Genomic DNA, 53,873 nt, shown 5'->3' with positions numbered 1-53,873 from the left:
CTCCGGGCCCGCCCGCGCGCTCGTCGCCGAGGAAGAGGAGTTCCACGCGCTCGAGTACTTCGACGAGTTCGACCTCACCGTCCTCTCGGTCGAGAGCATCGACCTCCCCGACGACCGCGTCGCCGAGCACGTCGCCGAGAAGGCGGGCGTCGAACCGAGCGGCGTCTTCCTCCCGACCTACGCCACCGGCTCGACGGTGGGCAGCGTCACCGGCGCCGCTCGCGCCGCCGAACTGGCGCTATTCCGGCTCTTCGAGCTCGGCTACGACCTCCGCGAGGTCCACTCGGCGTTCGGCTCGGCGCCGGTCGCGCCCGTCTCATACGACGAGAGCGTCGCGATGGCCCGCACCAACGACGCCCTGGCGTACGGCGCCGAGGTCCACCTCACCGTCGCCCGCGACTTCGACGGGTTCGATCAGGTCCCCTCTAACGCGCGAGAGGAGTACGGCGTCCCCTTCGCGGAAATCTTCGAGCAGGCGGACTGGGACTTCTACGAGGTCCCCGAGACGGTGTTCGCGCCCGCGAAGGTCACGGTCGACGTCGTCGACGGGCCGACGTACGTCCGCGGCGAGACCGACGAGGAACTGCTCGCCGAGTCCTTCGACTTCCGGTAACAGTGCGCTTCAAACTTCTCCCTGAGGCGCCGGACTCGCTGGATTTTATTGACGATGCCCAGCGCGCCGTCCCGCTCGTGCCGGGCACCGAAGACGACTGCTGTGCCCGCCTGATGCGCCGGCTCGACTTCCCCTCCCGCGACGTCGCCCGAACGTGGCTCACCTTCCTGCGCGCGCTCGAACTCGCGCGCGAGACCGAATCGGGGACCTTCGTACGGGAGTCTACCGAGTCGACGCCAGCGCACCTCCGTGAATCGTTCCGCGAGCGCGTGTACGGCGCACGTGAAGTGCTGAGGTCGCTCGATCCCGACGAGCCGAAGTCCGTCGACGAGGTCTTCGCCGCGTTCGAGGACCGCGTCCCCGTCTGGGAGACCCACCGCGCGGCCGAGGACTGGCGGGACGTCTGGCGCGAGCGCGTCGAGCGCATCCTGGCGTGGGCGGTCCTGCTCGACCTCGCGGCCGAACGCGACGGCGGATACGTGCGCGTCGCGGAGGAATAGCAGTCTTCGCGGCGTTACGTCGCCGGCGGCACGTCCGGGCCACCCTCGGCGCCGTCGGGGGCGCCGCCCTCGTCCTTTCCGTACTGCTCCCGCAGCCGCCGGATGCGCTCGGGGATCGACGGGTGGGTCAGGTGGAACGCGGCGTACGCCGGGTGCGGAAACGGATTGCTCAGATTCTCGCCCGCGAGCGTGCGGAGCGCGCGGGTCATCGCCGCGGCGCCGCCCATCGTCTCCGCGGCGAAGTCGTCGGCCTCGCGCTCGTGGGCCAGCGACAGCTGATTCGTCAGCGGCCCCGAGAGCGTCAGCACCGGCCCCGCATAGAGCAGTCCGATCCCGAGCGCGGCGTAGGTCTCGCTCGGGAGCCCGAACGCCGCGTAGACCCACTGGGAGGTCGTCACCCACCACAGGAACGCGAAGACGACGGCCATCTGGACCGCCGACGCCGCGAGCTGCTTCCAGATGTGGGCCTTCTTCCAGTGGGCGAGCTCGTGCGCGAGCACGGCCTGGATCGCCTCGCGGTCCATCTGCTCGACGAGCGTGTCGAAGAGCACGACGCGCTTGGCGCGGCCGAAGCCGACGAAGTAGGCGTTCGAGTGCGACGAGCGCCGGCTGGCGTCCATCTCGTAGACCTGCTCGCACTCGAAGCCCGCGCGCTCGAAGACGTCCGCGACCGCCTCCCGGAGGTCGCTCCCCTCGATCGGCTCGAAGTCGTTGAACAGCGGCGCGATCACGCGCGGGTAGACGACCATCATCAGCAGGGAGAAGGCCACGACGAGCGCCCAGCCCGCGAGGGGCCACAGCGTCGGCAGGGCCGCGACGGCGAGCAGGATCGCACCGGCGACGATCCCCCCGAACACGAGCGCGACAGCCGTGCCGACGACGAGGTCCCGGAGCCACAGCGCGGCGGTCTGATTGTTGAAGCCGAACCGCTCTTCGACGACGAACGTCTCGTAGGCGTCGAACGGCGCCGAGAGCACCCGCCCGGCGACGATCGCCCCCGCGAGGAGGACGACGCCCTGGGCGACGCTCGGGAGCCCGGTGGCCGACAGCGCCGCGGCGGCGTCGCCGTAGAGCCCCGAGACGACCGCGGCGAGGAGAAGGACGACGCCGAGCCACGACTGGACCCGCGAGAGTGTCGTCTTCGCGCGCTGGTACGCGAGCAGCTCCTCGGGGTCGTCGACGTCGAGCGCGTCGCGGACCCACTCGTCCGCATCCCGGACTGCTTCGGCGCCGTAGCGCACGTTCAGGTAGTCGAGGACCGTCTCAAGCACCAGTACCCCGCCGAGCAGGCCGACGAGCGCGAGCGCGGGCAACGAGACCATATGGGAGTGGAGGGCGTCGCTGGCCTTCAACGTCGCGGGAGCGGACCGGCGGCCGAAGGCTTTTGCGTCGGTCCCCCGCAGGGCTCACCGATGGCCGACCCCGTCGCAGCCGTCCTGTTCGACCTCGACGACACGCTGGTCCGGTACCGTCGGTCACCCGAGACGCTCCTGCGCGAGTCCTTCGACGCCGTCGGCGTCGATCCCGTCTTTCCGGTCAAGGCCTACTACGACCGCTTCGACGAGTTCGCCGAACGGACCGACTCGATGCGTGAGCTCCGCGAGGAGTGCTTCGCCGCGCTCTGTGCCGAACGGGACCGCGACCCGGATCTCGGCCGCGAGGTCGCGAGCGCCTACGCCGACGCCAGGGACCACCGCGACGTCGCATTCCTCCCGGGTGCGCGTGACGTCCTCGATGCGTTCGCCGCGGAGTACCGCCTCGGTATCGTGACGAACGGCGCTCGCGACGCCCAGGCCCAGAAGATCGACGCCGTCGGGCTGGACTCGGCCGTCGACGTCGTCGTGTTCGCGGGCCACGACGCGCCGCCGAAGCCCGCGCCCGAGCCGTTTCACCGCGCGCTCGACGCGCTCGAAGTCGGTCCCGAGGCCGCCGTCCACGTCGGAAATTCGCTCGATTCGGACGTCGCGGGCGCGGCCGCGGCCGGGATCCGATCGGTGTGGCTCGCGGGCGGCGACGCGGCCGATGGAGCCGCCTCGGCCGAGCGCACGGATCACGTCGTCGAGTCGCTCGCGGAGCTGTCGAGGCGGCCGTGGCTGGAGAAGTAGGCTCATAGTGATTACTCTCACTGTTTCCCGCCGAACGCTACCCCTGGCGACGGCGTTCGGCGGTAAGAGACGAGAGTAATCACTATCAGTCGTCGGCCGCGGCGGCCTCGGAGTCGTCGCCGTCGACCCCGCCGCCGACCTCCCGGACCGTCCCGACGCCCTTCGATTGGCCCTCGCGGAAGACGAACCGCTGGCCCTCCTCGACGAGGTACGGACGGAACTTGAACTCCACCGTCGCCGTCCCGGTGTCGCCGGGGAGCAACTGCCCGCCCTCGGGGCGGAAGACGACCGCCTCGCTCACGGTTTCGAGGTGGACGACCGGCTCGTAGCCCTCGCGGATCCGCGTCGGGTGATTGAGGACCATCACCTCCGCCTCGAAGGAGCGGACGGCCGGCGGGTCGGCGTCCGCGGGGAGCAGCGCCATCCCGCGTTCGATCTCGTCCTCGCTGACCCCCTTGAGCGCGATGCCGACGATCCGGCCCGCCTTCGCGCGGTCGACGCGGTGGTGGTGCATCTCGATCGAGCGCACCTCGACCTCCCGGTAGGAGCCGTCGGGCATCGGGCCCAAGAGAAGTTCGTCGCCGACCTCGACGCTCCCGGAGTCGACCGTCCCGGAGGCGACCGCGCCGACGCCCGTCACCGAGTACGTCCGGTCGACGTACATCCGGAAGTCCTCCCTCGTCTCCCGGGCCGTCTTGGGGAGGCGCTCGAACATCGCATCGAGGTCGTCGAGACCGTCCATCGTGACCGCGCTCGTCCGGAGGATCGGCACCACGGAGTCGCTCAGTTCCTCGACCGCGGCCTCGACGCCGTGGCGCGCGACGCCCAGGGGCGTGCGGCCGACGTCCCGGAGCATCCGCTCGACCTCGCGTTCGACCTCGTCTAATCTGTCTTCGTCGACGGCGTCGGCCTTCGTGATCGCGACGATCGTCGGCAGTTCCATCGCCAGCAGGATCCCGAGGTGCTCGCGCGTCGTCTTCGTCGGGCCGTCGTCGGCGGCGACGACGAGCAGGCCGTAGTCGAGGCGCTGGCCGACCAGGCCGCGGATCGTCGTCCGGAGCCAGGGCTCGTGGCCGACCGTGTCGACGAAGGAGACCAGCCGATCGGATTCCTCCACCACGCGCGCGCGGTCCGATTTCCGGTGAGGGTTGTCCATGTGGACCGCGCCGTCGTCGGCGAAGCCGTAGACGGCATAGGAGAGATCGGCCGAGAGCCCGCGCTCGACCTCGTGGGGCTGGACGTCGAGGAAGCCGCGGGTGCCGCCCTCGCCGTCGTCGGCGGTGCCGGTGACGAGCGAGCCCACGAGCGTCGATTTCCCGTGGTCGACGTGGCCGGCGGTGCCGACGACGATGTGGTCGTCGTCGACGTCGAGCACCGCGCCCTCCTGGACGGTTGCGACGCCGACGAGGCCGCGGTCGCCGTCGTCGCCGACGCCCCAGGTCTCGACGTCCTCGATGTGGGCGCCCGCCTCCTCGGCCAGGATCGAGAGCACGTCCATCGACTCAGAGAAGTCCTCGGGCGGGATGCCGGCGATCCCGCCGTCGTCTGTGACGCCGACGACGTAGGTCGCCGTGCCGTCGCCCGAGAGCACGCGGTGGCGCAGTTGCGCCGCCAGGCTCTCCAGGCGTCCGTCCGCGAGGTGGAGGTCCCGCGAGAGCCGCTCTTTGAATTCGACGTTGCCACCCTCCTCCTCGCCGCGCTCGAGGGCCGATTCGAGAACGGCCCGATCAGCGCTCATACCCGATGGGTAGCAACGGTAGGCTATAACCCTTTTCGTGGTGTGGGTTGGCTTGTCACAATAACGCTCCCGAGCGAACGGGCCGTCTCGCCCACGACCAGTATCAGTCCGTCAGCCGCTCGTACGCGCGGTTGACTCGCTTGAACGTCTCCTCGTCGCCGTCGTCGGTGTCGGGATGGACCGCCTTCACCCGCTCGCGGTAGGCGCGTCGGACCGCCTCCTCGTCGGCGCCGGGATCGAGCCCGAGCGTCCGGTAGGCCTCCTCGACGGTCGGTTCGTTCCGGTCGGTTCGGGGCGCGCGTCGTCCGTCGGGTCCGCCTCGCCGACGCCGACCCGTCTGTTCGCCGCCGAACGCGCGGCCCCCGCCGTCGCCGGCGGCGCGCCGGCCGGGGCCGAACCCCTCGAAGTCGCCCGGACCGCGCGAGGCGGCGCTCGCCCGCCGGCGCTCGCCGCCCTGTCTCGCGGTCTCGCGGATCCGCTCGCCGAGGCGGCCGCTCGCGTGGTACCACAGCAGGTACGTCGCGGCGGCGAAGGCGGCGGCGAAGAGCAGTAGAAAGGGCTGGAAGGCGAACGCGAGGACTGTCAGCAGGACCGTCGTCCCCGCGAACACGGCCGCGATTCCGATGAGGAGTCCGTCGCTGTCCACAGCGGAGGGAAGGCGCGGAGCACCGTAAGCGTCTCGCCGGGAGTGCCGGAGGCGACAGAACGATTACGCGCGTCGGGCAAGACCCGGCAATGTCGACGATTCCGCTCGAAGACACCTACATCGAGAACCGGGTGCTCGTCCAGCCGAACGACACCAACAACAACGACACCGCCCACGGCGGCAACGTCGTCAAGTGGATGGACGAGGTCGGCGCGATGTCGGCGATGCGGTTCGCCGGCCAGACGGTGGTCACCGCCCGGATGGAGGGCGTCGACTTCCACCGGCCGATCCCTCGCGGCAACACCGCGCTCATCGAATCGTACGTCTACGACGCGGGCACGACGAGCGTCAGCGTCCACCTCCGCGTGTTCAGCGAGGACCCGCTGTCGGGCGAGCGCGAACTCACCACGGAGTCGCACTTCATCTACGTCGCGATCGACGAGGCGAACGACCCGACGCCGGTGCCCGACCTGGAAGTCACCTCCGAACGCGGCGAGGAACTCAGAGCCGCCGCCCTCGACGAGGCCGTCGACGGACCGACCGAAGCGGAACAGACTCCCTGAGCGACCGTTCAGACCTGTTTCCTCGACCCAGAAGTCGTCAGCGACGCGTGTCCGCTCACTCTGATTCCCGTTCCGCGGAAGGTCCGGCGCGCGTCGAGTGACCTCGGATGTATCCGGTACGAGACGCTTTCCGGAACTTGATATCGCGTTATTCAATTTATTATATAAGTGCGCCTCGGAATCAGTATCTTCAACATCGACCACTCCTCACGCACCAGTATGAGCCTCGAACGCGAGTACGAGTGCCCCGAGTGCGGCCACGACGGCTTCTGGAAGACCGCGTCGATGGAACTGCACCTCGGCACGAAGACGAAGTGGTGCTGCAACGAGTGCGGCTACGGCTTCATCGAGATCGACGGGATCAGCACCGCAAAAGCGTAATTCGGCTATTCTTCCGGGTCGATCGATCGCCAGGAGAGCCGCGGGTTCCGCGCGGCGTCGGCCTGGTCGATCCGCCGCGCCGTCGTCTTCGACGGGGCGGATTCCAGCTCCGCAACGTCGGCGTCGAACGCGGCATTGAACGCCGCGGCGAGGTCCTCCAGAGAGTCCAGGCTCTCGGCTTCCGTGGGCTCTGTGAGCATCGCCTCGGGGACGAACTCCGGCCACTTCGTCGTGGGCGGGTGAACGCCGTGGTCCAGCATCGCCTTGGCGACGTCCGCGGCGTCGCGGTCGCCCGCGGTGGCCGCGAACTCGTGGTGGAACGGCCCGTAGGGGATCTCGCAGTCGATCCGCTCGGCGAGGTAGTTCGCGTTCAGGACCGCCTTCGCGGAGGCGTCTTCGAGCCCCTCGTCGCCGAGGCGGGCGATGTAGGCGTAGGCCTTCAGGAGCACGAGCCAGTTGCCCTGGTAGCCGTGGACCTTGCCGACCGTCTCCGCGGGCTCGAACAGTTCGTAGTGGCCGTCGTTCTCGCGGACGCGGGGGCTCGGGAGGAACGGTGCGAGCTCCTCTGTGACGCCGACGGGACCCGCGCCGGGGCCGCCGCCGCCGTGCGGCGTCGCGAACGTCTTGTGGACGTTGTAGTGCATCACGTCGAAGCCCATATCGCCCGGTCTGGCCCGTCCGAGCAGCGCGTTGAGGTTCGCGCCGTCGTAGTAGAGCAGTCCGCCCGCACCGTGGACGATCTCGGCGATCTCGGCGATGTCGCGCTCGAACAGCCCGACCGTGTTGGGGTTCGTGAGCATCAGCGCGGCCGTGTCGTCGGAGACGGCGGCTTCGAGGGCCTCCAGGTCGACGCGGCCGTCGTCCCCGGAGGGGAGTTCGACGACGTCGTAGCCAGCCATCGCCGCGCTCGCGAAGTTCGTGCCGTGCGCCGACGAGGGGACGATGACCTCCGAGCGGTCGTGGCCGTTCGCCTCGTGGTAGGCCTTCGCGACGAGGATGCCCGTGAACTCCCCGGCGGCGCCGGCGGGCGGCTGGAGCGTCACGGCGTCCATCCCGCCGATCCTGGCGAGGTAGTCCTGGAGGCCGTAGAGGACCTCCAGCGTCCCCTGGAGGCTCTCCGCCGAGCGGTCGGGGTGGACCGCGCCGTTCGGATCGGCCGCGACGTCCTCGGCGAAGGAGGGGTTGTACTTCATCGTACACGACCCCAGCGGGTACGGCCCGCTCTCGACGCTCCAGTTCATCTGGGAGAGCCGCGTGTAGTGCCGCGCGACCTCGGGCTCGGCGAGGCTCGGCAGGGAGAGGTCGTCCCGCGTCAGGTCGTCGGGGAGCGGCGAGTCCGCCCCTCCGACGTCGACGCTCGTGTCGTCCTTCTCCGAGAGCAGCGGTTCGTACCGGTCGTCGTCGCCGTAGCGTGCCTGATCGTGATTCATCGTGATCCCTCCGTTAGACCGCCTCCGCGAACGCCTCGACGAGGTCGTCCGCCCGTCCGGCGTTCACCTCGGTCACGCACACCTGAAGCCGGTGGTCGCCGACGACGTGGACCGCGAAGCCCCCGGCTTCGAGATCGGAGGCGATGGCCGGCGCGGGCTGGTCGGTGCGGACCAGGAACTCCCGGAAGTGGTGTCTGTCATAGACGGGGGCCCTGACGCCCTTGAGGTCGCCCAGCCGCTCTGCGAGCGACTCGGCCTCGCGGACGCACTCGCTCGCGAGGTCGACGAGGCCGTCGGCGCCCAGGAGCGCCAGGTGCATCGCCGTCCGCAGGGCCACCCACGCTTGGTTCGTGCAGATGTTCGAGGTGGCGCGCTCCTTGCGGATGTGCTGTTCGCGCGTCTGGAGCGTGAGCGTGTACGCCCGTCGCCCGCTTTCGTCCTCGCCGGCGCCGACGAGTCGGCCGGGCACCTGCCGCAGGAAGTCCTCCCGCGTGGCGAACAGGCCCAGGCCCATCCCGTAGGCGGTCGGGAGCCCGAGCGCGTCGGCCTCGCCGACGACGACGTCGGCGCCGACGCTCGCCGGCGGTTCGAGGAGCCCGAGCGCGACGACGTCGGTGCCGAGACAGAACAGCGCCCCGGCGTCGTCGGCGACCTCGCCCACGGCCGACAGCCGTTCCTCGATCGTTCCCCGAACGGTGGGGTTCTCGGCGTAGATCATCGCCGTCCCCTCGCCCGCCAGGTCGGCCAGGGCCTCAACGTCTACGTTGCCGTCGTCCATCGGATACGTCGCGACAGAGAGGTCGGTCCCGTCGACGTAGTTGTCCAGAACCGCGCGCTTGTTCTCGTGGAGGAGCTCCGGGACCAGCACCTCGGTGCCGGAGACGCGCCGGACGCGGTCCGAGAGCCGCGCCGCCTCGCCGAGCGCGGTCGCGGCGTCGTACATCGAGCAGTTGGCGACGGGCAGTCCCGTCAGCTCGACGATCATCGACTGGTACTCGAAGAGCGCCTGCAGGAAGCCCTGGGTGATCTCCGGCTGGTACTGCGTGTAAGACGTCAGGAACTCCGCGCGCTCGGAGAGCTCGTCGACGACCGACGGGACGTAGTGGGTGTGGTGGTCCCGCCCCAGGAACTCCGTCAGGTCGTCGTTCTTCGCGAGCGTCGCCGACAGCTCCGCTCGGAGCTCGCGCTCGCCCCGCGGGTCGATCCCGAGGTCGCCCTCGAACCGGACCTCGGGGGGGACGTCGAACAGTTCCTCTTCGCTCTCGACGCCGACCTCGTCCAGCATCGCCGCCGTCTCCTCGGGGGAGTGGGGCGCGTACGGACTACCGTCGGCGTCCTCGTGTCGTCGCTTGCTCATAGGTTCGTCTGGGGTCTCCGTTCGGATGCGCGTTGCGGTCGCGGTCGCATCGAGTGCGCGTTCCCGAACGCTCACTCGGTCTGTTCGCGGTACTCGTCGGCCGAGAGAAGACCGTCGAACGCGCCGTCGTCGCTCACGTCGACCTCCAGCATCCACCCGTCGCCGTAGGGGTCGTCGTTCACCAGCTCGGGCCGGTCGAACAGCTCCTCGTTCACCGCGGTGACGGTGCCCGAGATCGGCGCGTAGAGGTCCGAAACGGCCTTGATCGATTCGACGACGCCGAACTCCTCGCCCTGTGTGATCTCGTCGCCGACCTCGGGGAGCTCGACGAAGACGACGTCGCCCAGTTCGTCCTGGGCGAAGTCGGTGATGCCGACGGTCGCGGTGTCGCCGTCGGTGGTCGCGTACTCGTGCGATTCCAGGTACTTCCGGTCTTCGGGTACTTCGAACATATTAGTCTTCGATGAATGGTGTGGATACGACTTCCGCGCGCTTTTCCTGGCCGCGGACGGCGACCGAGAGCTCGGTCCCCGGCTCGGCGAGGGCCGCCGGGACGTAGCCGAGCGCGATCGCCTCGCCCAGCGTCGGGCTCATCGTCCCGCTCGTCACGTGGCCGACGGGTTCGCCGTCCGCGAGTATCTCGTAGCCGTGGCGGGCGATCCCCCGCTCGCGGAGGATCAGCCCGGCGAACGCCTCCTCGACGCCGTCGGACGCCACCCGCGCGAGGGCGTCGCGGCCGACGAACTCCGTGTCGAGGTCGACGGTCCAGCCGACGCCCGCCTCGTAGGGGTTCCGGGGCTCGTCGTCGGGGTCGAAGTCCTGTCCCGAGAGGAGGAATCCCATCTCGGTGCGGAGGGTGTCGCGCGCGCCGAGTCCGCACGGCTCGCATCCCTCGGCGTCGACGAACGCCTCCCAGATCGCCCCGACCCCGTCGGTCGGACACAGGATCTCGAACCCGTCCTCGCCGGTGTAGCCCGTCCGCGACACCCACGAGCGGACGCCCGCGACGTCGGCGTAGGCGCCCTCGCCCCACGAGAGCGGCTCGACGTCGGCGGTGGTCTGGGACCCGACCGCGTCGACCGCGTCCGGCCCCTGGACCGCGACCATCGCCCACTCGTCGGTCTCGTTTTCGACGTCGGCAGCGAGGCCCCACTCGTCGCGGTGGTCGACCCAGCGGCGGTACGCTTCCTCGTCGTGGCCGGCGTTCGGCACGAAGAGGTACCGTTCCCCCTCGTCGTCGGGGAGGCGGTAGACGATCGTATCGTCGATGATGGTTCCCGACTCGTCGGTGATCATCGCGTACTGCGAGTCGCCGACCGAGAGCCCGGACACGTCGTTCGAGGTGAGCCGCTGCATCAACGCCGTCGCGTCGGGCCCCGTGACCGTGATCTCGCCCATATGCGACACGTCGAAGATGCCGGCCGACTCCCGGACGGCTGCGTGCTCGGTACGGATCGAGTCGAACTCGACCGGCATCTCCCACCCGCCGAAGTCCGTGAACCGCGCGTCGGCACCGTATGCGCCCGACAGCGGGGGCTTCCGAAGGGCCATACCGGACGGTCGGGTTGCGGCAAGAAATGTTTTGGTATGTCGGCGCCCGGAATCGGAGCGATAAATTACATAGCGCGATATAAAATTCGATTCAGCGGGGCGACCGGTACGGCACGGAAGGTTCTGCGCGGAGCGACCGCTCTCGGGGAGAAAATCCGGAAAAACGAAAGATAGCGCTACGCGTCGGACGGGGTGGTGCTCTCGGTCGGTCGGTCAGTCTGTTCGGCCTGCTCGGCCCGCTCCGCCTCGTACCGCGCGGCCTGCTCGTCAAGGAGGGCCTGCCGCTTTTCGGTTGCGGCCTCGGACATCTGGTCCTCGCTCCACTCGAAGCCCGCGTCGGTGTCGAGGTCGACGCTCGCGACACCGTCGAGGTCGCTCACGCGGCCTTCGACCTCCTCGTAGAAGTACGGGACCATATGGCACATCGGAGAGGTGAGCCGCATCCGCACGCGGACGTCGCCGCCGTCGACCTCGACGGCCTTCACGAGCCCCAGTTCGACGATGTCGAGGTTCGAGCCGGTCGCCGCGCTGCAGGGATCGACGACGTCGCGCAAGCGCTCGCAGATTCGGTCCGCGGACACGCTCCCGTCCGCGTCGATCCGGTCGACGTCGTCCGTGGGAGCGGCAGGTCCGACGTCGTCGCCGGTCGCCTCCGCGTCGGCGCTCATCCCGCCACCTCGAAGTCCGTCGACTCCCACTCGTCTGTGAGTTCTTCGGTACTGTACTCGTCGCCCTCGATGTCCGACTGGATCTCGTCGATGTCGAAGCCGTGGGCCTCCGCCCAGTTCTCGCCGAGGATCTTCTTTTTGTCCTCTTGATAGTGATTACTCTCGTCTCTTACCGCCGAGCGCCGTCACCGGGCGTCGCATTCGGCGGTAAACAGTGAGAGTAATCACTATGAGTGATCTCGAAGGTGCCGGCGAAGCCCTTCATCTCCGGGAAGTCGTACTGCCAGAAGCGCTCCAGCAGGAGACCGGGGTAGAAGTGCGGCGCGCCGGTGCCCCAGAGGATCTTGTTGAGCGCCTGCTTGCCGCCGCCGTACAGGAGGTCTTCGAGCGTCTCCGCGAACGACTCCGGCGAGGTGACGAGCTCGGTCAGCGTGAGTTCGAGGTTGACGTAGACGTTGGGGTGCCGGGCGATCTGCCAGCCGGTCTCCTCGGCGAAGGAGAGGCCGCCGTGGACGATCTCGAAGGTGAGGTCCGGGAACGACGCGGCCGCCTCCTCGACGTCGCCGACCTTGTAGGAGTCCGTCGGGACCGCGCCGAACGGCAGCGCCTTGTGGACGGCGACGACGTCGAGGCCGAGGTCGGCGGCGTGCTCCCACAACGGGAACGCGACCTCGGGGTCGTCCATTTTGAAGCCGTGGTGGGTGCCGTCGGCCTCCCAGTAGGAGGGGTAGACCTTCACGCCGTGGGGGTCGAATTCCTCGAGCTGGCCGATCAGTTCGGCCTGCAGGTCGTCGAGTCCGACGGCGTCGATGCTCGCCAGCGCGGCGGTCCGGTTCGGGTCGCGCTCGACGAACTGCTTGGCCTTCCCTCGGCGGTGAGGCCGTCGTGGAACACCGTGATCGACTGCGGGTGGATGACCGCGAAGTCGGTGTGGCTCTCGCGGAAGACCGCGTTCTCGGTGTTCTCGATCGGCCAGTCGCCGAGGAACGACTTGTCGGTCCGCCGGTACCCGTCGGGCATCTTGCTCTCTAAGGCGCGGCCGATCTCTGCGACCTGCTGGGCGTACCGGGGCACCCGGAAGTTCGATTCGGTCTGGTGTACGCGTGCGTGACGGCGTCCGCGACGAACACGTCGTCCAATCCGTCCATACGACCGTAATGATAGACGGTGATGATAGTCGTTTGGGGTGCGTCGCAGTCGGGCGATTACGCGGGAGCGAGGGAGGGAAAACGCGTCGGGGCCGGCGTCGACGAGGAGAACGTCGGCGGAGACAGGAGGCAGTCGAGATCGAGAGCGTCCGGCCGGGAGCGTCGGCGATCGAGAGCGCCCGAAGGGCGACGGAGCGATCAGCTCCCCGCCGCGGACTCGGCTTCGGTCTCGTCGGCAGAGAGCCGCGGCGTGACCGTATCGGCCCGGCAGACGTTCCCGCGGCGCCCGACCCGCGAGAGGTCGAGCCGCACCGACTGCCCGCTGGTCAGCGACGCGAGCGCCTCCCGAGTCGCGTCGTCGGCGTAGTCGACGAGGTGGTACGTCGCGTTGGTTCCGGTCGAGCGGACCGTGACCGCGTCGTGGCCGTTCATTTCCGACACGATAATGAACGAACTGGCACCCTCGATCAGTTCTGAACTCATTCTGTTCAACGGATTCCCTTTTTTCCGTATAAATATACTCTACTAGATGTAATAAGTGTATGAATAAATATATCAAATGTTCTGTCGCCGGGCCGGCGGCCGTTCGAGCGAGGCCGCGCATCGTCGGCGTTATGTCGGTCCCCGCGGTAGCGGGGCTATGGACCTGCTGGGACGGCTGTTCGGCGCCGAGGACGAGGAGCCGCGGGTCGCGCTCTTCGTCGACGGGCCGAACGTCCTCCGCGACGAGTTCGACGTCGACCTCGACGACGTGCGGGAGGCCGCCGCGGAGGTCGGCCAACTGACCGCAAAGCGGCTCTACCTCGACGAGCACGCGACGCCGGGGCTGATCCAGGCCGCCGAGGCGCGCGGCTTCGAGGTGATCGTCACGAGCGGCGACGTCGACGTCCGGCTGGCGGTCGACGTCACGCGCTTCGTCGTCGAGGACCGCGCCGACGTCGTCGCCGTCGCCTCCCGGGACACCGATTTCAAGCCCGCCCTGGAGGCCGCGAACGCCTACGGCTGTCGGACGCTCGCGATCGCCCCCGGCGAGTTCGGCCGCTCCGACGCCCTCCGCAACGCCGCGACCGAACGGGTGACCCTGGAGTCCGGCGACGACGGACCGACTCTCGTCGGCTACGACGGGTAGCCCGGCCCTCCGGGCGGACGCCGACCGCGGCTCACAGGGTCTCGCGGACCGCCCCGGAGATCAGACTCGGGATCTCGCCGATGACCTCGGGGAAGGTGAGGCCGAGCTGCGCCGTCAGTTCCTGCTGGTCGTAGTACCCGCGGATGGATTCGATCCCCTCCGCGGAGAGCTCTACGACGCTGACGCCTTCGAGGGCGATCGTGTTTCCCGTCGGTGGGAGTCCCTCGCGCATCCCCTCGTGTGTCCCGTGCATCGTCCACTCCTCGATCCGGACGTCGTCGGACTCGACGTCCAAGAGGCGCCGCTGCTCGAACCGGAAGTCGGGGAACCGGTCGGCGGTGAGCCGAACGAACTCGCCGATTTCCTCGCCCGAGATCGGCCCGTCGAAGAGCGGGTCGACGTAGGTCCCGCCGTCGGCGAACTGCGCCATCACGGTTTCGGGGTCGTGATCGTTCCAGCCCTCGATGTACCGATCGTGGAACGCGGTCTTGTCGTCGGGCATCGTGTGCCATATCATAACACTACACTATCATATTTCGGGACGAGGGCCCCTCGACCCGCGGTCGAAACCGAAGCGAGTGGCCTTTCTGCCCGCCGTTTCGAACCTCGTGTATGGAAGACCTCGGAACGCCAGTACTCGACAATCACCTCCACCTCGATCCGGAGCACGGCCGCGGGCTGGACGCCGTCCGCGACTTCCGCCGACTGGGCGGCACCCACCTGCTGGTCGTGAACAAGCCCTCCTGGCACCTCGGCGTCGAGCCCGAGGCGGGAGACGACTTCCGCCCGGTCTTCGAGACGACGACCGAGGTCGTCGCCGCCGCGAGCGACCTCCTCCCCGGCCGGGCCTGGCCCGTGCTGGGCGTCCATCCCGGCCTGATCTCCCGGCTCGTCGACGAGCGCGGCTTCGACCCCGACGAAGCGGCGGACCTGATGTGCGCGGGCCTCGACCGCGCCGCCGAGTACGTCCGCGACGGCGACGCGCTGGCGCTGAAGTCCGGGCGGCCCCACTACGACGTCTCCGAGGCCGTCTGGGCGGCCTCGAACGACGTGATGCGCCACGCCTTCTCGCTGGCGAATGAGCTCGACTGCGCCGTCCAGCTCCACACCGAAGCGACCGAAGACCTGACCGAGGTCGCCGAGTGGGCCGAAGAGCGAGACGTGCCGGCCCACAGGGTCGTAAAGCACTACGCGGGCGGGCGGCTCGCGGGGCCGACCCCGAGCGTGATGAGCGAGAAAGAGAGATTGGAAATCGCCGCCGCGGCGGGCGATCCGTTCCTGATGGAGACGGACTTCGTCGACGACCCCGACCGACCGGGTGCGGTCCTCGGACCGAAGACCGTCCCGCGGCGCGTCCGCTGGCTCCTAGAGGAGGGCTACGACGACGCTGTCGCGAACGCGCACGTCGAGACCCCCGCGCGCGTCTACGGGATCGACACCGAGGCGACGCTGGAAGCGTAGCGGGGGCGTCGACGGCGGACTCGCGACAGTCGACAAGAAAGGCATTTGAATCCCGGCGGAAATGGTGGAGTATGACCGAGGCCGAAGAGACCTACTACACCGAAGAACGCTGGCAGAACTGGCTCTCGCGCGTCGAGGAGGAGGACCTCGATCCCGAGAACGAAGACTCCGCGCGCCTGCTCTTGAACCTCCAGGACGACGCCGCCATCGCGGTGGCGAAGATCGTCTCCGCCTTTGAGGAAGGCCGCCTCGACGAGGAGGAAGCCATCGAGGAGCTCGAACGCGTCCGCACGATCGTCCTCTCCGAGCCCGATCTCGACATCGAGGACGACGCCGCGCGCGAGGACAAGGAGATGCTCGTCGACGGCGTCCAGACGAGCCTGGTCTGTGTCTTTTACGCCGCGGAGGAGTACATCGTCGCCGGCGCCGCCGAGGAGGTGCCGCTCACGGAGTACGTTGAGGCCGCCGCGGCCGCCGAAGCGGAAGACGATATGGACGCCGCCCTGGGCTACCTGGTCCAGGCGGGGACCCGCATCATCGAGGGCGACGAACTGGACATGGCCGTCGCCGAGGACCTGGAGTACGGGCTCGTCTCCGAGTGGGTCAACGGCCTCGACAGCCTCCAGAGCGCGATGAGCGACCCCGAAGTCGTCGAAGAAGAGGACTGACGGGACTGCCGGCGGCCGCGACACGCCGGCGCTTCCGGCTCTTCGGAGCGGGCGCGTCGCTCCGCCGCGGCGCCCGCAGGTAGGTCGATCCGGCCTCTCGACCGCCGACGGCGAACTGTTCTCTCTCGATCCGGGATCCGGTCCGCCGCACGCCGGCCGGAGTTAGACGATCGTCGACAGCGCTATCGACAAATCAATAAGCGGGACGCGAGATAGCGGACGTATGACTGCCGTCGGCATCGACGCCATCGAGATCAGGACCGGGAAGCTCCGCTTGGACCTTCCCAACACGTTCGCGCCCGTGAAGGGCGAAGACCCCGGGAAGTACACGAAGGGGATCGGCATCCAGTACTCCTCGCTGCCGGACGTCTACGAGGATATCGTCACGATGGGCGCCAACGCGGCGAAGCGCCTGATGGACCGCAAAGGCCTCACGCCCGAGGACATCGGGCGGATCGACGTCGCGACCGAGTCCGCCTTCGACAACTCCAAGCCCGTTTCCACATACATCGCGGGCTGTCTCGAATCCGTCTACGACGGCGACTTCCACCACGCGAACAAGGGCGAGCGGAAGTTCGCCTGCCTCGCGGGGACCCAGAGCATCGACGACGCCTACAACTGGATCCGCGCCGGGCGCAACCGAGGTCGGGCGGCGCTCGTGATCGCGACCGACACGGCCCTCTACGAGCGCGGCGACCCCGGCGAGGCCACCCAGGGCGCGGGCGCGGTCGCGATGCTGATCGACGAGGATCCCGACATCGTCGCGCTCTCGACCGAGCAGGGCTACGGCAGCGCCGACGAGACCGACTTCCTCAAGCCGAATCAGCAGTTCCCCAGCGTCGACGGCCAGCGCTCGATCCAGGTGTACCTCGCGCGGATGCGCGAGGCGCTCGAAGACTACGAGTCGGTCGCGGGCGAGACCCACCCCGACGACTTCGTCTACTTCCCGTTCCACACGCCGTACCCGGGGATGGTCCGGAAGGCCGCCCTGCTTGGCTACCGCCACATCACGCGCGACACCGAGATCGAGGACGCGCTCGCCGACGACATCGGGATGCAGCCGCGCGAGGGGGACTACGCCGACCGCGAGGATTACGAGGACGCGATCCGGGCGTACATGGACGAACTGAAGGAGACCCGGCGGTACCAGGAGTGGTACGAGCAGGCCATCGAGCCGACCGTCGACGTCTCGGGGCAGGTCGGCAACTGGTACACCGGCTCGGTCCACGTCGCCCGGCTGTCGGCGCTCCGGGCGGCCGCCGAGCGCGGCGCCGACCTCGCGGGCGAAAAGCTGTTGGTCGGGTCCTACGGGTCGGGCGCGCAGGCGGAGATCCACAGCGAGACCGTCCGGGACGGCTGGCGCGAGGCGATCGACGCGGTCGACGTCGAATCGCAGCTGGACGCCCGCTACGACCTCGACTTCGAGGAGTACGAGCTCGTCCACGACGCCCACAACCACGAGAAGGACGTCGACATCGAGGAGTTCACCCAGCCCGACGGGGAGTTCGTCTTCACCGGCTGGGGCCGGATGAACGAGCGGCGCTACGAGTACGTCGAGTAGCGCCCCCGGGTCAGCAGCAGCCGTCCGCGTCCGGGTCCCACTCGCAGGCGTCGCCGCGCATCAGGTTCTCCTCGTCGACGTACGCCGAGAGGCACGCGTAGTTGCAGAAGTACGTGGGCGAGCCGCAGTCGTCGGTGCAGTCGCGGACGCAGACCGGGTCGTGAGCGAAGATCCGCGAGTCGCAGTAGGCACAGGCTTCGTCCGCCGCGGGCGTCGTGATAGTCGTTTCCATAGGCGACGTTCGTCGCCGGGGCGGGAAAGCGTTTCTCGGGTGTCGGCGCCGCCCTACGGTAACCGCCGGAGGTCCTCCAGCATCTCGTCGAGGTCGCGGTTCGAGATCGCCAGCGAGAAGCCGTCGATCGTCGCCAGCGAGGGCGCGTGCTCCCAGAGGTCGTCCTCGGTGAGGCCGTGGAGCACCACCGCATTCGGCGTCGGATTGACGACGCGCATCGCGACGAGCGGCGACTCCCCACGCGTGACGCCGGTGAAGACGAGCGCGCGCGAGGTCGACTGGCCGTAGAGGCGGTAGAACTCCTCCGAAGAGAGGCGGGTGATCGCCTCGATGCTGTTGATCACCGTGTGGCCGCTGATCCGGTCCTGGTCGCCGCGGACGAGCTCTGTCGCGTCCATCGCGTCGTAGAGCGTCTCCAGGGGGATCGACGTCGGGTACTCGCGGAGGTCCTGGACGATGTCGCTCTCGAACCCCGCCGAGATGACGCGGGCGTACTGGCGGATGCGGCCGCCGCCGCGTGACTCGTCGATGTCCAACAGCGCCTCGACCATCCGCCGGACGACGCCGATGCCGGGGCTCTCGCGCCGCCCGCTCTCGTAGTCGGAGATGACGGACGAGGAGACGTCCAACTGCTCGGCGAGGGCGGTCTGGGAGACGTCGAAGTCGGTCCGCCACTTTCTGAGCGTGGCGCCCGGATCGTCGCTCAGCGTGATCTCGCCCGCGATTCGGCGGGCGAGGTCCTCTCTGGGCACTGTGGTCACGACGCGGTGCCTCCCGCGCCGGAGAGCGCTCGACACATCCTTGCCTCACCTGAGCGAGGCGGCCGCAAAAGCGTATCGAAGGGAGGGTTCGACGAACGCCGAGTTGATAAACGGCGTACGCGAGGGCGCCGTTCGCGACGCCGCCGAACGCGCGTTCGGGGAACGTTCAATACGGCTCGCGCGTCAGATGCGCGCGTGCCCTCGACGCTCGTCCACGTCTCGATCGCGCTGCTTTTGGCGGCGGCGCTGCTCGGCGAGTCCTTCGACGGCCGGAGCGCGCTCGTCGTCACCGCGGCGACGGTCCTCCCCGACCTGGACGTCGCGCTCGAACCGCTGCTCTCGGGCGCGCACCGCTCTGTCGGCCACACGTTCCTGTTTCCGGCGCTCCTGCTCGCCCTTCTCGTCTGGGACGTGCGCTTCAGGCCCCGGTCGGCGATCCGCGAGCGGTACGGCGCGCGCGGCGTCGAGGTGGCGTTCGTCGCAGTCGCGTGCGTCGTCGGCGCCGCGATCGTCCCCGACCTCGTCGTGGGCGGGGTCAACGCCCTCTACCCGATCCACGACCAGTTCTACACCGTCGACGGGCATCTGTTCTACTCGACCGATCGGGGGTGGGTCCAGACGTTCGTCGACCTCTCGCCGCCCGAGCCCGATTCGGGGTCGGGATCGCAGCCGCGGACGACCCGGAACTTCGACTTCCGGACCGTGCTCGACGCGGAGCCGACCCTCGGCGTCGAGAACGGCGGCGACGGGGGCGGCGGAGAACCACAGCGGGTCGAGCGGCTCTTCCCCGTCGCGATGACGGGGTTCCGCGCGTGGCTCATCCCCCTCGCGGCGTTCGTGACGGCCGTGCGGCTCCGGCGGGCCTGAGCGAAGAGAGATGGGAGCGCTCTTGGCGTCGCGCGGTCGAGCGTGACCGATGACTGGCGAGGCGGACGCGGGCGACGGCGACATCGACATCCGACCGTACGATCCGGCGCGCGACGACCGCGCGCTGTGGGCGCTCAAGACGGGGTTCGAGCGCGGGATCGGCGCGGGGACCGGCGGCGACGAGAAGGAGAGCGCTTACAAGGCGAAGCTGACCGACGACTACCGCGAGCGCTGGCTCGCGTGGGTAGAGCGGTGCGTCGACGAGGACCCCGGCTGCGTCGTCGTCGCCGACGCGTCAGCGGCCGATACGGAGTCGGACAGGACGAGCGAGGGCCGCTCGCTCGTCGGCTACGCGTTCGTCCTCCCCGACTCGCTCTCGTTCGTCTGGGACGCCGCCGTCCTCAACGAGATCCACCTCGCGCCCGCCTCGCGCGGGACGGGCGTCGCCGACGACCTCTTCGAGGCGGCGCTCGCCTGCGCCCGCGGGCAGGACCTCCCGCTCGACCGGATGGTCCTGGACGTCGACCGCGAAAACGAGCGGGCGCGGGCGTTCTACGAGCGCTACGGCTTCGAGCACTGGGGCGAGATGGTCGCGCGCGGGCTGTGAGCCGAGGTCGGCCGTTCGATCACTCCCCGGACGCGAACGAGCCGAGCGCGCCGCCGACGGCCCCGAACACGAGCGGGTAGACGATCCCCGCCAGGAGGATCGCGGTCACGAGCGTCGGCCCGGCGTCGGTGTCGCCGACCGAGATGGCGAAGAAGAACGCCCCGACGGCCGACAGCGGGAGGTACGCGACGACCGCCGTCGCGCCACCGACGGCGCCCGACAGGAGGTCGTCGCTCCGGCTTGCGACCGCGACGAGCGCGCCCGCGAGGACGAGCAGGACCGGCGGCACGAGGAAGAGCCAGCCCGGGAAGGTGTCGCCGCGGCCGACGAGGTTCACCGCGCTGGACCCGAACAGGCCGGGGATCTCGGTGGTGACGAAGTGGGCGTTGAAGAACACCCAGCCGACGAGCTTCCAGGTGCCGGGGTCGCCGGTGGCGATCTCCAGGATCCGGGCCGCAAAGGAGTTCGCGATCTGCTGGCCGGTCACGGCGTAGGTGAGCGCGTAGCCGATCAGGTACGACAGGAGCCCTCCGACTCCGCCGTACAGCACGGTTCGACCGTCCGGTGCGATGCCCTGCGACGGCGACGGCTCGGGGCGTGACATCGCTTGGGCGTGAGCGCGCTCCCGTAGGAATCTTCTGGTCGAAAGCGGGCCGCGGCCGCTCACTCGATCCCGATCGAGGGCTTCTCGCGCCGCCCCGTGACCTCCTCGGCGTCGAGGCGGTAGAGCTGGTACGCCAGGTCCCGCGCGGGCTCGTCGTAGATCGTGAAGTAGGGGATGTCGATCGCGCGGATCGACTCCACGATGGTCCCGTCGATGGCCGCCTCGGGCACCTCGGTGAGCGGCCCGCGGACGACGACCGACGCCCAGCCGTCGTCCCCCTCGACGGCGACGACGAGCGCGGCGCCGTCGGACCGCGAGACGAACCGGCGCTTTTCGGACTCCTCGGCGTACCCGAACCGGAGGTACACCGCGCGCTCGTCGGCGTCGTAGCCGTACGACATCGGGATCGCGTACGGCTCGTCGGCGTCGGCGAGCGCCAACACCCCCACGCCGCCGGTGCCGAGCAGGTCGTCGATCGCCTCGCGGTCCATCGCGACCGCACTGTCGTCGTCGCTCATACCCGACGGTTCGCCCCGTTCGGTCATAAAACATCGCGTGAGTAACAGGACTGGCGACCCCCTCCGCAACCACTAAACGCGCCTCCGACCACGTTCCGGTAATGACCGACTGGACGGAGACGTACCGCCCGACGACGCTCTCGGAGGTCCGCGGCAACAACAAGGCCCGCGACGCCCTGCGGGAGTGGGCCGAGACGTGGGAGGACCACCGCGAGCCCGTCGTCTGTCACGGCGCCCCGGGCGTCGGCAAGACGTCGGCGGCGCACGCGCTTGCGGACGACATGGGCTGGGAGGTCGTCGAGCTGAACGCCTCCGACGAGCGGACCGCCGACGCCATCGAGCGCTACGCCGGGCGCGCCTCGCGGAACGCCACCCTCTCGGGCTCGGCCGGCGGCGACGGCGGCGGGCGACAGCTCGTCGTGATGGACGAGGCCGACAACATCCACTACCAGTACGACCGCGGCGGCGCGCAGGCGGTCACGCAACTGCTGAAGGACGCGAATCAGCCGATCGTCCTCATCGCCAACGAGTACTACGAGATGTCCCAGGGCCTGCGGAACGCCGCACGGGAGATCGAGTTCCGCGACGTCTCCGCGCGGTCGATCGTGCCCGTCCTGCGGGACATCCTCCGGAAGGAGGGGATCGGCTTCGACGAGGAGGCCCTAGAGCGGATCGCCGAGGCGAACAGCGGCGACCTCCGGGCGGCCGTGAATGACCTCCAGGCGAGCGCCGAGGGGACGGACCACGTGACCCTCGACGACGTCACGACCGGCTCGCGCAACCGCGCGGTGGGGCTCTTCGAGTTCCTCGACGCCGTGCTGAAAGAGGAGCCGGCGCAAGAGGCGCTCCAGACCGCCTACGACGTCGACGAGACGCCCGAGGACCTCCTGAAGTGGGTCGAGGACAAGGTCGGCCTCATCTACGAGGGCGAGGAACTGGCGCGCGCCTACGAGTTCTTCGCGAACGCCGACGTCTGGACGAGCCGCGTCTACGCCACCGACTACGACTACTCCTGGTGGCGCTACGCCACCGACAACCTCGCCGGGGGCGTCGCGGCCGCGCGCGACCACACCCGCGGCGGCTGGACCCGCTACGGCGGCGCGCCCTACCGCTCGACGCGGGATTCGACCCGCGACGAGGTCGTCCGCGCGATCGCGGAGTCGGGCGGCTTCTCGATGTCCACCGCCCGCCTCGACGTCCTGCCGTTCCTCGCGGCGATGACCCACCACTGCAAGCCGCGGGACCTCACGGTCGCGATGGCCGCGTGGTACGACCTCGACGAGGCCGCCGTCTCCTATATCACCGGCAGCGGCGAGACGACGAACAAGGTGCAGTCGATCGTCGAGGACGCCGCGGACCTCCGGGCGGACGCGGTCGAGGAGCACGCCGGCGGCGCGTTCGCCGGCGGTCGGAGCGAACGGGAGCGCGGCGACGGAGCCGACGAGACCGACGGCGACGGCGACAGCGACGACACCCAGCAGACGCTCGATGCGGACGTGATGGACCGCGAGAGCGACGACGGCGGCGACGAGTCCGAGAGCGAGGCCGCCCAAGCGGCCGACGACGACGGCCAGGCCGGGCTCTCGGACTTTATGTAAGCTGACGCTCACGCGACCGAGCCGGACCGATCGAACCGGGTCGCCGTCGCGTCGACCACGACGCCGAAGAGCGCGCCCGGGACCGCCAGGAGCGCGCCGAGGACGGCGCCCAGGACGTTCCCGGTCAGGAGTAGTCCCGCGAGCGCGCCCCCGATTCCACCGGCGGCGTACCCGGTCGTGGCACACCACACGGCCCGCGCCGAGCCGGTCTCGCGGAGCAGGACCGTCGCAAGGGCACCGAGGGCGATCGGGCCGCCCTCGAAGACGAGCGCGACGAGCAGCCCGACGAGGATCCCGCCGAGCGTGAAGCGGGCGAGCCCGAACGCCGCCGCGAGCGAGAGGTCGGGCGTGCCCGGGTTCGTGCCCGACCACAGCGAGGCGATGCCGACGACGACCGCGAGCGCGTGGACCGCCAGGAGCGTCGGGAGGAGCCGGCGACCGGTCAGCTTCGCGACGAGCAGACCCACGCCGGCGAGGAGGGGGAGGGCGAGCGCGACGGCCGCCGCGCCGAGGAGGGCGACGAAGCCGGCGCCGGGGACGTTGGTCATACGCAAGGCTACCGAACCGACCAGTAAGTGCTTTGTCGGGAACGAAACGGCGGCGGGGGCGGGGGCGGGGGCGGGAGCGGGCTCGCCGCTCAGAGGATCTTCGAGAGGAACCGCTCGCCGCGTTCGGTCTGGGGGTCCTCGAAGAACGACTCGGGCGCGCCGGTCTCGACGATCCGGCCCTCGTCCATCAGGACGACCCGGTCGCCGACCTCGCGGGCGAAGCCCATCTCGTGGGTGACGACCATCATCGTCATCCCGTCGTCGGCGAGCTCGCGCATCACTTCGAGCACCTCGCCGACGAGCTCGGGGTCGAGCGCGCTCGTCACCTCGTCGAAGAGCATCACTTTCGGGTCCATCGCCAGCGCGCGAGCGATCGCGACGCGCTGCTGTTGGCCGCCCGAGAGCTGATTCGGGTAGGAGTTCGCCTGCCCGAGCAGGCCGACGTCTTCGAGCAGTTCCTCGGCCCGGCGCTGGGCCTGCTCCTTGTCGATGCCGCGGACCTTTCGCGGGGCGAGCGTGACGTTCTCCAGGGCGGTCTTGTGCGGAAAGAGGTTGAACGACTGGAAGACCATCCCGATCCGTTGCCGAAGGCGATTGATGTCGCCGTCGGGGTCGGAGATGGACTGGCCGTCCAGGCGGATCTCGCCCGCCTGGATCTCTTCGAGGCGGTTCGCACACCGCAGCAGCGTCGACTTCCCCGAGCCCGAGGGCCCGACGAGGACGCAGACCTCGCCGTCTTCGATGTCCAAGGAGATCTGCTTGAGGACGTGGGTGTCGCCGAAGTACTTGTCGATGTGATCGAACTCCAGGAGGACGTCACTCATTCGTCTCACCGCCCCAGTCGGCGCGGTCTTCGAGGTACTCCACGAGCCGGCCCATCGGGATCGTGATCGAGAGGTACGCGATCGCGACCAAGACGAGCGGCGTCCACGGGTCGAACGTCGCGCTGTTGACGTCGCGGAACTGCTGGATCAGTTCGGGGATCGCGATCACCGTGAGAAGCGAGGTGTCCTTCACGAGGATGATTTGGTCGTTGCCGACCGCCGCGAGCGCGTTCCGCCAGGCCTGCGGGATGACGACCTCGCGCATCGCCTGCACGTAGCCCATCCCGAGCGAGCGCGCGGCCTCCATCTGGCCGTCGGGGACCGCGCCGATCCCGCCCCGGACCGCCTCGCCGACGTACGCCGCGTGGTTGAGCGTCAGCGAGATGATCGCCGTCGGGAGCCCCCAGTTCTGGACCGGGAACGTCCCCGGCCACAGCGTCGGGATCCCGAAGTAGACGACGAAGATCTGGAAGAGCAGCGGCGTCCCGCGGAAGAACTGGACGTAGGCCGCCGAGATGCCGTTCGTGATCCGGGTCTTCGAGACGCGCGCGAGCCCGACGAAGATGCCCGAGGTGACAGAGAGGACGCTGCTCGTGACGACGATGCCGATCACCAGCCCGTAGGCGCCGATGAACTGCGGGAGGATCGTCGGAATCAGCCCGTAGTCGACCTGTGTCGTGAGGATATAGAGCACCAGGAGGACGACGCCCAGCGCGAAGAAACTCGACAGGCCGACGCCGAGGTACTTCAGCGCCCGGTCGTCGAAGAAGCCGTCGGCGACGGCGTTGGCCTCCGGCGATGCGCTCGAATATGAGTCTGCCATAGCTGAGTCGAAAGCGCGGAGTGACTTGGAACTATCCCGCGAAGTACTTCGAGTAGATCTCGTCGTAGGTGCCGTTCTCCTTGATCGCGGCCAGGGCCTCGTTGACGCGCTTGCGGAAGGCGTCGTCGTCCTCGCGGAACGCGATACCGTAGTTCTCGATGGTGAGCGTCAGGTACGGCGGGGCCTGCTGGTCGCTCTCGGCGGCGACGCCGTCGCCCTTGAGGAAGACGACGTCGTCGCGCTTGTTCGCGAACTCGGCGTTCACGGTGTTGTCGTTGATGACGGCGTCGACCTGGCCGTTGATGAGCGCCTGGAACGCGCCGTTGATCTGGTCGTACTTCTTGAGATCGAGGTCGCCGCCGAACTCGGATTTCAGTTCCTCGGCCGCGTTGGCGCCGGTCGTTCCCTTCTGGACGCCGACCGGACGTCCCTTCAGGTCCGACTTCGAGGAGATCGAACTCCCCTTCCGGACGATCACAGTCTGGTACGCCGTGAAGTACGGGTCCGAGAAGTCGACCTTCTGGTCGCGGGTCTCGTTGATCGTCATCGCGGACATGATGACCCGGAAGTTGTTGTTGTTCAGCGAGGGGATGATCGAATCGAAGCTGGTGGCCTGGAACTCGTAGTCGACGCCGAGTTGACCCGCGAAGATCGCCTCGGCGATCTCGACGTCGAACCCCTTCAGTTCGCCCGAGGTCGTCTCGTACTCGAAGGGCCGATACGGGATGTCCGAGCCGATCGTGACCGTCGAGGGAACGACCGATTCGGTGGTCTCGGCCTGGGTCGTCGATTCCGTGGAGCCGCCGCTTTCGGTCGTCGATTCGCCGGACTGACCGCTCGATCCGCCGCCGGTACAGCCAGCCACGAGACCGCCGGCCAGGAGTCCGGTCCCGGTCTTCAGGTACGTCCGTCTGTCCATAACACCATCCCGTTATAGAGAGGAATATAACAACGTTCCGCTTCGATACACGTCCGTCCACTCATCGATACCCTTTCCGACCGGTCGTCTGCTATCGCTGACCCCACCGGACGATAGTTCACAATCGCCTCGGGCTGATCCGGTCAGTCGCCGCCGGGAACGCCCCGGGAGCCGGGTGCGTCGCCGCCGCGGCGCGCGGCGATCCACGCGAGCGCGACGAGGGCGAGCGCGGCCAGCGTCCCGCCGAGGGAGACGTACTGGAGCGTCCCGCCGTACACGAGTCGGCCGACGACGAGCAGCGCGACGACGACGAACGCCGCCGCTCCCGCCAGCCGCCGGACGCGCGCGGCGGCCGCGTCCGCGGACCCCGCGGGGCGGGTCGCCGACCACACCGCCGCCGAGAGGAGCGCCGCATAGGTAGCCAGGCCGAGCAGGTAGTAGACCGCCTGGACGGTCGGCCCGAACGTGACGAAGGCGTGCGGCGTCAGAACGACGAGCACCGGGAGGAGGACGCCCGCGGCGGCGAGGGCCGTCCGCGCGCGGGTCGGCGTCGCGTCCGAGTCGCCGTACGCCCACGCCGCGGCGAGCGCGACGCCGGTGAAGATGAGCGACGCGGTGCTGAAGTGCGCCAGCAGGACGACCCACTGGTAGGTCGTCACCGTGAGCGCGCCGAGGATGATCTGGGAGGGCAGGAGGAGCGTCGCGCCCGCGAGCGCGGGGCGGACCCGGCGGTCGGCGCCGCGGCGCCACGCGGAGACGGTCGTCCCGAGGACGACGAACCCGGTGATCATCGCGACGAGGCGGTGGAACCACTCGACGAAGCTGCTCCAGTTCGCCGGGAACAGCCCGAGGAAGCCGTCACAGAGCGGCCAGCGCCCGGCGCAGGTCAGCCCCGCGCCCGACGCCGCGGTGTACACGCCAAGCACCATCAGAATCCCCGTGAGCGCCGCCGAGACTCCGACGAGACGACGAAGACGCGCGTCCATACTCCCGGGTCGGGCCCGGAGCTACTTGAATCGCTCTTTCGGTTCGGGCAGGTGAGAACGGCCCCTCCGCGGCGGCCGCGTTTCGACACGTTTCAAACCCCGGCGACGAAACGCGGGGGTATGACAGCCGAGACAGGACGGCTCGACCACCGGCGCGAGCGCCTCGCCGAGTTCCTCGACAGCGAGGGCCTCGACGCCGTCTGGTTCGGCCGCCCGAACTCATTCGCCTGGCTCACCGGCGGGAGCAACGTCGTCAGCCGCGCCGCCGACGTGGGGGTCGCCGCCGCCGGCTACACGCGGGACGACGGATTCGTCGCCGTCACCGACAACATCGAGGCCGAGCGCCTCGCGCGCGAGGAACTCCCCGACGCCGTCGACGTCTCGTCGGTGCCGTGGTACGAGTCGTCGCTCGCCGAGGCCGTCGCGGACGCCACGACGGGCGACGGCGCGGCCGACTTCGACGTCCCCGGACTGGGGGAGATCGACGCGAGCAGGCTCCGGCGGCCGCTGTCGCCGACCGACTGCGAGCGGTACCGGTCGCTCGGCCGCGACGTCGCCGACGCGCTCGAACGGGTCGCGCGGGAGCTCCAGCCGGGCGATACCGAACACGAGGTCGCGTCGGGCCTGCGCGTCTCGCTCGCGACCCGCGGGGTCGAGGCGCCGGTCGTCCTCGTCGGCGGCGCCGAGCGCGCGCAGTCGTACCGCCACTTCACGCCCTCCCGGAGCGAACTCGGCGGGTACGCGGTGCTCTCGGTGACGGCCGAGCGCGGCGGCCTCCACGCCAGCGCGACCAGAACCGTCGCGTTCGCGGACGCGCCGGAGTGGCTGTCCGACCGCCACGAGGCCGCGATGCGCGTCGAGGCGACCGCGCTGGACGCCACGCGGCGGGCGGTCGACGCCGACGACGAGCGGACCGCGGGCGACGTCTTCGAGGCGATCAGCGGCGCCTACGACGCCGTCGGCGAACCCGGCGAGTGGCGGAAGCACCACCAAGGCGGCGCCGCCGGCTTCGCCGGCCGCGAGTGGTTCGCCGCGCCCGACGGCGACGAGCGGGTCGAGGCGCCGCTCGGCTACGCGTACAACCCGACGGTCCGCGGGGCGAAGTCCGAGGACACCGCGCTGCTCACAGAAGGGGGAATCGAGGTCATCACCGAGACGGGCCAGTGGCCGACCGAGACCGTCGGGTCCTGTCTCGACGACGGTTTCGAGGTCGAGCGGCACGCGGTCCGCAGGCTCGACTGAGCCGAACCGGGGGCCGCGACGACTCGCCTCCGAGTTACTCTTCGTCGTCTGTCGAATCACCGTTCGACAGATACCTTTTTTTGTGCCGCTGTCCTCGCCGCCGCTATGGGACTCGACGACGACGCGCGGGAGTATCACCGCGAGGATCCTCCCGGCAAGATCGAGATTTCGACGACGAAGCCGACGAACACGCAGCGGGACCTCTCGCTGGCGTACTCCCCGGGGGTCGCCGCGCCGTGTCGCGACATCGACGCGGACGCGAACCGGGCCTACGAGTACACCGCCAAGGGCAACCTCGTCGGCGTCGTCTCGAACGGCTCTGCGGTCCTGGGCCTCGGCGACATCGGCGCCCAGGCCTCGAAGCCCGTGATGGAAGGCAAGGGCGTCCTGTTCAAGCGCTTCGCCGACATCGACGTGTTCGACGTCGAACTCGACCTCGACGACCCCGGCGGGATCGTCGACACCGTGCGCGCGATGGAGCCGACCTTCGGCGGCATCAATCTGGAGGACATCAAGGCCCCCGAGTGCTTCGAGGTCGAATCGCGCCTGCGCGAGGAGGTCGACATCCCGGTCTTCCACGACGACCAGCACGGCACGGCCATCATCTCGGGCGCGGCGCTCCTGAACGCCGCCGACGTCGTGAGCAAGGAGCTCGACGCCCTGAACGTGGTCTTCTCCGGCGCGGGCGCGTCCGCGATCGCCACCGCGCGCTTCTATACCTCCCTCGGCGTTCGGAAGGAGAACATCGTGATGTGTGACTCCTCGGGCGTCATCGGGACCGATAGAGAAAATCTCAACGAATTCAAATCCGAGTTCGCCACAGACACCGACGACGAGACGCTCGAAGACGCGATCGACGGCGCCGACGTCTTCGTCGGCCTCTCGGTCGGCGGCATCGTCTCCCAGGAGATGGTCGCCTCGATGGCGGAGAACCCGATCGTCTTCGCGATGGCGAACCCCGACCCCGAGATCAGCTACGAGGACGCCAAGGCCGCCCGCGACGACACCGTGATCATGGCGACCGGCCGCTCGGACTACCCGAACCAGGTCAACAACGTCCTCGGGTTCCCGTTCATCTTCCGCGGCGCGCTCGACGTGCGCGCGACCGAGATCAACGAGGAGATGAAGCGCGCCGCCGCCGAGGCGCTGGCCGATCTCGCGCGCCAGGACGTCCCCGACGCCGTCGTGAAGGCCTACGGCGACCAGCCGCTCCAGTTCGGCCCCGACTACGTCATCCCCAAGCCGCTCGACCCCCGCGTCCTCTTCGAGGTCGCGCCCGCGGTCGCGGCGGCCGCGATGGAGTCGGGATCGGCTCGGACGGAGGTCGACCTCGAAGCCTACGAGGAGCGCCTCGAAGCCCGGCTCGGCAAGTCCCGCGAAATGATGCGCGTCGTCCTCAACAAGGCGAAGTCCGATCCCAAGCGGGTCGCGCTCGCGGAGGGCAGCGACGAGAAGATGATCCGCGCCGCCTACCAGATGCAAGAGCAGGGCATCGCCCACCCCGTGCTGGTCGGCGGCGCCGACGAGATCGTCGCGACGGCCGCGGACCTCGGCCTAGACTTCCAGCCGGAGGTCGCAGACCCCTGGGACGGCGACTGGGACGACTACGCCGACCGCCTCTACGAACTCCGCCAGCGCGAGGGCATCACCAAGCGCGAGGCCCACGAGCTGGTCCGCGGCGACAGCAACTACCTCGCCAGCGTGATGGTCGAACAGGGCGACGCCGACGCGATGCTGACGGGGCTGACCCACCACTACCCCTCGGCGCTGCGGCCGCCGCTCTCGATCATCGGCACCGCGCCGGACGCCGAGTACGCGGCCGGCGTGTACATGCTGACGTTCAAGAACCGCGTCATCTTCGCGGCCGACACGACGGTCAACCTCGATCCTGACGCCGACGTGCTGGCCGAGATCACGAAGCACACGGGCGAGCTCGCCCGGCGGTTCAACGTCGAGCCGCGCGCGGCGATGCTGTCGTACTCGAACTTCGGCAGCGTCGACAACGAGGGGACGAGAAAGATCCGCGACGCCGTCGAGTCGCTCCACGGCGACGACGACGTCGACTTCCCGGTCGACGGCGAGATGCAGGCCGACACGGCTGTCGTCGAGGACATCCTCAACGGCACCTACGAGTTCTCCGAGCTCGACGAGCCCGCGAACGTGCTCGTCTTCCCGAACCTGGAGGCGGGCAACATCGGCTACAAGCTCCTCCAGCGGCTCGGCGGCGCCGAGGCCATCGGGCCGATGCTCGTCGGGATGGACAAGCCGGTCCACGTCCTCCAGCGGGGCGACGAAGTGAAGGACATCGTCAACCTCGCGGGCGTCGCCGTCGTCGACGCACAGGAGTAGGGAGGATCATAACGTCTATTGCCACTGTTTACCGCTGGTTCGCCACCCCGTCCCGGCGAACCGCGGTAATGACTGGCAATAGACGTTATCAGTCGCTGGCGCGTCCCTCGAACCGCGACGGCGGCGGGTACTGGGGCTCGGTGTCGCTCGCGCCCTCCCCGGTCGTCGACCGGCCGGCGTCGCGGGCCTCGGCGGCCCGGTCGGCGCCGATCGGCTCCGGGATCACACAGCGGTCGGCCCGTCGGTTCACGTGGGCGTACTCCTCCGGGGCGTTCGCGAGCGGGTGAGCGGGGTTCTCACGGCCGTCGATCCGCGCCGCCCGGAGTTCGGCGAAGCCGGCGATCCGAGCGCAGATGCCGCGCCAGTGGGTCTCGCTGCCCGGCGGGACACGCTCTCGGCCGCTGGGCCGCCAGTCGGCGGCGCCGCCCCCCGCGAGCACCTCGCCGTTCACCGCCGCGGCGAGGGCGTCGTGGTCGACGAGGACGCCGACGCGGGCGTCAGCGGGCGCTCGGGCCGCCAACACGTCGAGTCCGAGGTGGAGCGCCCGGTACTCGGCGACGTTGTTGTCGGGCGCCGTGTCGGGAAGGGACAGGCGGGCGACGCGGGTGCCGTCCCGCGCTTCGATGACCACCCCGAGCCCCCCCGCGTCGCCGTCGCGGCGATACGAGCCGTCGGTGGCGACGTAGAAGTGTCGGTGGTGGGTGCGCGGGGGGTGTGCGATGTGCGGCGTCGGCGAGTCATCGAACAGGTCACGGAGCGTCGAACGGCCGTGAGCGGCCATACGTTCACTATCTCGCGCTGATTCTTAAATATGACCCAGAGCGCCGGGCGATTCGACCGCCGACGGCGCGGCCGATCCGCACCGGAATTGTTAGCCGGCCGGGCGACGAACCGCGTCGGTATGGCCCGCATTTCCGAACTGACCGCGCGCGATCTGATGACCGGGGACGTCGAGACCGTCTCGCCGGACGACGACGTGAGCGAGGTCCTCGGCCGGCTCGCCGAGGCGGAGTTCAACGGCTTCCCGGTCGTCGACGACGACGGCGCGCTCGTCGGCATCGTGACCCAGCACGACCTCGTCGGCCTCTTCGAGGTCCAAGAGCGGACGCTGTGGATCCCCGTCGGCTTCCCGCCGTTCATGGAGACGCTCACCTACGCGATCGACGTCTCCTGGGACGACCTCGACCTGGGGATCGACCTCCTCCGGAACGCGGACAAGCCGATCCGGGAGGTGATGACGACGGAAGTCGTCGCGGTCGGCCCCGAGACGCCGCTGGACGACGTCCTCGATCTGCTGGCGGACGACGAGCGCGACATCAACCGCCTGCCCGTCGTCGAGGACGATCGCGTCGTCGGCATCGTGGCCCGCCAGGACGTCATCCGCGCGATCCGCGACGAGCGGCGGGCCGCCGAGGCGGACGCGTAACGCAGACGCGGGCGGGGAGCCGACGACCGAAACGGAGTGACCCCCCGCGAGACGAAACGTTGAGGGCAGAGCCGAGCGGACGTCCGCTGTGACCCGCTACCGGAACCTCCTGCTCTTCGTCCTGCTCGCCGCGGCGTGGGGGTCGGCGTTCATGGCCATCAAGGCCGGGCTCGCGTACATCCCGCCGGTCCTCTTCGCGGCGCTCCGCTACGACGTCGCCGGCGTCCTGATGCTCGGCTACGCGTTCTACGCCACCGACCAGCCGATCCCAGAGAGCCGCGGCCAGTGGGCGCTCGTCGCCGTCGGCGCGACGCTGCTCATCGCCGGCTACCACACCCTGCTCTTCATCGGCGAGACCGACCCCGCGGTCACCTCGGCGGCCGCGGCCGTCATCGTGAGCCTCAGCCCCGTCCTGACCACGGGCTTCGCCCGGCTGTTCCTCCCGGACGAGCGGCTCACGGCCGTCGGCATCGCCGGACTGCTCTTGGGCCTCGTCGGCGTCGTGATCCTCTCGAACCCCGACCCGGACAATCTGCTCGCCGGCGGCGCCGTCGCGAAGCTCCTCATCTTCGGCTCGGCCGCGGCGTTCGCGCTCGGCTCGGTCCTGACCCGCCGGATCGAGGCGTCGCTCCCGATCGAGACGATGGAGGCGTGGTCGATGGTCGGCGGCGCGCTCATCATGCACGGCGTGAGCCTCGGCCTCGGGGAGTCGCTCGGCGATGCGGTCTGGAACGCCGAGTCGCTGGCGGCGCTCGCGTACCTCTCCGTGGTCGCGAGCGCGCTCGGCTTCCTGATCTACTTCGACCTGCTGGACCGGCTGGGCCCGATCGAGATCAACCTCGTCTCCTACGTCGCGCCGATCGCCGCGGCGCTGGCGGGCTGGGCCGTCCTCGACGAGGTGCCGACGGTCTACACCGCGGCGGGCTTTCTCGTCATCTTCGCGGGGTTCCTGCTCCTGAAGCGGCGGGCGATCCGCGGCGAACTCCCGCGGGTCCGGAAGCTGGTGTCCCGGCCCTAGAGTAGAGACAGACGGGGAACGGCGACGGCGCCGGCGACGGTTACAGCTCGATGTCGTCGGTGTGGAACGCCCCCTCGTCGACCTCGGGATCGTACTCCTCGACCGCGGTGAGGACCATCTCCAGGGTCGCCTCGGGCGTCCAGCGGGCGGTGTTGATCGAGAGGTCGTAGAAGGACTGGTCGGTGACGTCGATGTCGTAGTAGGACTTGTAGCGGCCGGCCTCGCTGACCTCGCGGACGCGCATCTCGGCCTCCATCTCGTCGCGGTCGCGGGTCCGGTCGACGCGGACCTCCTCGGGCGCGTCGAGCCAGATCCGCAGATCCGCGCGGTTGCCCGCGAGCCACCCCGCGAGGCGCGATTCGAGGACGAACGGCTTGTTCGCGGCGCCCCACTTCTCAGCGATCGTCCGGAGGCGGTGGTCGAGCGCGTGGTCGATCTCGTCGGTCTCGTCGGTCTTCGCGATGAGCTGGGACAGCGAGAGGTCGCGCTCGTCGGCGAGCTGTCGGAAGATGTCGCCGCCGGAGACGTACCCGCAGTCGAGGGCCTCCGAGAGCCCCTCACAGAGGGTCGTCGCCCCACAGCCCGGCGGTCCCGAAACCGTCACGAAGAGGTTGCTGTCGACCGACCGGGCCGTCGGGACGTCGTCGTCTGTCATAGATATCCGGGACTTATTGCGGGAGCACAAAAAGCCGCTGAAGCGCGCTCTCGCTCGTCCCGCGGGAGCAGTTGCCGCGGCGACGGTTCCCGCGGGGCTCGCCGGCGTCCGTCCAGGGGCTGCGAGGAGGCGATAGCAGTCGAAAGATTAGAAGGCTCAATAAATGTTCTAGGCGGATCTAATCGCCTCGTGAAACGTCGTCAGATCTGGCTGCGGCGCGGTGAAGAGAGCTGAACAGACGCCAACGCTCGTACGGGTATATGTTGTCGGCAGTCCTTGGGGCGAGTGAGGTGTGTCCCCACTGATGTCAAACGCGCTCCCTCCATTCGACTCCGAACGTCTCGGCCGCCTCCGCGACGCGCTCAGTTCGTCGCCCGCGTCGATCGAACGCCCCGTCGAGGCCCTCGCCACGCCGCTTCGCTTCGTCGCGTTCTGGACGGCCATCGCCCTCCCGTTCCTGTACTTCCCGCTCCTCGCCGGCGGGCTGACCGGCAGCGAGCCGACCGTGTTCGTCGCCCTCCTCCTCGCGAACGCGGTCGCGCTCGTGGCCGGTCACGACTACCACGGCGCCGGCTCGGCGTGACCGTCGGGACGAACTCCCGCGCCGGGCGCGAGCGCGAACCGTCAAGGGTTACGGCGCGGCGGCCGTAAGTCGGCTATGAGCGACGATGCCGACGAGCGCCCCGCGTCCGACGGCGAGGGCGCGGACGGCGAGTACGTCGAGACGCTCCGGGCGAACCGCGAGGAGAAAGACGAGTTCTTCGGCACGCACCCGCAGTCGCCGGTGCCGCCGGAACACCGCGACGACTTCGACGGCCTGGACTACTTCGCGCCCGCGCCCGAGTACCGGATCGAGGCGACGGCGACCGTCCACGACGACCCCGAGCCGGTCCCGATGGAGACGACCGCGGGCGAGGAGGTCCGATACGTCCGCGTCGTCACCTTCGCCTTCGACGTCGACGGCGAGACGCACGAACTCCAGGGCTACAAGCAGCGCCCCGACGACCGCGAGGAGCCGATCTTCGTGCCGTTCCGCGACAAGACCACGGGCCAGGAGACCTACCGCGGCGGGCGCTACATCGAACTCCACCCCGAGGGCGACCTCGACGACGGCGACGAGGTGGTCGTCGACTTCAATCTGTCCTATACGCCCTTCTGCGCGTTCAGCGAGACGTTCTCGTGTCCCCTCCCGCCCGAGGAGAACTGGCTGGAGACGGCGATCCGCGCGGGCGAGCGCGACTGGTCGCCAGAGGCATAGTATACGCTTTCGGCCGCCGGATCGGCGGCGACCCGAATCGGCCCCCGCGACCGGGCGGTGCGAAAGGCGTTTGGTCCGGACGGCCAACGGGCTGATATGGACCCGCGAATCCGTGAGCACGCGCAGATCGTCGCCGAGCACTCGACCGGCATCGAGGCCGGGGACCGCGTCGTCATCAGCGCGCCCTCGGCGGCCGAGGACCTCGTCGTCGCGCTCCACGAGGAGTGCGCCGAGCGGGGCGCCCACCCCGTCCTCCTGAATAGCGACTCCCGGGCGACCCGGGCGTTCCTCCGGAACCACGACGGCGACTTCGAGACGCCCGAACACCTGCTGGCGATGTACGAGGAGATGGACGCCTACATCGCCGTCCGCGGCGACGAAAACGCCACCGAGACGGCCGACGTCGACCCCGACCGCAACGCCGCCTACCGCCGCGCGATGAAGCCCGTCCTCCAGGAGCGGCTCTCGAAGACCTGGAGCCTCACCCAGTATCCGACCTCGGGCAACGCCCAGCTCGCGGGGATGAGCACCGAGGCCTACGAGGACTTCGTGTGGGACGCCGTCGGCCTCGACTGGGACGAACAGCGCGAGCACCAGGAACAGATGGTCGAGATCCTCGACGAGGCCGACGAAGTGCGGATCCGCTCGGGCGAGGAGACCGACGTCACGATGTCGCTGGCGGGCAACCACACGCTCAACGACTTCGGCGAGGCCAACCTCCCCGGCGGCGAGGTGTTCACCGCGCCGGTCAGGGACTCCGTCGAGGGCGAGGTCCACTTCGATATGCCGCTGTACCGCCAGGGCCGAGAGATCGAAGACGTCCGCGTCCGGTTCGAGGAGGGCCGGGTCGAGTCCTACAGCGCCGGCCGGAACGAGGAGGTGCTCGACGGCGTCTTCGAGACCGACGAGGGCGCGCGCTACCTCGGCGAGCTCGGCATCGGGATGAACCGCGAGATCGACCGCTTCACCTACAACATGCTCTTCGACGAGAAGATGGGCGATACCGTCCATATGGCGGTCGGCTCCGCCTACCCCGACACCGTCGGCGAGGAGAACGAGCGCAACGAGAGCGCCGAGCACGTCGATATGATCGTCGATATGAGCGAGGACTCCGTGATCGAGGTCGACGGCGAGGTCGTCCAGCGCAACGGCACCTTCGTCTTCGAGGAGGGCTTCGACGAGGCGTAACCGAGATCTCGGCGGCGGTTTCCGGGAACGGGTCGCCGCGCGGTACTGTCCGAGAACGACCGAGCTCCGAACGGCGGTCCGGAGTCGCGAACGGGTCGTCACGGCGCCTTCGCATCAAAACTACTATGCCATCTCTTGTTGACTAACCTACAAGTGGTGTCCGTGAGCTCTCCACAACGTATCCGAATCCGGTGTGACTGCGGCGAGTGGCTGGAGCGATCGACCGACGCACCCACGACCGAGTGCGAGTGCGGCGCGACGTACGTCGTGACCGTCACCGACATCACGCCGCCGGAGACCGTCGGGGAAGCCGGAACGGAGACTCGAGGATCCGCGGTCGAGTCGCTGAATCCCGCCCCGAGAGACTGAAGACCGGCAGAGGGCTCGCCGCTCAGTCCCAGGACAGCCCGACCGAGTGCGCCGGCGCGTCGAGCGGACTCGTCGGAAGCCCCGTCCGCACCTCGGGGTCGTTGTATCCGCCGGGGGCGACGTCGTTCGGCCCGTCCGGGTAGAACAGCGCGGCCAGGAGTTGAATGTGGTCGCGGCCGACGCCGAGTTCGAACTGCCCGCCGCCGTACAACTGCACGCCGCGCGCCTCGGCCCACTCGATCGTCTCGAAGAGCGACTGCACGGTCCCGAACCGCGAGGGCTTTACGTTCAGCCAGCGCGGCTCGAACGGCAGGTCCTCGACCGACTCGACGCCCGTGATCGGGTAGTCCCACGAGATCCGCCCCTCCTCGCCGTCGAAGAGGGGGCGCGTCTCCGAGGTGAGCGCGGGATCCTCGATGACGGCGTCGGGGAACGCGTCGACGAGCCGCGCGTAGAGGTCCGGATCCGGCTCGACGTCGACCTCCGTGCCCTCGTAGAGCCCCTTCAGATCGAGGATCCGGACCGCGTCCGTGGCGGCGACCGCCTCGATCAGGTCGGCGTCCCAGTCGGGCGTCGGATCGAGCTTGAACTCGGCGTCGGGATACTCGTCGCGCATCGCGTTCAGGCGGTCCGTCGTCGGCGGGTCGCCGAGCCGCATCGAGGCGACAAAGCGGATCGGGTCGGGATCGCGGCCGACCGCCTCGCCGAGCGAGCGGTCGTTCTGTCGGAGCGCCAGATCCAGCCCCGCGGACTCCAGCGCCCAGCGGCGGTAGTGATACCCCGTCTCCCGCTCGGGGTCCTTCGTCGGGAAGAGGTCGATGTCGTCGAGCCGCTCCGAAAAGGACGCGAACGTGTACTCGCCTTCGAGGTCGAAGGCGGGCGCATCGGCGAGGGCGTCGTGGTCTTCGGTGTCGTAGGTGACGTCCTCGCCGCGGCCCGTGTGGGTCGTCCCCTCGGCGTCCGGGCCGGAGAGACGGAACGTCGTCGTGGTCCGGACGAAGCCGCTGGAGGTGTCGCGGTCGCGCCGCGTTCGGTCCGTGGACTCGATCGAGAGCGGGAGGCCGGAGACGGCGTCGAAGAGGTCGCTCATCGGAGGGGGTATGCGCGGCGCGGGGAAAAGGCTGGCAGTCGGCGCGGCGAAGGCGCGGGCGGGGTCAGTCCGACCCCGACCCGGCGAGCCGGAGTTCCAGTTTCTTCACCCGGGTCGCCAGCGCGGTGAACGTCGCCAGGAACGTGAGGACGACCGCGCCGGCGGCCGCGAGCTGGAGCGCGGTCGACCCCCCGACGACGGCGGCGTCGGCGACCGGGAGCGACGTGTGGTGGGGGTCGCCGACGATCGGGACGAAGTAGTCGACGACGTCGTTGAAGCCGTACCACGCGAGCGCGACGGCGACCGCCCGGACCGGGAAGTCCGCGATCCGATACAGGACGAACGCCTCGACGACCATCGCGAGGTGGCTCACGAAGAGGAAGACATAGAGCGGGAGCCAGGTCGTCCGCAGGAACGGCTCGGCGAAGGCCGCGAGGACGTACGGCGTCCACAGGCCTAGCTTCCAGCAGCCGAAGAACGCCAGCGCCGCGAGGTACTCGTTCGTCCGGCCGAGCTTCCAGCTGGCGAACGCCAGGGCGATAAAGAGCGTCGCCAGCGGGCTGTCGGGGACGAACGGCCACATCACGACGGGCTCGGCCGCGAACTGCCACGTGATCAGCGGATCCGACAGCGGCAGCGGGTGGAAGCCGTAGTACCAGAAGCCGAACAGGGTCCCGAGGAGGTTGATCGCGACGACGACCCAGGCGAACCGGAGCCCGACGTTTTCGAGCCACGTCGGCAGCGGAGCCAGCCACCGCGGGAGGGGTTCGGGATCGGGGAGTCCCGCGCCGGAGACGAGCCGGGAGAGCGGCGACGACGCGTCGGACGATGCCATTATCGACCGCTCGGTGCGGCGGGAAAAATGGGTGCCGATTCCGGCCAGACGCGGCGGGAGCCCGAGTGATTCGTTTAAGTGTGTCCGGCCGCAATTACTCTATATGTCCGAGGAGACCGATCTGTCCGAACTCCGCCGCGGGACCGATCTCGTCAAGCGCGGGTTCGCACAGATGCAGAAGGGCGGCGTCATCATGGACGTCGTCGACGCCGAACAGGCGAAGATCGCGGAGGAGGCCGGCGCGGTCGCGGTGATGGCGTTGGAGGCCGTCCCCGCGGACATCCGCAAGCGCGGCGGCGTCGCGCGGATGGCCGACCCCGCCGACGTGGCCGAGATCGTCGAGTCGGTCTCGATCCCGGCGATGGGCAAGTCCCGGATCGGCCACACGAAAGAGGCCCAGATTCTGGAAGCCGTCGGCGTCGACATGATCGACGAGAGCGAGGTGCTCACCCCCGCCGACGACCGCTACCACATCGACAAGCGGGAGTTCACCGCGCCGTTCGTCTGCGGCGCACGCAACCTCGGCGAGGCGCTCCGCCGGATCGACGAGGGCGCGGCGATGATCCGCACCAAGGGCGAGGCCGGCACCGGCGACGTGAATCAGGCCGTCCACCACCAGCGCAACATCAAGGGCGCGATCCGCGAGCTCCAGGGCAAGACCCACGAGGAGCGCGAGGCGTGGGCCCGCGAGCACGAGGCGCCCGCGGACCTCGTCCACGAGACCGCCGAGATGGGGCGGCTCCCGGTCGTGAACTTCGCCGCCGGCGGCATCGCGACGCCCGCCGACGCGGCGCTGATGATGCACCACGGCTGCGACGGCATCTTCGTCGGCTCGGGCATCTTCGGCGCGGAGAACCCGCCCGCGATGGGCCGCGCCATCGTCGAGGCCGTCAACAACTGGGACGACCCCGAGACGCTCGCGGAGATCGCCTCGAACCTCGGCAAGGGGATGAAGGGCGAGTCCAACGCCTCGCTCCCCGAAGAGGAGAAGCTCCAGGGCCGCGGCGTCTGAGCGGCCGTATCCGTTCTGTTCTTTGCTTCCCGTGTTCCCGATCAGTACAGCGTCGCGCCCTCGCTCACGCGCGTCTGATACGCCCGCGATTCGACGCCGGCCGTCGAGAACGCGTCGACCATCGCCGAGGCGACGTCCCGCCGGGCCGACTCGCGGCAGACCGCGATGACCGCCGGGCCGGCCCCCGAGACCGTCACGCCCGTCGCGCCCGCATCGAGGGCGGCCTCGCGGACCGCGTCGTAGCCGGTGATCAGCTCCGCACGGGCCGGCGTGACGACGCGTTCGTCCATCCCGCTGCCGACGAGGGCGGGGTCGTTCCGACACATCCCGACCGAGAGCGTCGCCGCCGAGCCGATCGTGTGGACGACGTCCTCCATCGACGCCGACTCGGGGACGACCCGGCGGGCGTCGCGGGTCGAGACCGCGATCTCCGGGAGGCACGCCACGAGCGGGATCGACGCGTCGACGGTCGTGACGGCGTCGCCGCGGGCGACGGTGAAGCCCCCGAGGAGGGCGGGGGCGACGTTGTCGGCGTGGGCCTCGCCGGAGACGACGGCCTCGCCCTCGGCGGCGACGGCGACCAACTCCTGCCGGGAGTAGCCGCGGTCGTAGAGTGCGTTCAGCGCGACCGCGGCCGCGGCCGAGCTCGCCGCCGAGGAGCCGAGGCCCGAGGAGGGGCGGACGCCCTTGTCGATCTCGATGTGCGCCGGCGCGTCCAGGGCGTCGGCGACCGCGCCGACGACGTTCTTGTCGGGGTCCTCGGGGATGTACTGGCTGCCGACGCCGCGCATCTTGATGGTTGTCCGGTCGGCCTTCTCCACGCGGACGACGTCGGCGGGACGGTCCAGAGCCACGCCGAACACGTCGAATCCGCTTCCGAGATTCGCGCTCGTCGCGGGGGCCCTGACCGTCTGCATACGCGTTTCGTTGCCCAACGGCCGGTAAAAAGGTAGCGAACGGTAGCGAACCGAACGCGGGCGACGGCGACGGGATGGCCGGGAGCGCCGTCGAGACGGCCGCGGCCCCGCGGGACTCATACTGTCGGACACAAGTCTGTGAAGAATTTCGGCGCCCGGGGCGGCGAATATCTTGAAACAGTTGTGTCCGACAGTATCAGACCGGACGGAACGGAAAGCACTTTTCGTCGCTCCGAGTAGGCGGCGTATGATCGGCGTCGTCGGCGGCGGGATCGCGGGACTCGCGGCCGCCTATCGGTTGCAACAGCACGGCCACGAGGTCCAGGTGTTCGAGGCGTCGGACCGGATCGGCGGACTGGCGGCGACCTACGAGACCGCCGGCGACGACATCGAGCAGTTCTACCACCACCTCTCGAAGTCCGAAGAGACCATCGTCGAGCTCGCCGAGGAGCTGGGCCTCGGCGACCGGATCGAGTGGCGCGTCGGCACCAACGGCTACTACGTCGACGGCGTCGTCCACCCGCTCGACACGCCCTGGGAGATCCTCGCGTACCCGCACATGAGCCTCTACGACAAGTACAGACTGGGAATGCTCACCCTCGGGGTCGACGTCCGCGGGCTCGTCCCCGACTTCGACGCCTACGACGAACTCGCGGAGTACGAGCACGTCACCGTCCGGGACTTCGTGGAGGAACACACCACAGAGAGCGTCTACGAGAACTTCGTCGATCCCCTTCTCGACGGGAAGTATGGGGATCGAAAAGACGACATCTCGGCGGCGTGGTTCCTCGGCCGCGTCCGGTTCCGGGGCGAGCGCGACCTCCTCCGCGGCGAGGTCCTCGGCTACTTCGACGGCGGCTTCGGCGTCCTCCTCGACGCCCTGCTCGACGCCGTCGGCCGCGAGAACGTCACGACGAACGCGCCCGTCACCGACCTCACCGTCGCGGACGGTCGGGTGCAGTCCCTGACGGTCGACCGCGGCGGCACGGAGGCCGCGCCGGGCGCAGACGCCACGGAGACTCACGACGTCGACGCCGCGGTCGTCGCGACGATGCCGAACGTCCTGGAGTCGCTGACGGGCTACGCCTGCGAGATCGACTTCCAGGGCGCGGTCTGCGGGCTCGCCACGCTGGAGGAGTCCCTGCTCGACACCTACTGGCTGAACGTCGCCCACGACGCGCCCTTCGGCGCGCTCATCGAGCACACGAACTTCGTCGAGCGGGCGCGCTACGGCGGCGACCACCTCCTCTATGTCGCCGCGTACGTCCAGGATCGCGAGGAGGAGCTGTGGCGGATGGACGACGACGAGGTCCGGGAGACGTGGCTCGACGAGATCGAGTCGATGTTCCCCGACTTCGACCGCGGATCGGTCTCGGAGTTCAGGATCGCCCGCAATCCCCGCGCGGCGCCGATCTACGAGCGCGGCTACCTCGACCTCGTGGTCCCCTACCACCTCGACAGCGAGGTCGGCGAGGGCGTCTACTACGCCGGGATGGCCTCGGCGGCGCAGTATCCGGAGCGGTCGCTCAACGGGGGCGTCCTCGCGGGCTACGAAGTGGCCGATCGGATCGACGAGCGGGTCGAGAGCGACGCGGGCCACGACGGCGACCGCGACACCGAAGCGAGCGGCTTCGAGTTCGGGAGACTACAGTAAGAGCCCGCTCGTCTTCCCGCGACCCGGGACGATTCGGCAACCCGGCGTTGCGTGTGCCTGTCCGAGACGAAACGGCGCGGTGTCCGGAGTCCGACGCGCCGGTCACGCCCCGGGGGCCTTGCCCACGTCGACGTCGTCCGGCTCGTCCTGCCCGCCGACCACGAGCCCGTCCTCCGTCTCGACGTAGACGTCATCGGCGAAACCGCCCTCCGCGTGGGGGTGCTCCGGATCGTCCAGTTTCTCCGGCGTCGACGGGGCGTCCGCGATCCCGCCCTCCGGGCGGAAGTCACCGAGCGGATCGGCGATCGTGATCGAGTAGCGCTCGAAGAACTCCTCGTACCGCTCGTAGTGGGCTTCGACCTCGTCGGTCGGGTACTCCATCATCTCGGTCCACCCGTGGTTGTAGAAGTCCATATTCGCCTGAACGTGCGTGATCTCGCGGGCCTTCGCCTCCGTGTAGCCCGCCTCCAGCGCCGCGACGTAGGTGTCCATCGTCGCGTCGAAGAAGTCGTCCAGATGCGCCTCGCGCTCGTCCCGCCGGTCCGCGTCGGCCTTCTCCAGGAAGACGCGGGTGTGCAGATCGACCAGTTTGTCGTTGACCGCGTTGCCGACGACCGGGAGCGTCAGCGCCTGCTTCGCCGCAAAATGTCGGACGTTCTGTTTCAGCTTCATCGATACGTTACGGTTGTCGCCCGATGCAAATGAAGGCGACGGCCCCCGCCGACGCCTTATCTCGGGCCCGGGATCGCTCCCAAGAGGTCGCTGAGCGCAGGAGAGACGACCGCAGCCTCCTTATAGTGATTACTCTCGTCTCTTACCGCCGAACGCCGTTACCGGGGGTGGCGTCGGCGGTAAACAGTGAGAGTAATCACTATCAGTCGTCGCTAGCGCCCCACGACTCGACGCGGCGCGGCCGGTCGGAGACGGCCTCGACGTCGATCGGGTCGTCCTTGACGTCGAGCGCTTCGAGCGCGGCGAACGCCGAGGGCGTCGTCGAGAAGTAGGTGATCTCCTCTTCGACGCAAATTTCGAGGGGGTCGCGGTCGCGGGAGACCACGAGGTCGATCTCGCCGGCGCGGAGCGCCGCGGCCAGGTCCTCCTCGTCGTCGAACTCGACGAGGTCGAAGTGGGTCGCATAGCCCTCGCGGAGCGCCTTGCCGTCCTCGGAATCCGGCTCGGGGAACTCCTCGGCCGAGAGGTCGACCCACGCGGTACCCGACTCGGGGATCGGCTTGCCGGTGGCGTCCTGGGCCTTGTCGTAGGCCTTCGCGAACGTCGAGGCCGTCCCCATCACCTCGCCCGTGGACTTCATCTCGGGGCCGAGGCGCGGGTCCGAGCCCGGCAGGCGGTCGAACGGCAGGACGACCTCCTTGACGCTGACGTCCTCGGGGATCTTCTCGTCGACGTCCAGATCTTCGAGCGTCTCGCCGGCCATCACCTTCGCCGCGAGCTTCGCGATCGGGACGTCCGTCGCCTTCGAGACGAAGGGGACGGTGCGCGAGGAGCGGGGGTTGGCTTCGAGGACGTAGACGTCGCCGTCCTTCACCGCGAGCTGGACGTTCAGCAGGCCGACGGTGTCGAGCGCGGTCGCGATGTCCTCTGTGACCTCGCGGACGCGCGCCATCGTCCCTCTGTCCAGGGAGCGCGGCGGGATCATACACGCCGAGTCGCCGGAGTGGACGCCCGCGCTCTCGACGTGCTCCATCACGCCGCCGATGATCGCGCGCTCGCCGTCGGAGACGGCGTCGACGTCGAGTTCGATCGCGTCCGCGAGGAACTCGTCGATGAGGATCGGCTTGTCCGGGGAGACCCGAACCGCCTCCTCGATGTACTCTTTGAGCTCCTCGTCGTCGTAGACGACGTCCATCGCGCGGCCGCCGAGCACGTAGGAGGGGCGGACGAGCACCGGGTAGCCGATGTCGTTCGCCAGTTCGAGCGCTTCCTCCTCGCTGGTCGCCGAGCCGCCCTCGGGCTGGAGGATGCCGAGATCGTCCATCAGGCGGTTGAAGCGGTCGCGGTCCTCCGCGAGGTCCATCGCGTCGACGCTCGTGCCCAGGATCTCACAGTCGAGGCCGCGGCGGTCGATCTCGGACTGGAGCGGGTGGCCGATGTTGACCGAGGTCTGGCCGCCGAACTGGACCATCACGCCGTCGGCGTCGGTCGCCTCGATCACGTCGGCGACCTCTTCTGCGGTGATGGGCTCGAAGAACAGCCCGTCGGAGGTGTCGTAGTCGGTCGAGACCGTCTCGGGGTTGTTGTTCACGACGTGGGCGTCGATGCCCATCTCGCGCAGCGCCTGGACGGCGTGGACCGAGCAGTAGTCGAACTCGACGCCCTGGCCGATCCGGATCGGGCCACCGCCGACGACGACGACGCTCTCGACGTCGCGGTCGACGCGGAGTTCGCCCGCCGCCGCGTCGCCCTCGTAGGGGCCCGTGTAGAACTCGGGCTTGCGCGAGGAGTAGTAGTACGGCGTCTGGGCGGCGAACTCGCCGGCGCAGGTGTCGACCTGCTTGTACGTGCGGCCGGGGACGTCGGTCTCGATCTCGCTGACGGTCGCACCCGTCGCCGAGGCGATCTCGGCGTTCGTCACGCCGGCGGTCGCCGCGGTGGTGAAGTCGCCCTCCTGGGCGGCGTCCATCGACTCGGAGACGCGCTTGTAGCGTTCGAGGTACCACTCCTTGATGCCGGTCAGCTCCTGGACCTCGTCGACGGTGTAGCCGCGGTCGAACGCCTCGAAGATGGCGAAGGTGCGGTCGGGCGTCGGGCGTTCGAGCAGGTCGGTCTCGAGCTCCTCGTCGGAGACGCTCTCGACGTCGGTGGCGGGCTCGTACTCCGTCGAGCGGATCGCCTTCAGCATCGACTCCTCGAAGGTCCGCCCGATCGCCATCGCCTCGCCGGTGGACTTCATCGCCGTCGAGAGCGTGAAGTCGACGTCGTCGAACTTGTCCTTGGGCCACCGCGGGATCTTCGTGACCACGTAGTCGATTGCGGGCTCGAAGGCGGCGGTCGTCTCGCCGGTGATCTCGTTTTCGATCTCGTGGAGCCGCTTGCCGAGCGCGACCTTCGCGGTCACGCGGGCGATCGGGTAGCCGGTCGCCTTCGACGCCAGCGCCGACGAGCGGGAGACGCGGGGGTTCACTTCCACGACGCGGTACTCGCCGCCGGGGGTGCCGTCGTCGCGCCAGGCGAACTGGATGTTACAGCCGCCCTGGATGCCGAGTTCCCGGATCACTTCCAGCGCGGCGTCGCGCATCTCCTGGTGGCCCTCGTCGGGGATGACCTGCGAGGGCGTGACGACGATCGATTCTCCAGTATGGATGCCCATCGGGTCGATGTTCTCCATATTGCAGATGATGATACAGGAGTCGTCGGCGTCCCGCATCACCTCGTACTCCAGTTCGACCCAGCCCGAGATGGACTCGGTGATGAGCACCTCGTTGTTGCGCGAGAGCCGCAGGCCCTTGCGGACGCGCTCGTAGAGCTCCTGCTTCTCGTGGACGACGCCCGACCCCGACCCGCCGAGGGTGTAGGTCGTCCGGGCGATCACGGGGAGGCCGCCGACCTCCTCGACGGCGTCGTCGACGCGGTCCCGGAGGTCGGCCTCGGTGAGGCTCTGGACCTCCTCGCCCTCGTCGAGGTCGATCGTCGTCGAGGCGGGGACGGGCTGGCCGATGTTCTCCATCCGCTGGCGGAAGAGGTCCCGATCCTCCGTGGCGTAGATGGTGTCCAGCGGCGTGCCCATAATCTCGACGTCGTGCTCTTCGAGGATGCCCTGCTCGGCGAGTTCGGCGGTGACGTTCAGGCCCGTCTGCCCGCCGAGGCCGGCGACCACGCCGTCGGGGTTCTCCTCGCGGATGATCTCCGCGATCGCCTCCGGCGTGATGGGCTCGATGTAGACCCGGTCTGCCATCTCCGGGTCGGTCATAATCGTCGCGGGGTTCGAGTTGACGAGGACGACTCGGGCCCCCTCCTCCTGGAGCGCGCGGCAGGCCTGCGCGCCGGAGTAGTCGAACTCGGCCGCCTGTCCGATCTGTATGGGTCCGCTGCCGATGAGCAGGATCGTCCGGTCTTCGGACGCCGTCCCTGGCGAAGTGTCCTCGTCAGTCATCACTCGGTTCGAGTCCGTACATCGTAATAAGCCCGGCGGATTACTACGAGATACGAAAGGCAATTTCGAAATTCGTAACTCCCGCGGCGACGGCCGAAGAGCGCGGTCGCGATACGTGGGACTCGCGCGGGAGGGCCAAGAGCGATGCGGAAACGGACGGGTGGATCGCGAGAAGGACCGCGGACGCGGCGGGTGGCGCTGTCGACCGCGACGACGCCGAGTGAGCGCTCACTCGGCGAGCCGATACCGGTACGGACTGCCCTCGACGACGTCGATGGCCTCGCCGCGCTCTGCCGCCTGACCGAGCACGGTCGCGACGCGGTAGGGGGTGTCGAAGGCGTCGACGCCGCGCTCTCGCAGGCGGTCCAGGATCTCGCGGGCGGTCAGCGGCTCGTCGGCGGCCGCGAGGACGTCGCGCACGTCCTCGAACCCGGACGGCCGGGTCGTGCTCATAGGGGTATGCAGGGTCCGACGGGGCTTAGATTTCAGTGTGACGCGCGTCTGACGCGGCCGGGAGCGGTCCGGCGGTCCGCGCGTCCGACGCGTGTGAGACGGGTCGGACGCGGGCGCTGGACCGCGGCGGCGAGACTACCGCGCGTAGACGTCGTCGCCGTCGAGGTCCCGCTCGGCGCGGTACTCCTCGACGAACTCGCTCACGTCGAACTCCAGCATCTGCGTCTCGAACTGCGAGACGGCCGCGTCGTCGTCGGCGTGGCTGACGGCGTGGTCCATCAGTTCGACGACGAGCTCGACGACGACCTCGTGGAGCCGTCGGGAGTCGAAGTCGGTCACCCAGACGATCCCGGCGCCGACGTCGCCGTCGTCGGAGACGTCCGCGGAGACGACCTTCCCGGGGAACTCCTCCAGGACGATCCCGAGCAGGTGGGCCGTGCCGAACTCGGGCATCTCGTCGCTCGTCGTCTCGACGGCCTCCCTGAGCACCGACACGAGGAAGTCCGGGAGGAACCGCTCCGGCGGGTGGACGTCCATCACGACCGCGTGGCGCTCCCCGCAGGCGCACTCGAACTCGCGCATTCCCAGGTCGAGCGCGCGGACGCGCTTCGTCTCCCCGCACGGCAGTTCGAGCGTCTCACCCCCGCCAGGAGTCCCGTCGCTCATAGTTCGCGTTGCGGACGGCCGCGGTTAAGGGTCGCGTTCCGGGACGCGGGGCGCGCGGTACGGAGTCGGGACACGGGTAGAATCAGTTGCTCGCCGTTGCGTAGAGGATCGGGCCGACGACGAGCAGGGCGATGCCCAGGAACAGGTAGTGAATCGGCACGATCGCCTGCGGCGTGAGCGCGAAGACCAGCCCGAACACGATGGCGTTGAGCGCGAGCAGTTTCTGGGACTTCAGGGGGAGTACGCCCACCGTCGCGAACGCGAAGACGAGCAGGAGCGCCTGCCCGACGTTGTAGTTGAGCAGGAAGCTGTCGACGAGCTGTAGGGGGAGCATCCTTACCCGGGAGTTCGGCGCGAATCGAGTATTAAAGTTCCGTTCTTCCCGGCACGGGCCGGGTCTCGTCGCGCGTCGCGAGCGTCCCGCGGCCGCCTTGTCTCATAGTGATTGCTCTCGCTGTTTACCGCCGAACGCCACCCCCGGTGACGGCGTTCGGCGGTAAGAGACGAGAGTAACCACTATCACACCGGGAGGCGCTGCCCGGCGACGACGGCGCCGAGACAGCCCACGCAGACGACGCCGAGCCCCGCGGCGTAGGTCCCGGTGAGGTCGTACAGCGCGCCGACGAGGAACGGCCCGAGGAAGCCGCCGAGCTCCCCCACGGCGAAGACGAGCCCGACGGCCGTGCCCGTGAGTTCGGGCCCGACGCCGTCCAGTTCGGGCGGGACCATCCGGACGAGCGGCGAGAGCCCGCCCACGCCGAACCCGACGACGAGCGCGCCGACGACGGGCACGGCCAGCGGGACCGGCGCGAAGAGGAGCGCGCCAGTCCCGACCGAGCAGAGCGTCGCACAGCCGGCGATGACCGACCCGCGCGCGCCGAGGCGGTCCGAGAGCGTGGGGACGAAGAGCGTCCCGGCGGCCTGTGCGGCGACGAACCCGCTCACGAGCGAGGCCGAAAGCGCCGCGCCGACCCCGCGGGACTGGAGGACGGTCGCGAGCCAGTTCTGGAGCCCGTGGGTCACGAGCAGGTAGACCACGCCCACGACGACGAGGAGCCGCATCGAGCGGTTCGAGAGCACGCGCGCGAGGTCGCGGCGGAGCGCGGCGACCGAGGGCAGATCCTCGCGGTCGTCTGCGTCCACGGCGTGCCGCACCGCATCAAGCGGCGTCCGCCTGACCACGAGCCACCAGCAGACGGCGTACGCGAGCACCGCGAGCCCGGTGTAGCGGAACAGCGGCCGCCACCCGCCGAGGGGGCCGCCCAGGACGGCCCGGCCGATGCTGAACGCCGCGGCCGTGCCCGCCAGCGACCCCACGACGTAGATGGACGACGGCGTCCCCGATTCCGCGGGCGGGAAGAGCTCCGAGACGAGCTTCGGGAGTCCGAAAGTCATCGCCGTCCCACCGATCCCGACGAGGACGGTCAGCGCGAGCAGCACGGGAAAGGTGTCCGCGGCCGCGCGCCCGACCTGCGCGCTCTCGAACAGCACGAGCCCCGCGCCGATCGCGCGGTAGGGGCCGACGTAGTCGGTGACGACCCCCGAGAAGAGCGCGACCGGGACGTAGGTGAGCGGGATCGCGCCCGTGAGCAGTCCGGCCTGCGTGCTCGTCAGGCCGAAGTCGGCGACGACGACGTCGAGCCACGCCGGCACGGAGAACCAGACGAAGGTCAGCGCGGCGTAGGCGAGCGGTCCGAGCCCCAAGAGCCCGTAGCGGCGGCGTCTCGTCGACACGGTCGTCGACGGGGCGGGGGCGGCCTCAAAGGTCGGGTTGCGGCAGCCGTTCGGCTCATAGAGATTACGCTCGTCTCTTGCCGCCGAAGGCAACCCCCAGTGACGGCGTTCGGCGGACCAGTGAGAGTATCCCTATCAGTTCGGTCCGGTGATGTCCATCGGCCGGATCCAGCCGTACCAGATGGCGAAGATCATCCCGCCGTACCCGAGAACGAACACGAGCGCGCCGAGGCCGTTGTAGCCGAGTTCGCCGAGGTACCGGCGGACGAGCCCCGAGCCCGCGATCCCGACGACGAGCAGGGCGACGAGCAGCACCTTGTCCCGCGTGAGTTCGAAGAGCTGTCCGTCCGCCGCCTCGGCCTCGGCGTCCTCGTCGGTCATCGACTCGTCGTTGGGGCCGGAGGGGCCTGAGACTGTCGGAAGGGATCGGCGTCCGCGCGTCGGGTCCGCCACCGGGCGCGTTCGCGAAGCGGGAATCAGATCGATGGGGACTCACAATCGGCGTCCGGATCCGCGTCGGCGTCGGGATCATCGCCCGTCGGCACGAACTCGAAGCGTGCGCCGTCGGCCGAGCCGGCGGCGACGTGCCAGCCGTGGGCGACGGCGACGTCGCGGACGATCGCGAGCCGGAGATCCCGGCGATCGATCTCCCGCGCGGGCCGGTAGACGAACGGGTCGGCGTCGACGCGCCGTTCGCGGGCGGGCCCGTCGTCGGCGACATAGAAGCCGCCCTCGGCGAGCGGACCGACCCGAACCGTCGCCGACGAGCCGGCCCGATCGACGACTTCCTCGAAAAGCCGCTCCAGCGCCGTCCGGAGCTGTCGCTCGTTGGCCCGCACGGTGATCGTCCCCTCGGTGGAGAGCGTGGCATTCGGCGGCATAACGCGGTCGAAAACGTCGCGAGCGAGGTAGCCGACCTCGACGTCGCCGGTGTTTCCCGACAGCGGCTCGCCGCGGATCAGGTCCAAGAGGCTCTCGGTGAGGCGGTCCATCCGATCGACCGCCGCCCGCGCGGCGTCGAGGTGGCGCTCGTCGGCGTCGAGCCCGACGACCAGATCGAGGTGCCCCGAGGCGATCCCCACGGGGTTCCGGAGTTCGTGCGCCAGTAGCCCCGCGAACCGATCGAACCGCTCGTCCTTCCGTTCGAGCGCCGACTCGCGGTCGTCGAGAGTGTCCGCGTGCGCCAGCCGATCGAGCGTCGCCGCGACGGTCTGTCCGAGCAGCTCCGCGAGCGCGGGGTCGGGATCGGACCCGGCGTCGGACGGTTCGCCCGCGAACCACAGCACCCGGGAGTCGTCGAGCGGGACCGCGACGGTGGTCTCCTCCGAGTCGCCCGCGACGACGACTCGGTCCGCGGCGGCGGCGTCCCGCACGGCGTCGTCCGCGTGCGCAGCTGACCCGTCGGCACGCTCCCCGAGGGCTTCGAGCTCGGCCCGTACCGTCGCGAATCCGAGGAGGCTGCGGGCCGCCTCGCTCGCGCGCGCGAGCAGTTCGGCCTCCGATCCGGCGGCCGTCAGGTCCGGGAGCGCCGCCCGCGCGTTCGACGGCCCCGATTCGGCGTCACACTCACGTCGCGTGACCATACCTCAGATCGATCCGTCTCGCGGATGAGTGCTACTAAGAGGTCTCAATAGGAGTCCGTACGCCTCATACCCTGGGGTACCGGAGTCTACTCGGCCGCGGTCCGGATCTCGAACCGGGCCCCGCCGCCGTCGCTCTCTGCGATCGAGATCGACCACCCGTGGGCGTCGACGACCTGCCTGACGATCGCCAGCCCGTAGCCCGTCCCCTCGGCGTCCGTGCTGTATCCGAACTCGAAGACGGAGTCGCGGTCTTCGGCGGGGATGCCGGGGCCGTCGTCGGCGACGTAGAACCCCGAGTCGTCGTCGAGGTCGCCGACGGTGATCGCCACGCCCGTCCCGGCGTGTTCTACGGCGTTGCGGAAGAGGTTCTCGAAGAGCTGTTTGAGCCGGCCCGGCTCGGCCTCGACCGATCGCTCGGTCTCCACGTAGAGCGTGGCCCGTGGGGTCTCGACGACGTCCCACGACTCGCGCGCGAGCGCGCCGAGGTCGACCCACTCGGTGTCGGTGACGGACTTGCCCTCCCGCGCCAGCAGGAGCACGTCGTCGATCAGCGAGTCCATCCGGTCGACCGCGCTGGCGATCGCATCGAGGTGCTCGCTCTCGAACTCCTCGCGGGCGAGTTCGAGCCGCCCGCCCGCGACGTTCAGGGGGTTCCGGAGGTCGTGGGCGAGGACGCTCGCGAACGCATCGAACCGCTCGTTCTGCCGTTCGAGTTTGCTCGTCACGCGCTCGTGTTCCAGCTCGTAGCCCGCCCACTTGCTCATCAGCCGGATCAGCGTCTTCTCCGCGTCGGTGAAGGGGACGCCGCGGGGCTCCGTGGACGCGAAACACAGCGTCCCGTAGAGTTCCTCCTCGACGATGACCTTCCCCCCGATGTAGCTCCCGAGCTCGAATACCTCGTAGGCGGGGTCGTCCTCCCAGCCCTCCGCGAGCGCGTCCGAGACCGCGAGGAAGCTGTCTGTCTTGATCGTCTTCCGGCAGTACGCCTCCGAGAGCGGACACGACTCGCCGGGCTGGAGCAGCTCGTGGTCGCCGCGGGCCTGGACGATCCGCTGGGTGGGGTTCTCGGCCTCCGGATCGATCCGCGAGAGGAAGCCGTACGGGAGGTCGAGCCGCTCGCAGCCGAGCGCCAGTATGCGGTCTGTCTTCTCCTCGAACGACAGCTCCGTGTCGGTGGTCACGTCGTAGAGGTCCCGGATCAGCTCGACGGTCGTGTACCCGCCCGGGCCGCGCTCGTCGTCGATCCGCTCCCTGTAAGCGTCGACGCTCGTCTCGATCCGGGTCGCGAGCGCGTCGAACTGCTCGGGGGAGTCCGACCGGGGGACGTACTCGGAGACGCCCGCGGCGATCGCCTCGCTCGCGACCTCCTCGGAGCCGTCGGCAGTGAACAGGACGAAGGGGAGGTCCGGGTGGTCGGCCCGGACCGCATCGAGGAACGACAGCCCCTCGAAGCCGGGGAGGTCGTAGTCGCTGACGACGCAGTCGATCGCCTCGTCGGCGAGGAGTTCCAGGGCGCGGTCCGGGCCGCTCGACGTCACGTCGATCCGGTCGCTCTCGGCCGCCAGCCGTTCGGCGCCGGCCGGGTCGGCCGCCCCGGTGACGTACAGCGTCCGGATCTGGTTCGCCATAGGGGGTAGTGACCCCTCGGGTGCAAAAAGGTGTTCGCCGGCGGCAGGCCGCGGCCCCGGATCGCCCGACGCCCCGCGAACGACCACGGGACCGCTTATACCCCGGGGTCGCGGGAGTGATCGAGAGGGGGCAACGGGGGGGGAGAGCCGAACGCGGAATCCGGGGGTCAGAACAGGCGCTCGGAGGCGACCTCGGCGCCCTCGACGAGCGCTTCGAGCTTCTTCCAGGCGATGTCGGGGTGGACCATCGCGAGCCCGGCCTGGGTGTCGAAGCCGCAGTCGGGCGCGGCGACGATCCGGGTGGGGTCCTCGACGGCGTCGGCGACGCGTTCGAGGCGGTCGGCGACGACCTCGGGGTGTTCGACGACGTTCGTCTTCACGTCGACGACGCCCGGGATGAGCGTCCAGTCCTCGGGCAGGGGGTGCTCGCGGAAGACGCGGTACTCGTGCTGGTGGCGGGGGTTCGCCTCCTCGATCGAGAGGCCGCCGATGTCCAGATCGTAGATGATCGGCAGGACCTCTTCGAGGGGCTTGTCGCGGTGGTGCGGGCCCTCGTAGCTCCCCCAGCAGGTGTGGACGCGGATCTGCTCGTCGGGGATCGACTCCGTCGCCTCGTTGAGCGCCTCGACGTGCATCCGCACGACCGGCTTGAGCTTCTCGATCGGGCGGTCGCCGAAGCCGCGGTGGCCCGTCGTCAGGAGGTCCGGGGCGTCCAGCTGGAGCGTCGCGCCGGTCTCGGCGATCAGTTCGTACTCGCGCTTGACCGCGTCGCCGACGACAGAGAGGAACTCCTCGTGGGAGTCGTAGTAGTCGTTGACGAGCGTCGCGGCCGCGACGCCGGGCGAGGCCGCGGTGATGAACGTCCCCTCGAAGTCGGCGTCCGATTCCGCCAGGAGCTCGTAGAAGGTGTCGATCTCCTCTTTCGCGGCCTCTTCACCGTCGTACTCGACGGGGCCGACGACCGAGGGCTGTTTCGTGAGGTCGATCCCCTCCGCGGAGAAGGCGTCCTCGGCGTAGCCGGGGAAGTCCGCGAGGTCGTCCCACAGCGGCGCCTCGCGGGTGTCGCCGATGCCGGAGAGGCGGTTCGCGACGTACCAGTTGAAGGAGACGCGGGGCTGCTCCCCGTTGTTCACGATGTCGAGGCCGACGTCGGCCTGCTTTTCGATCGTCGTCTTCGTCGCCTCGACGACGGTCTCGTGCCAGACGTCTTCGTCGACCGCCTCGCCGTCCTGCCGGCGCTTCAGCAGTTCGAGCAGGTCCGGCGCTCGCGGGAGGCTTCCGATGTGTGTCGTCAGAATGCGGTCGTCGGTCATTCGTGGATGGAACTGACCACGCCGCGGCTAATATGACTTATGGTAGTATATTCATAGAAATTATGCTTTTCAGTTATTTGTCGGTGGCGGTGCCTCGGCGGCGACCTCCGGGTAGTCCGCACAGACCGCCTCCGCGGCGTGCTCGCCGCTGACGAGGCACATCGGCATCCCGATGCCCGGCGCGGTGTAGGCGCCGGTGTAGTAGAGGCCGTCGAGGCCGGCCCGGTGGGCGGGGCGGAGCGGCCCGGTCTGCCGGAGCGTGTGGGCGAGCCCCATCGCCGTCCCGCGCGGGTCGTCGAACCGTGCCGCGAAGTCGTCGACGCAGGCGGACTCCTCGACGACGATCCGATCGCGGAGGTCGACGCCCGTGGTGGTCGCGAGGTCGGCGAGGATCTTTTCCGCATAGCGCTCGCGGATCTCCGGCCCGTCGTCCAGGCCGGGGGCGATCGGGACGAGCACGACGACCGCGTGGTGGCCCGCGGGGGCGACGCCGTCGTCGGTCTTCGAGGTGACAGAGAGGTAGTACGCCGGGTCCTCGGGCCAGCGGGGCTCCTCGAAGATGGCGT

Annotated in this window: 59 protein-coding genes (2 of these 59 running past the window's edge); 22 read left to right on the top strand and 37 right to left on the bottom strand. The window is 69.4% G+C overall.

What is annotated here, in order from left to right; all coding sequences use genetic code 11:
* Nucleotides 1–613 carry the 3' portion of a methenyltetrahydromethanopterin cyclohydrolase gene (mch, locus tag ACQUQ0_RS04530; protein WP_435183423.1) on the top strand. Its footprint begins 329 nt before the window's first position, so only the last 613 of its 942 coding nucleotides appear in the window; the start codon falls outside the window, past its left edge; it ends in the stop codon at nt 611–613.
* 2 nt (nt 614–615) lie between these two features.
* Nucleotides 616–1,113 (top strand): hypothetical protein, encoded by a 498-nt coding sequence (locus ACQUQ0_RS04525; RefSeq protein WP_435183421.1) that lies wholly within the window; start codon nt 616–618, stop codon nt 1,111–1,113.
* A 14-nt stretch (nt 1,114–1,127) separates the two neighbouring features.
* On the opposite strand, the gene ACQUQ0_RS04520 is transcribed toward ACQUQ0_RS04525, so the two are convergent.
* Nucleotides 1,128–2,435 (bottom strand): M48 family metallopeptidase, encoded by a 1,308-nt coding sequence (locus tag ACQUQ0_RS04520; protein ID WP_435183420.1) that lies wholly within the window; start codon nt 2,433–2,435, stop codon nt 1,128–1,130.
* Between the two features lie 90 nt (nt 2,436–2,525).
* Between ACQUQ0_RS04520 and ACQUQ0_RS04515 the strand changes: the two genes are divergently transcribed.
* Nucleotides 2,526–3,218, top strand: coding sequence for an HAD family hydrolase (locus ACQUQ0_RS04515; RefSeq protein ID WP_435183419.1), 693 nt, complete (start codon nt 2,526–2,528; stop codon nt 3,216–3,218).
* 85 nt (nt 3,219–3,303) lie between these two features.
* Here the strand turns inward: ACQUQ0_RS04515 and ACQUQ0_RS04510 are convergent, their stop codons facing one another.
* Together ACQUQ0_RS04510 and ACQUQ0_RS04505 are read right to left on the bottom strand one after the other, a co-directional pair.
* Nucleotides 3,304–4,956: a GTPBP1 family GTP-binding protein gene (locus ACQUQ0_RS04510; protein ID WP_435183418.1), complete on the bottom strand. Its 1,653-nt coding sequence runs from the start codon at nt 4,954–4,956 to the stop codon at nt 3,304–3,306.
* Nucleotides 4,957–5,059: 103 nt separating this feature from the next.
* Nucleotides 5,060–5,602: a J domain-containing protein gene (locus tag ACQUQ0_RS04505; protein ID WP_435183417.1), complete on the bottom strand. Its 543-nt coding sequence runs from the start codon at nt 5,600–5,602 to the stop codon at nt 5,060–5,062.
* 89 nt (nt 5,603–5,691) lie between these two features.
* On the opposite strand from ACQUQ0_RS04505, the gene ACQUQ0_RS04500 reads away from it, so the two are divergent.
* Together ACQUQ0_RS04500 and ACQUQ0_RS04495 are read left to right on the top strand one after the other, a co-directional pair.
* Nucleotides 5,692–6,165: an acyl-CoA thioesterase gene (locus ACQUQ0_RS04500; RefSeq protein ID WP_372391121.1), complete on the top strand. Its 474-nt coding sequence runs from the start codon at nt 5,692–5,694 to the stop codon at nt 6,163–6,165.
* A gap of 219 nt (nt 6,166–6,384) precedes the next feature.
* Nucleotides 6,385–6,546 carry a hypothetical protein gene (locus tag ACQUQ0_RS04495; protein WP_435183416.1) on the top strand — a complete coding sequence of 54 codons (162 nt, stop codon included), beginning with the start codon at nt 6,385–6,387 and terminating at the stop codon, nt 6,544–6,546.
* 5 nt (nt 6,547–6,551) lie between these two features.
* Here ACQUQ0_RS04495 and gcvPB read toward each other — a convergent pair whose 3' ends face one another.
* The 8 genes from gcvPB to ACQUQ0_RS04455 all read right to left on the bottom strand — a co-directional run bounded on the left by gcvPB (nt 6,552) and on the right by ACQUQ0_RS04455 (nt 13,183).
* Complete coding sequence (gcvPB, locus tag ACQUQ0_RS04490; protein ID WP_435183415.1) at nt 6,552–7,976, bottom strand: aminomethyl-transferring glycine dehydrogenase subunit GcvPB; 1,425 nt, start codon at nt 7,974–7,976, stop codon at nt 6,552–6,554.
* A 13-nt stretch (nt 7,977–7,989) separates the two neighbouring features.
* On the bottom strand, nt 7,990–9,333 hold the full coding sequence (gcvPA, locus tag ACQUQ0_RS04485) for an aminomethyl-transferring glycine dehydrogenase subunit GcvPA (RefSeq protein WP_435183414.1): 1,344 nt from the start codon (nt 9,331–9,333) through the stop codon (nt 7,990–7,992).
* A gap of 71 nt (nt 9,334–9,404) precedes the next feature.
* Complete coding sequence (gene gcvH / locus ACQUQ0_RS04480) at nt 9,405–9,785, bottom strand: glycine cleavage system protein GcvH (RefSeq protein WP_435183413.1); 381 nt, start codon at nt 9,783–9,785, stop codon at nt 9,405–9,407.
* A 1-nt stretch (nt 9,786) separates the two neighbouring features.
* Nucleotides 9,787–10,884 (bottom strand): glycine cleavage system aminomethyltransferase GcvT, encoded by a 1,098-nt coding sequence (gene gcvT, locus ACQUQ0_RS04475; protein ID WP_435183412.1) that lies wholly within the window; start codon nt 10,882–10,884, stop codon nt 9,787–9,789.
* Nucleotides 10,885–11,060: 176 nt separating this feature from the next.
* Nucleotides 11,061–11,552, bottom strand: a complete 492-nt coding sequence (locus ACQUQ0_RS04470; protein ID WP_435183411.1) for a metal-sulfur cluster assembly factor — start codon at nt 11,550–11,552, stop codon at nt 11,061–11,063.
* Nucleotides 11,553–11,721: 169 nt separating this feature from the next.
* Nucleotides 11,722–12,363 (bottom strand): amidohydrolase family protein, encoded by a 642-nt coding sequence (locus ACQUQ0_RS04465; protein ID WP_435183489.1) that lies wholly within the window; start codon nt 12,361–12,363, stop codon nt 11,722–11,724.
* Nucleotides 12,324–12,626 carry a hypothetical protein gene (locus ACQUQ0_RS04460; RefSeq protein ID WP_435183410.1) on the bottom strand — a complete coding sequence of 101 codons (303 nt, stop codon included), beginning with the start codon at nt 12,624–12,626 and terminating at the stop codon, nt 12,324–12,326. The genes ACQUQ0_RS04465 and ACQUQ0_RS04460 overlap by 40 nt, the downstream gene beginning before the upstream one ends.
* 272 nt (nt 12,627–12,898) lie before the next feature.
* Nucleotides 12,899–13,183: a hypothetical protein gene (locus ACQUQ0_RS04455; RefSeq protein WP_435183409.1), complete on the bottom strand. Its 285-nt coding sequence runs from the start codon at nt 13,181–13,183 to the stop codon at nt 12,899–12,901.
* A 157-nt stretch (nt 13,184–13,340) separates the two neighbouring features.
* Here ACQUQ0_RS04455 and ACQUQ0_RS04450 point away from each other — a divergent pair, with 157 nt between their 5' ends.
* A complete protein-coding gene (locus ACQUQ0_RS04450) occupies nt 13,341–13,829 on the top strand; it encodes an NYN domain-containing protein (RefSeq protein WP_435183408.1) in 489 nt (162 codons plus the stop codon).
* Nucleotides 13,830–13,860: 31 nt separating this feature from the next.
* Here ACQUQ0_RS04450 and ACQUQ0_RS04445 read toward each other — a convergent pair whose 3' ends face one another.
* The gene (locus ACQUQ0_RS04445) at nt 13,861–14,331 is read right to left on the bottom strand and encodes an ester cyclase (RefSeq protein WP_372391149.1); all 471 of its coding nucleotides are present in this window, start codon (nt 14,329–14,331) and stop codon (nt 13,861–13,863) included.
* Nucleotides 14,332–14,441: 110 nt separating this feature from the next.
* Here ACQUQ0_RS04445 and ACQUQ0_RS04440 point away from each other — a divergent pair, with 110 nt between their 5' ends.
* From ACQUQ0_RS04440 to hmgB, 3 genes are all read left to right on the top strand, one after another.
* Nucleotides 14,442–15,290, top strand: a complete 849-nt coding sequence (locus ACQUQ0_RS04440) for a TatD family hydrolase (RefSeq protein WP_435183406.1) — start codon at nt 14,442–14,444, stop codon at nt 15,288–15,290.
* A gap of 71 nt (nt 15,291–15,361) precedes the next feature.
* Nucleotides 15,362–15,958 carry a DUF2150 family protein gene (locus ACQUQ0_RS04435; protein ID WP_372391153.1) on the top strand — a complete coding sequence of 199 codons (597 nt, stop codon included), beginning with the start codon at nt 15,362–15,364 and terminating at the stop codon, nt 15,956–15,958.
* A gap of 223 nt (nt 15,959–16,181) precedes the next feature.
* Complete coding sequence (gene hmgB, locus ACQUQ0_RS04430) at nt 16,182–17,519, top strand: hydroxymethylglutaryl-CoA synthase (RefSeq protein WP_435183405.1); 1,338 nt, start codon at nt 16,182–16,184, stop codon at nt 17,517–17,519.
* Between the two features lie 10 nt (nt 17,520–17,529).
* Here hmgB and ACQUQ0_RS04425 read toward each other — a convergent pair whose 3' ends face one another.
* Together ACQUQ0_RS04425 and ACQUQ0_RS04420 are read right to left on the bottom strand one after the other, a co-directional pair.
* Nucleotides 17,530–17,751, bottom strand: coding sequence for a hypothetical protein (locus ACQUQ0_RS04425; RefSeq protein WP_435183404.1), 222 nt, complete (start codon nt 17,749–17,751; stop codon nt 17,530–17,532).
* A gap of 53 nt (nt 17,752–17,804) precedes the next feature.
* A complete protein-coding gene (locus ACQUQ0_RS04420; protein WP_372391160.1) occupies nt 17,805–18,512 on the bottom strand; it encodes a helix-turn-helix domain-containing protein in 708 nt (235 codons plus the stop codon).
* A 195-nt stretch (nt 18,513–18,707) separates the two neighbouring features.
* On the opposite strand from ACQUQ0_RS04420, the gene ACQUQ0_RS04415 reads away from it, so the two are divergent.
* Nucleotides 18,708–19,379, top strand: coding sequence for a metal-dependent hydrolase (locus tag ACQUQ0_RS04415; RefSeq protein WP_435183403.1), 672 nt, complete (start codon nt 18,708–18,710; stop codon nt 19,377–19,379).
* Nucleotides 19,380–19,428: 49 nt separating this feature from the next.
* Nucleotides 19,429–19,986, top strand: coding sequence for a GNAT family N-acetyltransferase (locus ACQUQ0_RS04410; RefSeq protein ID WP_435183402.1), 558 nt, complete (start codon nt 19,429–19,431; stop codon nt 19,984–19,986).
* 19 nt (nt 19,987–20,005) lie between these two features.
* Here ACQUQ0_RS04410 and ACQUQ0_RS04405 read toward each other — a convergent pair whose 3' ends face one another.
* Entirely contained in the window at nt 20,006–20,590 is a 585-nt protein-coding gene (locus ACQUQ0_RS04405) for a transporter (protein WP_435183401.1), read from the bottom strand.
* A 59-nt stretch (nt 20,591–20,649) separates the two neighbouring features.
* Nucleotides 20,650–21,108, bottom strand: a complete 459-nt coding sequence (locus ACQUQ0_RS04400) for a pyridoxamine 5'-phosphate oxidase family protein (RefSeq protein ID WP_435183400.1) — start codon at nt 21,106–21,108, stop codon at nt 20,650–20,652.
* Between the two features lie 101 nt (nt 21,109–21,209).
* Here ACQUQ0_RS04400 and ACQUQ0_RS04395 point away from each other — a divergent pair, with 101 nt between their 5' ends.
* A complete protein-coding gene (locus ACQUQ0_RS04395) occupies nt 21,210–22,706 on the top strand; it encodes a replication factor C large subunit (RefSeq protein ID WP_435183399.1) in 1,497 nt (498 codons plus the stop codon).
* 8 nt (nt 22,707–22,714) lie between these two features.
* On the opposite strand, the gene ACQUQ0_RS04390 is transcribed toward ACQUQ0_RS04395, so the two are convergent.
* The 5 genes from ACQUQ0_RS04390 to ACQUQ0_RS04370 form a co-directional block, all read right to left on the bottom strand.
* On the bottom strand, nt 22,715–23,254 hold the full coding sequence (locus ACQUQ0_RS04390; RefSeq protein WP_435183398.1) for a hypothetical protein: 540 nt from the start codon (nt 23,252–23,254) through the stop codon (nt 22,715–22,717).
* A gap of 89 nt (nt 23,255–23,343) precedes the next feature.
* The gene (locus ACQUQ0_RS04385) at nt 23,344–24,078 is read right to left on the bottom strand and encodes an amino acid ABC transporter ATP-binding protein (RefSeq protein ID WP_435183397.1); all 735 of its coding nucleotides are present in this window, start codon (nt 24,076–24,078) and stop codon (nt 23,344–23,346) included.
* On the bottom strand, nt 24,071–24,901 hold the full coding sequence (locus ACQUQ0_RS04380) for an amino acid ABC transporter permease (protein WP_435183396.1): 831 nt from the start codon (nt 24,899–24,901) through the stop codon (nt 24,071–24,073). The genes ACQUQ0_RS04385 and ACQUQ0_RS04380 overlap by 8 nt, the downstream gene beginning before the upstream one ends.
* Before the next feature lie 31 nt (nt 24,902–24,932).
* Entirely contained in the window at nt 24,933–25,820 is an 888-nt protein-coding gene (locus ACQUQ0_RS04375; RefSeq protein ID WP_435183395.1) for a basic amino acid ABC transporter substrate-binding protein, read from the bottom strand.
* 143 nt (nt 25,821–25,963) lie between these two features.
* Nucleotides 25,964–26,806: a COX15/CtaA family protein gene (locus ACQUQ0_RS04370; RefSeq protein WP_435183393.1), complete on the bottom strand. Its 843-nt coding sequence runs from the start codon at nt 26,804–26,806 to the stop codon at nt 25,964–25,966.
* A gap of 120 nt (nt 26,807–26,926) precedes the next feature.
* Between ACQUQ0_RS04370 and ACQUQ0_RS04365 the strand changes: the two genes are divergently transcribed.
* Both ACQUQ0_RS04365 and ACQUQ0_RS04360 read left to right on the top strand, forming a co-directional pair.
* Nucleotides 26,927–28,048 carry a M24 family metallopeptidase gene (locus ACQUQ0_RS04365; RefSeq protein ID WP_435183391.1) on the top strand — a complete coding sequence of 374 codons (1,122 nt, stop codon included), beginning with the start codon at nt 26,927–26,929 and terminating at the stop codon, nt 28,046–28,048.
* A gap of 105 nt (nt 28,049–28,153) precedes the next feature.
* Complete coding sequence (locus tag ACQUQ0_RS04360; protein ID WP_435183390.1) at nt 28,154–30,397, top strand: NADP-dependent malic enzyme; 2,244 nt, start codon at nt 28,154–28,156, stop codon at nt 30,395–30,397.
* Nucleotides 30,398–30,485: 88 nt separating this feature from the next.
* On the opposite strand, the gene ACQUQ0_RS04355 is transcribed toward ACQUQ0_RS04360, so the two are convergent.
* Nucleotides 30,486–31,178 (bottom strand): ribonuclease HI, encoded by a 693-nt coding sequence (locus ACQUQ0_RS04355; protein ID WP_435183388.1) that lies wholly within the window; start codon nt 31,176–31,178, stop codon nt 30,486–30,488.
* 120 nt (nt 31,179–31,298) lie between these two features.
* On the opposite strand from ACQUQ0_RS04355, the gene ACQUQ0_RS04350 reads away from it, so the two are divergent.
* On the top strand, nt 31,299–31,823 hold the full coding sequence (locus tag ACQUQ0_RS04350) for a CBS domain-containing protein (protein WP_435183386.1): 525 nt from the start codon (nt 31,299–31,301) through the stop codon (nt 31,821–31,823).
* An 88-nt stretch (nt 31,824–31,911) separates the two neighbouring features.
* Complete coding sequence (locus tag ACQUQ0_RS04345; RefSeq protein WP_435183384.1) at nt 31,912–32,841, top strand: DMT family transporter; 930 nt, start codon at nt 31,912–31,914, stop codon at nt 32,839–32,841.
* A 40-nt stretch (nt 32,842–32,881) separates the two neighbouring features.
* On the opposite strand, the gene cmk is transcribed toward ACQUQ0_RS04345, so the two are convergent.
* On the bottom strand, nt 32,882–33,496 hold the full coding sequence (gene cmk / locus ACQUQ0_RS04340; protein WP_435183383.1) for a (d)CMP kinase: 615 nt from the start codon (nt 33,494–33,496) through the stop codon (nt 32,882–32,884).
* Between the two features lie 304 nt (nt 33,497–33,800).
* On the opposite strand from cmk, the gene ACQUQ0_RS04335 reads away from it, so the two are divergent.
* From ACQUQ0_RS04335 to ACQUQ0_RS04320, 4 genes are all read left to right on the top strand, one after another.
* Nucleotides 33,801–34,079 (top strand): hypothetical protein, encoded by a 279-nt coding sequence (locus tag ACQUQ0_RS04335; RefSeq protein ID WP_435183382.1) that lies wholly within the window; start codon nt 33,801–33,803, stop codon nt 34,077–34,079.
* A 75-nt stretch (nt 34,080–34,154) separates the two neighbouring features.
* Nucleotides 34,155–34,754, top strand: coding sequence for a DUF1684 domain-containing protein (locus ACQUQ0_RS04330; RefSeq protein ID WP_435183381.1), 600 nt, complete (start codon nt 34,155–34,157; stop codon nt 34,752–34,754).
* A gap of 96 nt (nt 34,755–34,850) precedes the next feature.
* On the top strand, nt 34,851–35,942 hold the full coding sequence (locus tag ACQUQ0_RS04325; protein WP_435183380.1) for an aminopeptidase: 1,092 nt from the start codon (nt 34,851–34,853) through the stop codon (nt 35,940–35,942).
* 162 nt (nt 35,943–36,104) lie between these two features.
* Nucleotides 36,105–36,311, top strand: coding sequence for a hypothetical protein (locus ACQUQ0_RS04320; RefSeq protein ID WP_435183378.1), 207 nt, complete (start codon nt 36,105–36,107; stop codon nt 36,309–36,311).
* A 22-nt stretch (nt 36,312–36,333) separates the two neighbouring features.
* Here the strand turns inward: ACQUQ0_RS04320 and ACQUQ0_RS04315 are convergent, their stop codons facing one another.
* A complete protein-coding gene (locus ACQUQ0_RS04315; RefSeq protein ID WP_435183376.1) occupies nt 36,334–37,401 on the bottom strand; it encodes a hypothetical protein in 1,068 nt (355 codons plus the stop codon).
* Between the two features lie 64 nt (nt 37,402–37,465).
* Entirely contained in the window at nt 37,466–38,236 is a 771-nt protein-coding gene (locus tag ACQUQ0_RS04310; protein WP_435183374.1) for a DUF1405 domain-containing protein, read from the bottom strand.
* Between the two features lie 103 nt (nt 38,237–38,339).
* Between ACQUQ0_RS04310 and pdxS the strand changes: the two genes are divergently transcribed.
* A complete protein-coding gene (pdxS, locus tag ACQUQ0_RS04305) occupies nt 38,340–39,248 on the top strand; it encodes a pyridoxal 5'-phosphate synthase lyase subunit PdxS (RefSeq protein ID WP_435183373.1) in 909 nt (302 codons plus the stop codon).
* A 41-nt stretch (nt 39,249–39,289) separates the two neighbouring features.
* On the opposite strand, the gene ACQUQ0_RS04300 is transcribed toward pdxS, so the two are convergent.
* A complete protein-coding gene (locus tag ACQUQ0_RS04300) occupies nt 39,290–40,165 on the bottom strand; it encodes a homoserine kinase (RefSeq protein WP_435183371.1) in 876 nt (291 codons plus the stop codon).
* 247 nt (nt 40,166–40,412) lie between these two features.
* Between ACQUQ0_RS04300 and ACQUQ0_RS04295 the strand changes: the two genes are divergently transcribed.
* Nucleotides 40,413–41,819 (top strand): NAD(P)/FAD-dependent oxidoreductase, encoded by a 1,407-nt coding sequence (locus ACQUQ0_RS04295; RefSeq protein ID WP_435183369.1) that lies wholly within the window; start codon nt 40,413–40,415, stop codon nt 41,817–41,819.
* Between the two features lie 102 nt (nt 41,820–41,921).
* On the opposite strand, the gene ACQUQ0_RS04290 is transcribed toward ACQUQ0_RS04295, so the two are convergent.
* The 11 genes from ACQUQ0_RS04290 to ACQUQ0_RS04240 all read right to left on the bottom strand — a co-directional run.
* Complete coding sequence (locus ACQUQ0_RS04290; protein WP_435183368.1) at nt 41,922–42,491, bottom strand: DUF6149 family protein; 570 nt, start codon at nt 42,489–42,491, stop codon at nt 41,922–41,924.
* 202 nt (nt 42,492–42,693) lie between these two features.
* Nucleotides 42,694–45,930: a carbamoyl-phosphate synthase large subunit gene (gene carB, locus ACQUQ0_RS04285; RefSeq protein ID WP_435183367.1), complete on the bottom strand. Its 3,237-nt coding sequence runs from the start codon at nt 45,928–45,930 to the stop codon at nt 42,694–42,696.
* 228 nt (nt 45,931–46,158) lie between these two features.
* Nucleotides 46,159–46,383, bottom strand: coding sequence for a hypothetical protein (locus ACQUQ0_RS04280; protein ID WP_372391220.1), 225 nt, complete (start codon nt 46,381–46,383; stop codon nt 46,159–46,161).
* A gap of 135 nt (nt 46,384–46,518) precedes the next feature.
* Nucleotides 46,519–47,049, bottom strand: coding sequence for a DUF5815 family protein (locus ACQUQ0_RS04275; RefSeq protein WP_435183366.1), 531 nt, complete (start codon nt 47,047–47,049; stop codon nt 46,519–46,521).
* A gap of 82 nt (nt 47,050–47,131) precedes the next feature.
* Nucleotides 47,132–47,383, bottom strand: coding sequence for a hypothetical protein (locus ACQUQ0_RS04270; RefSeq protein ID WP_435183364.1), 252 nt, complete (start codon nt 47,381–47,383; stop codon nt 47,132–47,134).
* A gap of 185 nt (nt 47,384–47,568) precedes the next feature.
* Nucleotides 47,569–48,783 (bottom strand): MFS transporter, encoded by a 1,215-nt coding sequence (locus tag ACQUQ0_RS04265; protein ID WP_435183363.1) that lies wholly within the window; start codon nt 48,781–48,783, stop codon nt 47,569–47,571.
* A gap of 135 nt (nt 48,784–48,918) precedes the next feature.
* A complete protein-coding gene (locus ACQUQ0_RS04260) occupies nt 48,919–49,164 on the bottom strand; it encodes a hypothetical protein (protein ID WP_435183362.1) in 246 nt (81 codons plus the stop codon).
* 95 nt (nt 49,165–49,259) lie between these two features.
* Nucleotides 49,260–50,366, bottom strand: a complete 1,107-nt coding sequence (locus ACQUQ0_RS04255) for a sensor histidine kinase (protein ID WP_435183361.1) — start codon at nt 50,364–50,366, stop codon at nt 49,260–49,262.
* 86 nt (nt 50,367–50,452) lie between these two features.
* Entirely contained in the window at nt 50,453–51,994 is a 1,542-nt protein-coding gene (locus ACQUQ0_RS04250; RefSeq protein ID WP_435183360.1) for an ATP-binding protein, read from the bottom strand.
* A gap of 167 nt (nt 51,995–52,161) precedes the next feature.
* A complete protein-coding gene (locus tag ACQUQ0_RS04245; RefSeq protein ID WP_435183358.1) occupies nt 52,162–53,307 on the bottom strand; it encodes a methionine synthase in 1,146 nt (381 codons plus the stop codon).
* A 69-nt stretch (nt 53,308–53,376) separates the two neighbouring features.
* Nucleotides 53,377–53,873, bottom strand: partial view of a phytoene desaturase family protein gene (locus ACQUQ0_RS04240; protein WP_435183357.1) — the 3' portion only. 1,024 nt of this gene lie beyond the right edge of the window; the window shows 497 of its 1,521 coding nt (coding positions 1,025–1,521); its start codon lies off the right edge, out of view — the gene reads right to left on this strand; the stop codon is at nt 53,377–53,379.

It is taken from the genome of Halobellus sp. EA9, assembly GCF_051195055.1.
GTDB classification, from domain to species: Archaea; Halobacteriota; Halobacteria; order Halobacteriales; family Haloferacaceae; genus Haloquadratum; species Haloquadratum rubicundus.
This window is presented reverse-complemented; position numbering and strand designations above follow the sequence as displayed.

Excerpts from the sequence above, each read along its gene's own strand:
- ACQUQ0_RS04275 (WP_435183366.1), bottom strand. The coding sequence starts at position 47,049 with ATGAGCGACGGGACTCCTGGCGGGGGTGAGACGCTCGAACTGCCGTGC.
- gcvPA (WP_435183414.1), bottom strand. The coding sequence starts at position 9,333 with ATGAGCAAGCGACGACACGAGGACGCCGACGGTAGTCCGTACGCGCCC.
- ACQUQ0_RS04365 (WP_435183391.1), top strand. The coding sequence starts at position 26,927 with ATGACAGCCGAGACAGGACGGCTCGACCACCGGCGCGAGCGCCTCGCC.
- ACQUQ0_RS04395 (WP_435183399.1), top strand. The coding sequence starts at position 21,210 with ATGACCGACTGGACGGAGACGTACCGCCCGACGACGCTCTCGGAGGTC.
- ACQUQ0_RS04295 (WP_435183369.1), top strand. The coding sequence starts at position 40,413 with ATGATCGGCGTCGTCGGCGGCGGGATCGCGGGACTCGCGGCCGCCTAT.
- gcvPB (WP_435183415.1), bottom strand. The coding sequence starts at position 7,976 with ATGAATCACGATCAGGCACGCTACGGCGACGACGACCGGTACGAACCG.
- ACQUQ0_RS04410 (WP_435183402.1), top strand. The coding sequence starts at position 19,429 with ATGACTGGCGAGGCGGACGCGGGCGACGGCGACATCGACATCCGACCG.
- ACQUQ0_RS04310 (WP_435183374.1), bottom strand. The coding sequence starts at position 38,236 with ATGGCATCGTCCGACGCGTCGTCGCCGCTCTCCCGGCTCGTCTCCGGC.
- ACQUQ0_RS04280 (WP_372391220.1), bottom strand. The coding sequence starts at position 46,383 with ATGAGCACGACCCGGCCGTCCGGGTTCGAGGACGTGCGCGACGTCCTC.
- ACQUQ0_RS04335 (WP_435183382.1), top strand. The coding sequence starts at position 33,801 with ATGTCAAACGCGCTCCCTCCATTCGACTCCGAACGTCTCGGCCGCCTC.
- ACQUQ0_RS04250 (WP_435183360.1), bottom strand. The coding sequence starts at position 51,994 with ATGGCGAACCAGATCCGGACGCTGTACGTCACCGGGGCGGCCGACCCG.
- ACQUQ0_RS04425 (WP_435183404.1), bottom strand. The coding sequence starts at position 17,751 with ATGGAAACGACTATCACGACGCCCGCGGCGGACGAAGCCTGTGCCTAC.
- hmgB (WP_435183405.1), top strand. The coding sequence starts at position 16,182 with ATGACTGCCGTCGGCATCGACGCCATCGAGATCAGGACCGGGAAGCTC.
- ACQUQ0_RS04330 (WP_435183381.1), top strand. The coding sequence starts at position 34,155 with ATGAGCGACGATGCCGACGAGCGCCCCGCGTCCGACGGCGAGGGCGCG.
- ACQUQ0_RS04400 (WP_435183400.1), bottom strand. The coding sequence starts at position 21,108 with ATGAGCGACGACGACAGTGCGGTCGCGATGGACCGCGAGGCGATCGAC.
- ACQUQ0_RS04260 (WP_435183362.1), bottom strand. The coding sequence starts at position 49,164 with ATGACCGACGAGGACGCCGAGGCCGAGGCGGCGGACGGACAGCTCTTC.
- pdxS (WP_435183373.1), top strand. The coding sequence starts at position 38,340 with ATGTCCGAGGAGACCGATCTGTCCGAACTCCGCCGCGGGACCGATCTC.
- ACQUQ0_RS04255 (WP_435183361.1), bottom strand. The coding sequence starts at position 50,366 with ATGGTCACGCGACGTGAGTGTGACGCCGAATCGGGGCCGTCGAACGCG.
- ACQUQ0_RS04455 (WP_435183409.1), bottom strand. The coding sequence starts at position 13,183 with ATGAGTTCAGAACTGATCGAGGGTGCCAGTTCGTTCATTATCGTGTCG.
- ACQUQ0_RS04360 (WP_435183390.1), top strand. The coding sequence starts at position 28,154 with ATGGGACTCGACGACGACGCGCGGGAGTATCACCGCGAGGATCCTCCC.
- ACQUQ0_RS04435 (WP_372391153.1), top strand. The coding sequence starts at position 15,362 with ATGACCGAGGCCGAAGAGACCTACTACACCGAAGAACGCTGGCAGAAC.
- ACQUQ0_RS04520 (WP_435183420.1), bottom strand. The coding sequence starts at position 2,435 with ATGGTCTCGTTGCCCGCGCTCGCGCTCGTCGGCCTGCTCGGCGGGGTA.
- ACQUQ0_RS04290 (WP_435183368.1), bottom strand. The coding sequence starts at position 42,491 with ATGAAGCTGAAACAGAACGTCCGACATTTTGCGGCGAAGCAGGCGCTG.
- ACQUQ0_RS04405 (WP_435183401.1), bottom strand. The coding sequence starts at position 20,590 with ATGTCACGCCCCGAGCCGTCGCCGTCGCAGGGCATCGCACCGGACGGT.
- ACQUQ0_RS04510 (WP_435183418.1), bottom strand. The coding sequence starts at position 4,956 with ATGAGCGCTGATCGGGCCGTTCTCGAATCGGCCCTCGAGCGCGGCGAG.
- ACQUQ0_RS04440 (WP_435183406.1), top strand. The coding sequence starts at position 14,442 with ATGGAAGACCTCGGAACGCCAGTACTCGACAATCACCTCCACCTCGAT.
- ACQUQ0_RS04500 (WP_372391121.1), top strand. The coding sequence starts at position 5,692 with ATGTCGACGATTCCGCTCGAAGACACCTACATCGAGAACCGGGTGCTC.
- cmk (WP_435183383.1), bottom strand. The coding sequence starts at position 33,496 with ATGACAGACGACGACGTCCCGACGGCCCGGTCGGTCGACAGCAACCTC.
- ACQUQ0_RS04300 (WP_435183371.1), bottom strand. The coding sequence starts at position 40,165 with ATGCAGACGGTCAGGGCCCCCGCGACGAGCGCGAATCTCGGAAGCGGA.
- ACQUQ0_RS04445 (WP_372391149.1), bottom strand. The coding sequence starts at position 14,331 with ATGCCCGACGACAAGACCGCGTTCCACGATCGGTACATCGAGGGCTGG.
- gcvT (WP_435183412.1), bottom strand. The coding sequence starts at position 10,884 with ATGGCCCTTCGGAAGCCCCCGCTGTCGGGCGCATACGGTGCCGACGCG.
- ACQUQ0_RS04450 (WP_435183408.1), top strand. The coding sequence starts at position 13,341 with ATGGACCTGCTGGGACGGCTGTTCGGCGCCGAGGACGAGGAGCCGCGG.
- ACQUQ0_RS04325 (WP_435183380.1), top strand. The coding sequence starts at position 34,851 with ATGGACCCGCGAATCCGTGAGCACGCGCAGATCGTCGCCGAGCACTCG.
- ACQUQ0_RS04355 (WP_435183388.1), bottom strand. The coding sequence starts at position 31,178 with ATGGCCGCTCACGGCCGTTCGACGCTCCGTGACCTGTTCGATGACTCG.
- ACQUQ0_RS04515 (WP_435183419.1), top strand. The coding sequence starts at position 2,526 with ATGGCCGACCCCGTCGCAGCCGTCCTGTTCGACCTCGACGACACGCTG.
- ACQUQ0_RS04385 (WP_435183397.1), bottom strand. The coding sequence starts at position 24,078 with ATGAGTGACGTCCTCCTGGAGTTCGATCACATCGACAAGTACTTCGGC.
- gcvH (WP_435183413.1), bottom strand. The coding sequence starts at position 9,785 with ATGTTCGAAGTACCCGAAGACCGGAAGTACCTGGAATCGCACGAGTAC.
- ACQUQ0_RS04470 (WP_435183411.1), bottom strand. The coding sequence starts at position 11,552 with ATGAGCGCCGACGCGGAGGCGACCGGCGACGACGTCGGACCTGCCGCT.
- ACQUQ0_RS04370 (WP_435183393.1), bottom strand. The coding sequence starts at position 26,806 with ATGGACGCGCGTCTTCGTCGTCTCGTCGGAGTCTCGGCGGCGCTCACG.
- ACQUQ0_RS04390 (WP_435183398.1), bottom strand. The coding sequence starts at position 23,254 with ATGACCAACGTCCCCGGCGCCGGCTTCGTCGCCCTCCTCGGCGCGGCG.
- ACQUQ0_RS04350 (WP_435183386.1), top strand. The coding sequence starts at position 31,299 with ATGGCCCGCATTTCCGAACTGACCGCGCGCGATCTGATGACCGGGGAC.
- carB (WP_435183367.1), bottom strand. The coding sequence starts at position 45,930 with ATGACTGACGAGGACACTTCGCCAGGGACGGCGTCCGAAGACCGGACG.
- ACQUQ0_RS04245 (WP_435183358.1), bottom strand. The coding sequence starts at position 53,307 with ATGACCGACGACCGCATTCTGACGACACACATCGGAAGCCTCCCGCGA.
- ACQUQ0_RS04495 (WP_435183416.1), top strand. The coding sequence starts at position 6,385 with ATGAGCCTCGAACGCGAGTACGAGTGCCCCGAGTGCGGCCACGACGGC.
- ACQUQ0_RS04270 (WP_435183364.1), bottom strand. The coding sequence starts at position 47,383 with ATGCTCCCCCTACAGCTCGTCGACAGCTTCCTGCTCAACTACAACGTC.
- ACQUQ0_RS04380 (WP_435183396.1), bottom strand. The coding sequence starts at position 24,901 with ATGGCAGACTCATATTCGAGCGCATCGCCGGAGGCCAACGCCGTCGCC.
- ACQUQ0_RS04315 (WP_435183376.1), bottom strand. The coding sequence starts at position 37,401 with ATGAGCGACCTCTTCGACGCCGTCTCCGGCCTCCCGCTCTCGATCGAG.
- ACQUQ0_RS04375 (WP_435183395.1), bottom strand. The coding sequence starts at position 25,820 with ATGGACAGACGGACGTACCTGAAGACCGGGACCGGACTCCTGGCCGGC.